This window comes from Bacillus sp. RC51 (assembly GCF_044908115.1).
GTDB classification, from domain to species: Bacteria; Bacillota; Bacilli; order Bacillales; family Bacillaceae_G; genus Bacillus_A; species Bacillus_A mycoides.
The window spans coordinates 1-57,671 of sequence record NZ_JBIYCW010000019.1 but is presented as its reverse complement, the minus strand read 5'-3'; the positions used below and the strand labels follow the sequence as shown (position 1 = coordinate 57,671).

General features: G+C 35.6%; 56 protein-coding genes, 9 tRNA genes, 1 rRNA gene, 2 pseudogenes and 3 riboswitches (1 of these 71 running past the window's edge). Of the genes and pseudogenes, 22 read left to right on the top strand and 46 right to left on the bottom strand.

All coding sequences use genetic code 11. The features are described 5' to 3' along the window. Together abc-f and ABH959_RS26345 are read right to left on the bottom strand one after the other, a co-directional pair. Positions 1–611: the 5' end (the start) of a ribosomal protection-like ABC-F family protein gene (gene abc-f / locus ABH959_RS26350; protein ID WP_113938338.1), read on the bottom strand. Its footprint begins 1,276 nt before the window's first position; only the first 611 of its 1,887 coding nucleotides appear in the window; its start codon is at positions 609–611; its stop codon lies beyond the left edge, outside the window. 124 nt (positions 612–735) lie between these two features. Beyond that, on the bottom strand, positions 736–870 hold the full coding sequence (locus tag ABH959_RS26345; protein WP_002139888.1) for an RAxF-45 family protein: 135 nt from the start codon (positions 868–870) through the stop codon (positions 736–738). Between the two features lie 420 nt (positions 871–1,290). Here ABH959_RS26345 and ABH959_RS26340 point away from each other — a divergent pair, with 420 nt between their 5' ends. Both ABH959_RS26340 and ABH959_RS26335 read left to right on the top strand, forming a co-directional pair. Further along, positions 1,291–1,419 carry a hypothetical protein gene (locus tag ABH959_RS26340; RefSeq protein ID WP_002029408.1) on the top strand — a complete coding sequence of 43 codons (129 nt, stop codon included), beginning with the start codon at positions 1,291–1,293 and terminating at the stop codon, positions 1,417–1,419. Between the two features lie 135 nt (positions 1,420–1,554). Further along, positions 1,555–2,349 (top strand): DUF4931 domain-containing protein, encoded by a 795-nt coding sequence (locus ABH959_RS26335; protein ID WP_474372792.1) that lies wholly within the window; start codon positions 1,555–1,557, stop codon positions 2,347–2,349. A gap of 11 nt (positions 2,350–2,360) precedes the next feature. Here the strand turns inward: ABH959_RS26335 and ABH959_RS26330 are convergent, their stop codons facing one another. Then, complete coding sequence (locus tag ABH959_RS26330; protein ID WP_000713256.1) at positions 2,361–2,894, bottom strand: transglycosylase SLT domain-containing protein; 534 nt, start codon at positions 2,892–2,894, stop codon at positions 2,361–2,363. A gap of 248 nt (positions 2,895–3,142) precedes the next feature. Between ABH959_RS26330 and ABH959_RS26325 the strand changes: the two genes are divergently transcribed. After that, positions 3,143–4,792 (top strand): DUF2334 domain-containing protein, encoded by a 1,650-nt coding sequence (locus tag ABH959_RS26325; RefSeq protein ID WP_404493376.1) that lies wholly within the window; start codon positions 3,143–3,145, stop codon positions 4,790–4,792. A 32-nt stretch (positions 4,793–4,824) separates the two neighbouring features. Here the strand turns inward: ABH959_RS26325 and ABH959_RS26320 are convergent, their stop codons facing one another. From ABH959_RS26320 to ABH959_RS26300, 5 genes are all read right to left on the bottom strand, one after another. Continuing rightward, the gene (locus ABH959_RS26320; RefSeq protein WP_061689750.1) at positions 4,825–5,595 is read right to left on the bottom strand and encodes a TatD family hydrolase; all 771 of its coding nucleotides are present in this window, start codon (positions 5,593–5,595) and stop codon (positions 4,825–4,827) included. Between the two features lie 745 nt (positions 5,596–6,340). Beyond that, positions 6,341–6,697, bottom strand: a complete 357-nt coding sequence (locus ABH959_RS26315) for a YxeA family protein (RefSeq protein WP_002029403.1) — start codon at positions 6,695–6,697, stop codon at positions 6,341–6,343. A gap of 186 nt (positions 6,698–6,883) precedes the next feature. Then, positions 6,884–7,720 (bottom strand): YitT family protein, encoded by an 837-nt coding sequence (locus ABH959_RS26310; protein WP_002009911.1) that lies wholly within the window; start codon positions 7,718–7,720, stop codon positions 6,884–6,886. 117 nt (positions 7,721–7,837) lie between these two features. Continuing rightward, on the bottom strand, positions 7,838–8,167 hold the full coding sequence (locus ABH959_RS26305; protein WP_002139893.1) for a PH domain-containing protein: 330 nt from the start codon (positions 8,165–8,167) through the stop codon (positions 7,838–7,840). A gap of 160 nt (positions 8,168–8,327) precedes the next feature. After that, positions 8,328–9,305 (bottom strand): LacI family DNA-binding transcriptional regulator, encoded by a 978-nt coding sequence (locus tag ABH959_RS26300; RefSeq protein WP_113938335.1) that lies wholly within the window; start codon positions 9,303–9,305, stop codon positions 8,328–8,330. Between the two features lie 305 nt (positions 9,306–9,610). Between ABH959_RS26300 and ABH959_RS26295 the strand changes: the two genes are divergently transcribed. Next, positions 9,611–9,706 (top strand): DUF3948 family protein, encoded by a 96-nt coding sequence (locus tag ABH959_RS26295; protein ID WP_002124767.1) that lies wholly within the window; start codon positions 9,611–9,613, stop codon positions 9,704–9,706. Positions 9,707–9,776: 70 nt separating this feature from the next. Here ABH959_RS26295 and ABH959_RS26290 read toward each other — a convergent pair whose 3' ends face one another. Then, complete coding sequence (locus tag ABH959_RS26290; protein ID WP_002063482.1) at positions 9,777–10,382, bottom strand: lysophospholipid acyltransferase family protein; 606 nt, start codon at positions 10,380–10,382, stop codon at positions 9,777–9,779. Between the two features lie 336 nt (positions 10,383–10,718). Between ABH959_RS26290 and ABH959_RS26285 the strand changes: the two genes are divergently transcribed. After that, positions 10,719–10,814, top strand: a complete 96-nt coding sequence (locus tag ABH959_RS26285) for a DUF3948 family protein (protein ID WP_002124767.1) — start codon at positions 10,719–10,721, stop codon at positions 10,812–10,814. 69 nt (positions 10,815–10,883) lie between these two features. On the opposite strand, the gene ABH959_RS26280 is transcribed toward ABH959_RS26285, so the two are convergent. Next, a complete protein-coding gene (locus tag ABH959_RS26280) occupies positions 10,884–11,024 on the bottom strand; it encodes a YrzO family protein (protein ID WP_002063481.1) in 141 nt (46 codons plus the stop codon). Between the two features lie 21 nt (positions 11,025–11,045). Then, positions 11,046–12,014, bottom strand: a complete 969-nt coding sequence (locus tag ABH959_RS26275) for a DMT family transporter (RefSeq protein WP_113938334.1) — start codon at positions 12,012–12,014, stop codon at positions 11,046–11,048. A 127-nt stretch (positions 12,015–12,141) separates the two neighbouring features. Here ABH959_RS26275 and ABH959_RS26270 point away from each other — a divergent pair, with 127 nt between their 5' ends. Both ABH959_RS26270 and ABH959_RS26265 read left to right on the top strand, forming a co-directional pair. Further along, positions 12,142–13,008: a LysR family transcriptional regulator gene (locus tag ABH959_RS26270; protein WP_113938333.1), complete on the top strand. Its 867-nt coding sequence runs from the start codon at positions 12,142–12,144 to the stop codon at positions 13,006–13,008. Positions 13,009–13,434: 426 nt separating this feature from the next. Continuing rightward, positions 13,435–13,515, top strand: a pseudogene (locus tag ABH959_RS26265) (DUF3948 family protein); the annotation flags it as partial. A gap of 65 nt (positions 13,516–13,580) precedes the next feature. Here the strand turns inward: ABH959_RS26265 and ABH959_RS26260 are convergent. Beyond that, on the bottom strand, positions 13,581–14,528 hold the full coding sequence (locus ABH959_RS26260) for a helix-turn-helix transcriptional regulator (RefSeq protein WP_113938332.1): 948 nt from the start codon (positions 14,526–14,528) through the stop codon (positions 13,581–13,583). A gap of 134 nt (positions 14,529–14,662) precedes the next feature. Here ABH959_RS26260 and modA point away from each other — a divergent pair, with 134 nt between their 5' ends. The 3 genes from modA (at position 14,663) to ABH959_RS26245 (ending at position 17,298) form a co-directional block, all read left to right on the top strand. Beyond that, positions 14,663–15,469, top strand: a complete 807-nt coding sequence (gene modA / locus ABH959_RS26255; protein WP_113938331.1) for a molybdate ABC transporter substrate-binding protein — start codon at positions 14,663–14,665, stop codon at positions 15,467–15,469. A 5-nt stretch (positions 15,470–15,474) separates the two neighbouring features. After that, complete coding sequence (gene modB / locus ABH959_RS26250; protein WP_002029397.1) at positions 15,475–16,149, top strand: molybdate ABC transporter permease subunit; 675 nt, start codon at positions 15,475–15,477, stop codon at positions 16,147–16,149. A gap of 297 nt (positions 16,150–16,446) precedes the next feature. Then, on the top strand, positions 16,447–17,298 hold the full coding sequence (locus ABH959_RS26245) for a GRP family sugar transporter (RefSeq protein WP_002009926.1): 852 nt from the start codon (positions 16,447–16,449) through the stop codon (positions 17,296–17,298). Between the two features lie 67 nt (positions 17,299–17,365). Here the strand turns inward: ABH959_RS26245 and pnuC are convergent, their stop codons facing one another. Next, positions 17,366–18,016, bottom strand: a complete 651-nt coding sequence (gene pnuC, locus ABH959_RS26240; RefSeq protein WP_002091429.1) for a nicotinamide riboside transporter PnuC — start codon at positions 18,014–18,016, stop codon at positions 17,366–17,368. Between the two features lie 196 nt (positions 18,017–18,212). On the opposite strand from pnuC, the gene proC reads away from it, so the two are divergent. The 4 genes from proC (at position 18,213) to ABH959_RS26220 (ending at position 24,027) form a co-directional block, all read left to right on the top strand. Further along, positions 18,213–19,016, top strand: a complete 804-nt coding sequence (gene proC / locus ABH959_RS26235; RefSeq protein WP_113938330.1) for a pyrroline-5-carboxylate reductase — start codon at positions 18,213–18,215, stop codon at positions 19,014–19,016. A 1-nt stretch (position 19,017) separates the two neighbouring features. Further along, a complete protein-coding gene (locus ABH959_RS26230) occupies positions 19,018–19,851 on the top strand; it encodes an aldo/keto reductase (RefSeq protein ID WP_002063472.1) in 834 nt (277 codons plus the stop codon). A gap of 154 nt (positions 19,852–20,005) precedes the next feature. Beyond that, a riboswitch (SAM riboswitch) is annotated at positions 20,006–20,110 on the top strand. A 135-nt stretch (positions 20,111–20,245) separates the two neighbouring features. After that, positions 20,246–21,886, top strand: a complete 1,641-nt coding sequence (locus ABH959_RS26225) for a peptide ABC transporter substrate-binding protein (protein WP_113938329.1) — start codon at positions 20,246–20,248, stop codon at positions 21,884–21,886. Between the two features lie 500 nt (positions 21,887–22,386). Further along, positions 22,387–24,027, top strand: a complete 1,641-nt coding sequence (locus ABH959_RS26220) for a peptide ABC transporter substrate-binding protein (RefSeq protein ID WP_113938328.1) — start codon at positions 22,387–22,389, stop codon at positions 24,025–24,027. A gap of 46 nt (positions 24,028–24,073) precedes the next feature. On the opposite strand, the gene ABH959_RS26215 is transcribed toward ABH959_RS26220, so the two are convergent. The 3 genes from ABH959_RS26215 to ABH959_RS26205 are packed head-to-tail and all read right to left on the bottom strand — an operon-like array spanning position 24,074 to position 26,103. Beyond that, on the bottom strand, positions 24,074–25,213 hold the full coding sequence (locus ABH959_RS26215) for a YhgE/Pip domain-containing protein (RefSeq protein ID WP_113938327.1): 1,140 nt from the start codon (positions 25,211–25,213) through the stop codon (positions 24,074–24,076). A gap of 58 nt (positions 25,214–25,271) precedes the next feature. After that, the gene (locus ABH959_RS26210) at positions 25,272–25,853 is read right to left on the bottom strand and encodes a TetR/AcrR family transcriptional regulator (RefSeq protein ID WP_113938326.1); all 582 of its coding nucleotides are present in this window, start codon (positions 25,851–25,853) and stop codon (positions 25,272–25,274) included. A 55-nt stretch (positions 25,854–25,908) separates the two neighbouring features. After that, on the bottom strand, positions 25,909–26,103 hold the full coding sequence (locus ABH959_RS26205) for a hypothetical protein (protein WP_113938325.1): 195 nt from the start codon (positions 26,101–26,103) through the stop codon (positions 25,909–25,911). A gap of 153 nt (positions 26,104–26,256) precedes the next feature. Here ABH959_RS26205 and ABH959_RS26200 point away from each other — a divergent pair, with 153 nt between their 5' ends. After that, entirely contained in the window at positions 26,257–26,724 is a 468-nt protein-coding gene (locus ABH959_RS26200; protein WP_113938324.1) for a YusW family protein, read from the top strand. Between the two features lie 29 nt (positions 26,725–26,753). On the opposite strand, the gene ABH959_RS26195 is transcribed toward ABH959_RS26200, so the two are convergent. The 5 genes from ABH959_RS26195 to ABH959_RS26175 are packed head-to-tail and all read right to left on the bottom strand — an operon-like array spanning position 26,754 to position 32,033. Then, complete coding sequence (locus ABH959_RS26195; protein ID WP_219300639.1) at positions 26,754–28,343, bottom strand: peptide ABC transporter substrate-binding protein; 1,590 nt, start codon at positions 28,341–28,343, stop codon at positions 26,754–26,756. 13 nt (positions 28,344–28,356) lie between these two features. Beyond that, the gene (locus ABH959_RS26190) at positions 28,357–29,130 is read right to left on the bottom strand and encodes an ABC transporter ATP-binding protein (protein WP_002091442.1); all 774 of its coding nucleotides are present in this window, start codon (positions 29,128–29,130) and stop codon (positions 28,357–28,359) included. Continuing rightward, the gene (locus ABH959_RS26185; protein ID WP_113938321.1) at positions 29,127–30,137 is read right to left on the bottom strand and encodes an ABC transporter ATP-binding protein; all 1,011 of its coding nucleotides are present in this window, start codon (positions 30,135–30,137) and stop codon (positions 29,127–29,129) included. Before ABH959_RS26185 ends, ABH959_RS26190 begins: the two co-directional genes overlap by 4 nt. Next, positions 30,094–31,098, bottom strand: a complete 1,005-nt coding sequence (locus tag ABH959_RS26180) for an ABC transporter permease (RefSeq protein WP_060749769.1) — start codon at positions 31,096–31,098, stop codon at positions 30,094–30,096. The genes ABH959_RS26185 and ABH959_RS26180 overlap by 44 nt, the downstream gene beginning before the upstream one ends. Before the next feature lie 17 nt (positions 31,099–31,115). Beyond that, on the bottom strand, positions 31,116–32,033 hold the full coding sequence (locus tag ABH959_RS26175) for an ABC transporter permease (RefSeq protein WP_113938320.1): 918 nt from the start codon (positions 32,031–32,033) through the stop codon (positions 31,116–31,118). A gap of 137 nt (positions 32,034–32,170) precedes the next feature. Next, positions 32,171–32,276: riboswitch (SAM riboswitch) on the bottom strand. Between the two features lie 394 nt (positions 32,277–32,670). Between ABH959_RS26175 and ABH959_RS26170 the strand changes: the two genes are divergently transcribed. After that, a complete protein-coding gene (locus ABH959_RS26170) occupies positions 32,671–32,823 on the top strand; it encodes a DUF3951 domain-containing protein (protein WP_404493375.1) in 153 nt (50 codons plus the stop codon). A 16-nt stretch (positions 32,824–32,839) separates the two neighbouring features. On the opposite strand, the gene ABH959_RS26165 is transcribed toward ABH959_RS26170, so the two are convergent. Then, on the bottom strand, positions 32,840–33,343 hold the full coding sequence (locus tag ABH959_RS26165; RefSeq protein WP_113938319.1) for a hypothetical protein: 504 nt from the start codon (positions 33,341–33,343) through the stop codon (positions 32,840–32,842). A 274-nt stretch (positions 33,344–33,617) separates the two neighbouring features. Here ABH959_RS26165 and ABH959_RS26160 point away from each other — a divergent pair, with 274 nt between their 5' ends. Further along, complete coding sequence (locus tag ABH959_RS26160) at positions 33,618–34,064, top strand: hypothetical protein (protein WP_002167144.1); 447 nt, start codon at positions 33,618–33,620, stop codon at positions 34,062–34,064. Positions 34,065–34,096: 32 nt separating this feature from the next. Here the strand turns inward: ABH959_RS26160 and ABH959_RS26155 are convergent, their stop codons facing one another. The 5 genes from ABH959_RS26155 to ABH959_RS26135 all read right to left on the bottom strand — a co-directional run bounded on the left by ABH959_RS26155 (position 34,097) and on the right by ABH959_RS26135 (position 40,121). Continuing rightward, a complete protein-coding gene (locus tag ABH959_RS26155; RefSeq protein ID WP_113938318.1) occupies positions 34,097–35,356 on the bottom strand; it encodes a multidrug effflux MFS transporter in 1,260 nt (419 codons plus the stop codon). Between the two features lie 118 nt (positions 35,357–35,474). Then, a complete protein-coding gene (locus tag ABH959_RS26150; protein ID WP_113938317.1) occupies positions 35,475–37,193 on the bottom strand; it encodes a DUF3981 domain-containing protein in 1,719 nt (572 codons plus the stop codon). 78 nt (positions 37,194–37,271) lie between these two features. Then, complete coding sequence (locus ABH959_RS26145; protein ID WP_113938316.1) at positions 37,272–37,805, bottom strand: MFS transporter; 534 nt, start codon at positions 37,803–37,805, stop codon at positions 37,272–37,274. Further along, the gene (locus ABH959_RS26140) at positions 37,802–39,238 is read right to left on the bottom strand and encodes an FAD-binding oxidoreductase (RefSeq protein WP_113938315.1); all 1,437 of its coding nucleotides are present in this window, start codon (positions 39,236–39,238) and stop codon (positions 37,802–37,804) included. The genes ABH959_RS26145 and ABH959_RS26140 overlap by 4 nt, the downstream gene beginning before the upstream one ends. Before the next feature lie 118 nt (positions 39,239–39,356). Next, entirely contained in the window at positions 39,357–40,121 is a 765-nt protein-coding gene (locus tag ABH959_RS26135) for a hypothetical protein (protein ID WP_113938314.1), read from the bottom strand. Positions 40,122–40,277: 156 nt separating this feature from the next. Between ABH959_RS26135 and ABH959_RS26130 the strand changes: the two genes are divergently transcribed. From ABH959_RS26130 to ABH959_RS26115, 4 genes are all read left to right on the top strand, one after another. Continuing rightward, the gene (locus ABH959_RS26130; RefSeq protein WP_404493374.1) at positions 40,278–41,186 is read left to right on the top strand and encodes an NAD(P)-dependent alcohol dehydrogenase; all 909 of its coding nucleotides are present in this window, start codon (positions 40,278–40,280) and stop codon (positions 41,184–41,186) included. A gap of 80 nt (positions 41,187–41,266) precedes the next feature. Further along, positions 41,267–41,380: riboswitch (SAM riboswitch) on the top strand. A gap of 85 nt (positions 41,381–41,465) precedes the next feature. Next, positions 41,466–42,278 (top strand): MetQ/NlpA family ABC transporter substrate-binding protein, encoded by an 813-nt coding sequence (locus tag ABH959_RS26125; RefSeq protein WP_113938312.1) that lies wholly within the window; start codon positions 41,466–41,468, stop codon positions 42,276–42,278. Between the two features lie 12 nt (positions 42,279–42,290). After that, positions 42,291–43,331, top strand: a complete 1,041-nt coding sequence (locus ABH959_RS26120) for a methionine ABC transporter ATP-binding protein (RefSeq protein ID WP_113938311.1) — start codon at positions 42,291–42,293, stop codon at positions 43,329–43,331. Next, a complete protein-coding gene (locus ABH959_RS26115) occupies positions 43,306–43,974 on the top strand; it encodes a methionine ABC transporter permease (protein ID WP_404493373.1) in 669 nt (222 codons plus the stop codon). The genes ABH959_RS26120 and ABH959_RS26115 overlap by 26 nt, the downstream gene beginning before the upstream one ends. Positions 43,975–44,022: 48 nt before the next feature. Here ABH959_RS26115 and ABH959_RS26110 read toward each other — a convergent pair whose 3' ends face one another. Beyond that, complete coding sequence (locus ABH959_RS26110) at positions 44,023–44,799, bottom strand: SDR family oxidoreductase (RefSeq protein ID WP_113938309.1); 777 nt, start codon at positions 44,797–44,799, stop codon at positions 44,023–44,025. A gap of 374 nt (positions 44,800–45,173) precedes the next feature. On the opposite strand from ABH959_RS26110, the gene ABH959_RS26105 reads away from it, so the two are divergent. Then, positions 45,174–45,680 carry a DoxX family membrane protein gene (locus tag ABH959_RS26105; RefSeq protein ID WP_002029373.1) on the top strand — a complete coding sequence of 169 codons (507 nt, stop codon included), beginning with the start codon at positions 45,174–45,176 and terminating at the stop codon, positions 45,678–45,680. A 181-nt stretch (positions 45,681–45,861) separates the two neighbouring features. Here ABH959_RS26105 and ABH959_RS26100 read toward each other — a convergent pair whose 3' ends face one another. The 18 genes and pseudogenes from ABH959_RS26100 to rrf all read right to left on the bottom strand — a co-directional run. After that, positions 45,862–47,829 carry a S9 family peptidase gene (locus ABH959_RS26100; RefSeq protein WP_113938352.1) on the bottom strand — a complete coding sequence of 656 codons (1,968 nt, stop codon included), beginning with the start codon at positions 47,827–47,829 and terminating at the stop codon, positions 45,862–45,864. Positions 47,830–48,142: 313 nt separating this feature from the next. Next, a complete protein-coding gene (gene glmS / locus ABH959_RS26095; RefSeq protein WP_113938308.1) occupies positions 48,143–49,945 on the bottom strand; it encodes a glutamine--fructose-6-phosphate transaminase (isomerizing) in 1,803 nt (600 codons plus the stop codon). A 12-nt stretch (positions 49,946–49,957) separates the two neighbouring features. After that, positions 49,958–50,143: pseudogene (locus ABH959_RS26090) on the bottom strand (hypothetical protein). A 285-nt stretch (positions 50,144–50,428) separates the two neighbouring features. Further along, a complete protein-coding gene (gene glmM / locus ABH959_RS26085; protein WP_002139928.1) occupies positions 50,429–51,775 on the bottom strand; it encodes a phosphoglucosamine mutase in 1,347 nt (448 codons plus the stop codon). Continuing rightward, on the bottom strand, positions 51,768–53,255 hold the full coding sequence (locus ABH959_RS26080; protein WP_113938307.1) for a CdaR family protein: 1,488 nt from the start codon (positions 53,253–53,255) through the stop codon (positions 51,768–51,770). Before ABH959_RS26080 ends, glmM begins: the two co-directional genes overlap by 8 nt. Further along, on the bottom strand, positions 53,248–54,069 hold the full coding sequence (gene cdaA / locus ABH959_RS26075; protein ID WP_002091475.1) for a diadenylate cyclase CdaA: 822 nt from the start codon (positions 54,067–54,069) through the stop codon (positions 53,248–53,250). The genes ABH959_RS26080 and cdaA overlap by 8 nt, the downstream gene beginning before the upstream one ends. A gap of 248 nt (positions 54,070–54,317) precedes the next feature. After that, complete coding sequence (gene rocF / locus ABH959_RS26070) at positions 54,318–55,211, bottom strand: arginase (RefSeq protein WP_113938306.1); 894 nt, start codon at positions 55,209–55,211, stop codon at positions 54,318–54,320. 270 nt (positions 55,212–55,481) lie between these two features. Further along, on the bottom strand, positions 55,482–56,627 hold the full coding sequence (locus ABH959_RS26065; protein WP_113938305.1) for a glycerate kinase: 1,146 nt from the start codon (positions 56,625–56,627) through the stop codon (positions 55,482–55,484). Positions 56,628–56,753: 126 nt separating this feature from the next. Further along, positions 56,754–56,826 (bottom strand) — tRNA-Ala (locus tag ABH959_RS26060). A gap of 10 nt (positions 56,827–56,836) precedes the next feature. Further along, positions 56,837–56,908, bottom strand: a tRNA-Gly gene (locus ABH959_RS26055). A gap of 5 nt (positions 56,909–56,913) precedes the next feature. Next, positions 56,914–56,989, bottom strand: a tRNA-Lys gene (locus ABH959_RS26050). 5 nt (positions 56,990–56,994) lie between these two features. After that, positions 56,995–57,069, bottom strand: a tRNA-Gln gene (locus ABH959_RS26045). Positions 57,070–57,134: 65 nt separating this feature from the next. Then, a tRNA-Tyr gene (locus ABH959_RS26040) sits at positions 57,135–57,218 on the bottom strand. 16 nt (positions 57,219–57,234) lie between these two features. Further along, positions 57,235–57,310: transfer RNA gene (locus tag ABH959_RS26035), tRNA-Val, on the bottom strand. Between the two features lie 5 nt (positions 57,311–57,315). Then, positions 57,316–57,390, bottom strand: a tRNA-Glu gene (locus tag ABH959_RS26030). 25 nt (positions 57,391–57,415) lie between these two features. Beyond that, positions 57,416–57,488: transfer RNA gene (locus tag ABH959_RS26025), tRNA-Thr, on the bottom strand. 4 nt (positions 57,489–57,492) lie between these two features. Next, positions 57,493–57,567: transfer RNA gene (locus tag ABH959_RS26020), tRNA-Asn, on the bottom strand. A 9-nt stretch (positions 57,568–57,576) separates the two neighbouring features. Beyond that, a 5S ribosomal RNA gene (gene rrf, locus ABH959_RS26015) occupies positions 57,577–57,671 on the bottom strand; the annotation flags it as partial.

Sequence of the window (57,671 nt, the reverse complement as noted above, 5' to 3'; positions counted from 1 at the left end):
AATTGCTCTAACCACTCGACTGCAAATAAGTCCAAATGATTTGTTGGTTCATCTAACAAAAGTAGATCTGGTTTCTGCAATAGCATATACGCAAGGCTTACTTTTGTTTGTTCTCCACCACTTATCTCCATAAATGACCTTCGAAATAGTTCCGTCACCTGTAGACCATTTGCTACCTTCATAATATTCGCTTCTATTTCATAACCACCGAGAAACGCGTACCTTTCTTGAATTACTCCGTATCTCTCCATCAATTTTTGTAAAGCAGATGATTCCTGTTCTTCTGCCATATTTTTTTCTAAAGCATGCATTTCTATCTCCAACTCTTTTTCCTTTTTAAAAGCGGAGCTTAATACATCATATACATTCATTTCATTATTGAATTTTGGAATTTGTGCTACATGACCGATGCATGTACCTTTCTTCATATGAATGGCTCCTGCATCCAAACTCTCCATTCCTGTTAGAAGCTGAAAGATAGTTGTCTTCCCACTACCGTTACGACCAACTAATCCAATACGTTCTCCATTCTTTATTTCAAGCGATATATTTTCAAATATGATGTTTCCACCAAAAGATTTCTTTACATTATTTACACTACAAATTGTCATTTTCCGTACTCCTTTCAATATAAAAAACCATGGGAAAGAAACATTCCCCATGGTTTTTGTCATAGAAAAAGGAAGCCAAATAGCTCCCTTTTCACACGTTTATCAAAAATGGGTGAAGAGACTTCTATCGTTCAATAGCTACTATGCAATTGTTAAAAAAGGGCATACGTATCCCGTTAACAACTACATCATGAAAAATCGCACGACAAATATAGATATAATCTAAAAATTTTGCGCGCGTAGCTAAAGAACATTTCATCTCATTCACTCCTTTCGTACGGAATTTAATACTTACTTCTTTATTATACTTCCCCGATTTATGTTTGAATAGTCATTTTTCTGAAAATAATGAAGATAGACTAAACATTTCAATAAGTGACATCAAATCTTACAAAACTGTTATGTTCACGTAATGGAAAGCGATAGTACGAAAAGATGCCTCCCTATACAATAAAGATATAAACAAGAGAGACAAAAACAAGGAGGAAACAATCATGATGAAAGAACTCGTAAAAGCAATCTTTGAGGTATTAGTGAACGGACAAGCAGTTGTAAAAGAACTAAACGAACTATAAAAGGGAGGAAAGAACTATGATGAACATGGTAAAAATGATCTTACATGCTTTAGTTGATGCGAAAGCAGTTAGCCAAGAATTAAACCAACAATAAAAAGGGGTATATGAATATGAAGAAAGCCATTATTGTAATCGCAAGTACAGCAATTGCCTTATACACAATAAAAAATAGAAAAAAGAAACAAAATGAAAATGCTCTATATTATCCATACACATTATTAAAGAAAAAATAAAAGACAAGGTACCCTATTGCAATGAGGATATCTTGTCTTTTATTTTTCCCTATTCCCTTTAAAGGATTTCCTTCTCCTTTTCCCGAATGTATTAAGCGGGATTTTTACATATATTTTAAAGGGGCATATATACAAATGGATACACAACAACTATATTTTTTAAACGATATCGGTAAACAAAAACCAGAAAGCATTCGGAACAGACGTGCTGCATGTCCTTTTTGTGACAGAAAAAATTTAACGGATATTTTAGCAACTGAGGGCTCTATTATTTGGTTAAAAAATAAATTCCCTACATTAAAGGATACCTTTCAAACCGTGCTAATCGAAACAGATAATTGCGAAGACCATATCGCAACATATACAGAAGAACATATGAGAAAACTAATTCGCTTCTCTATTCTCCATTGGTTAAACTTACAGGAAAATGAAGAATTCACTTCTGTGATTTTATACAAAAATCATGGTCCATTTTCAGGCGGAAGTTTGCATCATGCACATATGCAAATTATCGGAATGAAACATGTAGACTATCTTGAAAATATTGAAGAAGCAAATTTTCAAGGGGTAATTGTTCAAAAAAATGAACGCATTGAACTCAACATTTCAGTGCGTCCTATTATCGGCTTTACTGAATTTAATATCATCATTGAAGATATTGCATTTATAGATGAAATGGCCAATTATATTCAGCAAACTGTACGTTACATACTGACAGATTTCCATAAAGGATGTAGTAGTTATAACTTATTCTTCTATCATCTAAATGGAAAAATCATTTGTAAAGTTGTTCCTAGGTTTGTCGTTTCACCGTTGTATGTAGGATATAAAATACCGCAAGTTTCTACAAAACTAGAAGAGGTGAAAATACAACTAGCGCAGTATTTCACGAAAGAAAAGGATGAAATTATTCATAAAAAAACAGAGTAGGTATAAAAAACCTACTCTTTGATTACACCTTTATTTCGATAGTATACATCCTCTAATCCGATGTTATACTTCATATTGTTATCCGTCCACTCTGGTCCTAAATTCCCTGGCCATCCAGATGTATTCGCTATATATTTCAGTAATGCAAAATCAGTCAAACCTTTTTGCACCCCGCGCTTATAACCTTTCATTAAATGCGGCATTGCAATTTGCGCATTTGTACGTGGATCTTTCAGCTCTTCATCAGTTAAATGATCTGGCGCAAGCCCACCACCGCGGTGTAATTGAAACAATCCGAATGAAGTTCCGTTATCTCCAACACTTCTTGGATTTAACCTACTTTCGTGTTCGGCAATTGTAAGAGGTATCCATTCCGGAAGGTTTACTTTCTTTGCTTCCTCTATAATGATTTGTTTCATCTGTTTTGCTTCTTCTGAATCAACATAGCTTGTCTCATTCATTAGCTTACCCATTCCTTCAGACTTTCCTTGGAAATATAAATACACTCCAAGAACAACTAAAAATCCTACAAAGAATTTCTTCACTACCTCTACCTCTTTCTCCGCTGAAATTTGTCCCCTTTCAGCCTTTCTTTTACAATTACCAACACTCTATCATTCTCTTACCTTTCAATCATAGCAAATTACTATACATATTATCATCATGCTTTAGACCGATTTTTCGAAAAAACATATGGTAAATACGTGCAAAAATGTAACTTACATGGACTATAACTTATTTCTTGTATATAATTGTAAATTGAATTCCATATATAGAATAGGAGCATAAATAAATGAAAAGAACTCTACTAATCTTTTTCAGCATTTTACTACTCATTCCTATACATACCTCTGCACAAACATCATCAAAATCAAAAGTACTCGTTTTGTATAGTACAGAAGACAACAAAATTACAAACAATGTACAAATCCTTAATACTCAGTTAGGGCACTTTACAAAAGATATAACAGTAAAAAGCTTAAAGGAAGTAAAGGAAATTACTGAATCATCTTCTTATACACATATTGTTTATATCGGAGAGAAAAAAGAAGATTTTTCTATTGCAGCAAAACAATTTCTAGAAAACTTCTCAGGTCCCATATTAGTTTTAGGACAAAATGTTGAACAATTATCTAATCGTTTTTCTTTCATTACCTCGAAAGAAACCGATATACGAATTCACACTATAGAATATCCGACTAACCAGTTAAAAAATGAATTACATGAAGAACGCTTAATGAAGAAAATTGAAACAAAAGGAACAACTCTTGCTTACGCCTTGAGTGCTGATGGAACTCATCCGTTAATCATTCAGCAAGGAACATCCTATTATGTTGCAACTCCAAACCTTTTCGATTGGATGTCTCATTACGTCGGTGAAATGTTATTTTCTTATTTCGGACAAAAACCTGAAACAAATAAAACTTCAGCTTATTTACGTCTTGAAGACGTTCATCCAGCTGTAGATGTAAAGCAATTAAAAGAAATCGCTGAATTACTAAAAGAGAAAAAGCTCCCTTATATGATTACCGTTATCCCTGTTTACAAAGATCCAGACACAGGAAAAACAGTACATTTAAAGGATAACTCTGAATTAATCGATGTTTTACACTTTATGCAAGATAATGGTGGCTCTATCGTTATGCATGGTTACACACATCAGTTTTATGATAGTGAAACTGGCGAAGGTTTTGAATTTTGGGATGTAAAAACAGATCAACCAATTCGCCAACCGAACCATGAAAAATCAAAGACAAAAGAAGATTTTCAGTCTACAGAAGACTATAATAAATACGTAAAAAACGGAAAATCCTTCGAAGAAAAATATACGAAAGATCATATTGAAAAAGGGATTACAGAGCTTGTAGAAGCGAAATTATATCCAGTTGCATTTGAAGCTCCGCACTATACAATGTCTCAAAAAGGATATGAAATACTATCACAATATTTCTCAACTTATGTAGGACAACTACAACTAAACGATACAACTTGGAAATCAATGCACTCACCGGCTTATATAAGTACACCGTCATTTTTACATGGGATGAAATTAATTCCTGAAACTGTTGGCTTTATTGAAGAAGGGAAGCCACAAGCTATAGCAAAAATGAAAGAACGTGCTTTATCTATCACTAAACTATCTGATGGAATTATCGGTGCATTTTATCATCCTTACTTGGGCGTTGAACCATTAAAAGAAGTATTAAAAGAACTAGAAAGTATTCCAAACATAGAGTGGATTGATTTACAAAAAGACATGAATGAAGTAAAAATGAAAGATATTCATATTACTACTAATAAAGAAGGCATTCACGTTGAAAAACCAACAAGTGCGAATGACATAATTGATTATATAAAACAATATGGGTTCTTCCTTATAATTGGGTTCATTATAATTGTCTTTCTTTTATTATTAAGACGTGCGAAAAAATTAGAGTCATAAAAAAAACACCAAGCGAGATGCTTGGTGTTTTTTTATGACTCACTAACTTTATAAAATCGCACCGTATTCGCATATATTTGCTCAGTAACTTTCTCTACTGATATTTTTTTTATTATACTAATTTCTTGTAATACATCTTTTATCATATAAGGATGTGTCATCGTATCCTTCTGAAATTCCCACGGCCCATCTGTTTCTACCATCATATATTCAAGCGGATAATACGAAACTATTTTTCTAATTTTCTCCTTATGTAAAACATCCGGTGTGATAGAAATATAATAACCGTTCCTCATCATCCGTTTCATTGTCTCTTCACTTCCTTTAAACCAATGAAAGTGTGCACGCGAAACTTTATATTCTTCAAGTAAACCACATACAGTGTCAGTATCTTCATAAACCGCATGCAATATAATTGGTAAATCGTATTTACTAGCTAGTTCCACAAACTTTTTTAACACCGCTATGTATGGATCAATAGCAATATTTTCATCTTCTTTCCTTAAATAATATGGCAAGCCCACTTCACCAATCGCAACGATTTCCTCTACATGATCTTCAATTAATTTATAAATTTGCTCACATTCCTCTTTATGAATCGGCTGCTCCGGATGAAAACCTATTGCTGGATGTACAAAAGGATATCGCTTTGCTAAAGATAAAGTTTCTAGACATGATTGATAATTCATAGATACTGCAATAAGCCCTTGTATCTCTTTACTGTTTTCCACATCTATAAATAATCTACTTTTCTCTTCATTCTCATATTGATCAACATGTATATGGCTATCAATCAATTTCATCTTTATGCCCCCATAAAAAAAACAAGAAAGGGTCTTCCTTCTTGTTTTATCATCTATATTAGTTAACAATTAAATTTGTTATTATATCAAATAATCCAATACATACTACGGCAACAGTAAAGTAGCTACAGAAATCTTTAATTGGAAACTTCACTACTTCTTCTTTACGCATCCCAGTTTTCTCCCTTCTTAATATATCCCTAATTATTTTTTATCTATTTGTATCTATTATGCAAAAAATATGACAAATTTACTATCGAATTAACTTACGTAAACCTTACAATGTTGTAAGGTTTGAAAAAGAGCCTCATCTAAATAGAGATGAGGGCTATTAAAAATTAGTTGGTTTTTCATTCTTCATTAACATTACAAACAGAAAGTGATACAGTGAGACTTTCTAGTTACACTATATGAAATTTACTATATTTTAACCATCGAATTACATTACAGAAGGCTTACATGTTTGTAAGCTATGTGTAATGTAATTCGATAGTTTCCCTTACCTATATTTCGTACAATAAAGTTAGAAAGTAAGCCAAATAAGAAGAATACTCACATAACCAAATTACATTGCTAGTAGCCGACTCTTCTTATACCTTTCACTCATGCTACTACAATGTACCCCCTTCCCCTTTATATAATAAGAAAAACCTTAGTCCATATGGACTAAGGTTTTTTCACGAACCTAAAATACCCCTACCTAGTATTTTTATTTTCGACAAAAAATAGGCGGGGGTATAATTCGCTATCTCATCGTTAAAAGTTTACTCTTCGCATTAATAGGAATATTTACAGCTTCAATTTCTTCAATTGCCTCGCCGTAGCGTCCTTTTGCGTACACCTTTAATGCTTCATCTCTCTTTAACATATGCTTAACAGTCTTCTTTATTTTTTGTTCTCTTCCACGTTCATCAAATGCAATAAATTCATATTCATACCATTCATCACCGACATGCTGACCAATCGCATCCACAATTGTATAGTATTCTTTCGTCGTATAAAGCGGATTATATTTATCAATAACTGGTCCAAGTTTCGTAGGTAGTAATACTACTACTATCACTACCATAGCTATTACAGTAGTAATTATTTTTTTCTTCATAATACTGATTTTCCTCCTCTGCAGGATACTTATACATCCATTCTAAAGAGCAGGAATTTAATCTACCATTCAATCCCATTACATTACCCTTACATTTTTGTAAGAATAAAGTGAAACTTTAATCGGCCCTCACCAATCGGGCGTTTACGGGATAAAAAAAGATGAACGAATTTTCTCGTTCACCTTTTAGCTTGCTTTAAAGCCACCGCCAAGTACATCACGCACATCGTGAATGACAACGAAGGCATCTTCATCAACTCTACTAATAACTTGCTTTAACTTAACAAGCTCTTGTTTATTAATAACGATATATAAAACTTCTTTATTTTTACCAGTATATCCGCCGCGTCCTTCTAATACAGTGACACCGCGCGTCATATTTTTCGTAATAGTCTCTCGAATTAAGTCTGGTTGATTCGAAATAATCGTAACAGCTGTTTTTGTATCCATACCTTCCACGATGAAATCAATTACTTTCGCTCCGACAAATACAGCTACAAGTGTGTACATTGCCTTTTCTTGTCCTATTATAAATACAGAGCCAGCAATTACAACGATATCAATAATAAGTACGCCTTTACCAACGCTCCAACCTAAATATTGATTTGCTAGTCGAGCTAAAATTGCCGATCCTCCTGATGTACCTCCAGCTTTGAACATACAGCCTAATCCGATACCTACAAATACACCAGCAAATAAAGCTGCTAGTAACGTATCACTATTTACTTGATATTCGATATGTTCTGTAACATATAAAAACAAAGATGTTTCCACAATACCTATAATTGTGTAAACCATCGTTTTCTTATCAAAAAATTTATAACCTACAGCTAATAAAATTGCATTCAAACCAAAATTCACAATTCCCGGTGACCAATCAAATAAATAGTACGTAACAACTGTTAAACCAATAATTCCACCCTCTGATAAACGGTTTGGAATTGCAAAGTAATTAATACCAATTGCGAATAATAATGAACCAATTGTAATTAGTGTTATTTCCTTTATACGTTGATTAACCATAGTTCATACCTCCCCCCATTTGACATTGTATCACTATCTCCTAGAGGTTTAGAAGTTGTTTTTATTCCGCATTTCCCCTCACAAAGACCAAGATATTATGTTTAAACAAAGGGGTGATTAATTATTCATATTCGCTCTAACTGTACGGACAAAGCGCTCCACATTCCCACTCTGAATATACTTAGCTCTAATGGTTTCACGATTACAAGTACATTCGAAATATGGACGGAAATCTATGTCATCTATATGCAAATACGAATACTCTTCAAATATCGCAGGATAGCACGGAAATTTCCCGTAAAATAGAAGACGTCTAGTAGTGGCAACAAAAATCCCATGTTGATAACATAAAGTAAAGTCATCCTTTTCAAATATCCCTACGACAAACGCTAAAATCTTTTCGTCATCCTCTACATATTTTTTCATACTTAATAAAAGCTCATTCATGCATATCCCTCCAAATTCTATTCATTGTTTTAACACTTGAAAAGAATCCATGGATTATTACAGACCGGTGTAACTCTTTTATAAAGTATGAAACGCGTTTCCTGTCAAAGACATTTCAAAAAATAATCCGTTATGTGATTATACACATAACGGATTATGACTAAACTGTAGAACGTTCCACAAGTTTATATGGAATTTCCATCTTTTCTTGTTTAGAACTCTCATCACTTACTTGCCTGTAAAACATTTCAAAAGCCGTCTTACCTATTCCCTTTAAATTTTGGTCAATGGTTGTCAGTTGTAAAACTTGAGAAATCGGTTGGTTATCAAAACCAATAATCGCTAAATCCTCTGGAACTTTAATACCTAATTTTTCAACTTCTGTCATGATCCCAATAGCGACCTCATCTCCTGCCACTATTAATGCTTCAGGAGGATTCTCCATCTCCTTGAATTGATGTGCAACTCTTACACCATCTTCTAACGTAAAGCATTCTGTGAAAATCCAATCTTCCATCACTTCTTCATCTATTAATTGTAGCTGTTGTTTATAAGCATCAAAACGTTTCTTACTACTTGGCCCTAACTTTCTTCCCGTACAATATCCAATCTTCTTATAACCTTTTTCAATAAGGTAACTCATCCCTAATTGAAAGGCATTAAAATGATCTGTATATACACTCGATATGCTTTCAATATCATTATCCTCACAAGCAATAACCGCCCCATACGCTGCATAAGGCTCTATAGTTTCCCACTCATTAGCACGAGAACAAATGATAAGACCGTCTAGTTGCTTTGTTTTCAACATATGTAAACTTTTCATTTCTTCTTTTTTATTGTAGTTCGTTTGACAAAGAAGCACTCGATAGTTGTGAGCTAACGCAACTTCCATCATTCCACCCACCATCGCATCAAAAGACGGATGATTAATATAAGGTAAAATCACGCCAACAATATTCGTCTTCCCTTTTGATAAATGAACAGCATTTGCATTTTGCGAGTAATTCAATTTCTCAACTATTTCTAAAACAACTTTCCTTTTTTCTTCACTTACATATGGATGATCATTTAATACCCTCGAAACAGTCGTAACTGAAACCCCAGCCATCTTTGCAATATCTTTAATATTAGCCATACACTCACCTCTACTTTTAACTTAATGAATCACATGAACATATGTCAAATCTTCTCATCATGACACTTTCATTCGTTTTTCTTACAAAAGTGTAATTTCCCTGTAAGCTAATTCGATAGTGACTCTCCGCAACATTTCATATAATTAAGTCAGAAACAGGGCAACAACCATTTGAAAAGGAGCGGATCTATATGATGAACAAAATGAAAATGAACAATTTCTTAAATACAATGAGCTTAGTATTTTCCGCTCTTATCGATGCAAAAGCTGTTGCTTCTACATTAAACAAGTAAGGAGAATTTATAATGAATAACATGACTTTTAACAAATTAGATTTTTTAGGACTGGCTAGCGGCTCGATTCTTCTTACTGCTTTCATTTACGCTGCTACGCTTATATAACTTTGTGTCCCCTTTCCCCTTTATATAAATAATAATAGAAAAGACGACCGTCTATACCCGGTCGTCTTTTTTAGCTTTGATTCGGCTGCAAAACTTCCTTTAGTTCTTCAAACTTTGCATTTAATTCATCTGTCATCATCTTCATAGCCGTTTTTCGATCTATTTGTTCTTCAGCATCAATTTGAATTGGGTCTCCAAAAACTAATCGCGCTTTTTTTCCTTTTATCAATTCTTTTATACTTGATGGACCAACATAAGCTGCCGGTATTAACGGAACGTTAGAACGCATTGCAATCGTAACAGCCCCAGCTTTTAGTGAAACGTCTTCTGATGACCTCGTCCCACTCGGGAAAATCCCTACTACTTTTCCTTCTTTTAATAAACGTGATGGAATTTTTAATGTGCTTGGCCCTGGATTCGCACGGTCTACAGGGAATGCATTTACATTTTTAAAAAACCAATTTTTAAATTTCCCTTCAAACAATTCTTTTTTTGCCATGTAATGAATTTGGGTTGGGTACATTCCTGCCGCTAACATTAAAACATCCATAAAACTTGTATGTGTACATGCAACAACGTAAGGGCCATCTTCCGGTAATTTCTCTCTCCCTTGTACTTCTACCTTCCCAGCCATTTTAAATATATATTTCAACGAAAATGTAATTGGTTTATACATTTGTTTCGTTCCTTTCTGAATATCCGAAGTATAATCATTTTCTTACAACGATTATAACACTAAGTTTTAGGAGTTGGTAATAAAAATAAGTATTTATTGTTAAATTTCAATTCTTACAAAAGTGTAATTTTCTTGTAAGCTAATTCGATAGTGACTCCCTCCACTATCTTATACAATTAAGTTAGAAAGTAACAACAACCATTTGAAAAGGAGCGGATCTATATGATGAACAAAATGAAAACGAACAATTTCTTAAATACAATGGGCATGGTATTTTCCGCTCTTATCGATGCAAAAGCTGTTGCTTCTACATTAAACAAGTAAGGAGAATTTATAATGAATAACATGACTTTTAACAAATTAGATTTTTTAGGACTGGCTAGCGGCTCGATTCTTCTTACTGCTTTCATTTACGCTGCTACGCTTATATAACTTTGTGTCCCCTTTCCCCTTTATATAAATAATAATAGAAAAGACGACCGTCTATGCCCGGTCGTCTTTTTAATTTTTTCTTTCCTTCAAGTCTTTTAAAAGCTGTATCAGTTCAGCTTGTTGTTTTATATTTTTACGACCGTTTCGATTAATTGCTGCAAGCTCGCAGGCAACTCCAGCAGCAAAGAAAAACAATAAACTTTCTAACATATAAAATCCTCCAGTTGCCTATTAAACAGCTTGACGCAATTGCTTTTCTTGCAAAATTTGTTTATTTATATTTTCTTCTTTTCTCTGACAAACATTATTACGAATAAGCGCTGCAATAACAAATAATGTTCCTAATACATCAAATGTCGTTATTTTATATCCTTGTATCATCATAATAACTAAAGTAGTAATTGGCACAAAGTTAATAAATAAAATACCATTAATTGATGATAAGATTTTCACACCGTAGTTCCAAGCAAGTAGCGCTACAATACCTGGTAATGTCATCATAAATAATAAATCATATTTCACAATAGAAATCGTTTCCATACTTGGGACTGAAACGTATCCAAGCGCCGTAATGATTACCGTTATAATTCCTGTGACAGCCGTACCAAATACACAGGTCAACGTAGAATAACGTAACGTAGACCAATCACTACACGTTTGACCACCCATCGTATAAATAACCCATCCTACAACACCAACAAATATAAATGCTAGTGAAAACATGTTATCTTTCAATGTTAAAAAGAAACTCATATCACCTTTCGTAATAACAAATACAGCTCCTACAAATGCGATAATCATGCTCGTTATCATATACTTCTTCGGCTTTATATTTTTATATCCCCATAAAATACAAATTGAAATCATCGGCATAAGCGCCTCCATAATAGAAGCTACCATCACACCTGATTTTCCCATTAACATTTGTCCTAGAAAAATTAATACATTATATACGGTAAACGCCATTGTTCCAAAAAAGACGAGTAACTTTCCTCTTCCTTCTAAGCGAAATGCTTTCTTTCCTTCTTTCATTAGCAATAATACAATCAGTACAATTGCTACCGCCCCATAACGAATAAACGAAAAATAAAATGGATCTATGTATTCTAGAGCATGATCAGCAACCGGAAACATCGCTCCCCATGACATACTTGCAATTAAACATGCCAAAGCACCTATTATCATTTGACCTTTTCTCACCACAATCCCCCGCTTCTTTCTATTTGCACAAAGAGAATTGTAAAAGAAAAAATATATCACGTAAAATGATTCAAAATGATGTTAACTATCATTTATAATGATAGTTAACATCAAGGAGGAGCATAGAATGGAATTACGAGACTTACAAATCTTCCAGAGCGTTGCCGACCGCGGTAGTGTAAGCGGCGCAGCAAAGGAATTAAATTATGTACAATCAAATGTAACCGCACGTATTAAACAATTAGAAAACGAGCTGAAAACACCTCTCTTTTACCGTCATAAGCGAGGCATGACTTTAACAGCTGAAGGAAGAAAGATGCTCGTTTACGTTCATAAAATTTTGCAAGATGTTGAAGAGCTAAAACAGGTGTTTTTAGATAGTGAAACACCATCTGGCATATTAAAAATTGGTACAGTCGAAACAGTCAGTACATTACCTACCATCTTGTCTTCTTACTATAAAAGCTATCCAAATGTCGATTTATCATTACAAGCCGGTCTAACGGAAGAACTTATTAGAGAAGTACTTGATCATCAATTAGATGGCGCCTTTATATCAGGTCCTATTAAACATCCACTAATTGAACAATACGATGTTAGTACTGAGAAATTAATGCTTGTTACACAAAATAAAGCTTTTCATATAGAAGAATTTACTACGACGCCCCTACTCGTTTTTAATCAAGGATGTGGATACCGTTCAAAATTAGAGCGATGGCTTAAAGATGAAGGTTTACTGCCAAAAAGAATTATGGAATTTAATATATTAGAAACAATACTAAACAGTGTTGCACTTGGCCTTGGTATTACACTCGTACCGCAGTCTGCTGTCCACCATCTTTCTAAAGCTGGTAAGGTACATTGTCATGCAATCCCTGAAAAATACGGTAGTATTTCAACGGTTTTCATACGCCGCAAAGATAGCTACATGACCAATTCAATGCGTAGCTTTTTAAAAACAATTGAAGAGCATCATCATATCAATATGCTGTGAAGGACATTCTTACACGAATGTCTTTTTTCTTACAAAAGTGTAAGTCTCCCGTAAGCTAATTCGATAGTTGTAACTGATCATATTTCCTATAATTAAGACATAAAGCAGGGCAACAACAATTCGAAAAGGAGCGGATACGCATGATGAACAAAATGAAATCAAACAAATTTTTAAATACAATGGGCATGGTGCTATCCGCACTTGTCGATGCAAAAGCAGTTGCAACTACATTAAACAAATAAGGAGAGATTATTATGAACATCATTACATTTAACAAATCAGACTTTATCCCGCATTAACGGGCAGTAAGACTCCCACTTCAAAATTCAGCGAAATCAAAGAAGTTAGGTTTGGGATCAACTGCCCGTAAAAGCCCGATTGGTGAGGGCTAATAATCAGCGAGGGATACCCCGCCCTCACTGATTAAAGTTTCACTTTATCGAACTTGCAAGTGGAGCAGCTCTTCTTACAGCTTTCATTTACACACTTGCTCAAAGTCTTATTTAACACTTTGTTTCCCCCAACCCCTTTATATATAGAAAAGGCTGCTCGTCTTATAGACAAGCAGCTTTTTAGTTTGTTTCATATATAATTTGGCCTGTTTTGCTTATATCATATCCACCAATTGCTTTTAATTCATTGTGAAACTCTTCAGATTGCAAAACCTCTTTTATAACCTCAATAAGTTCCTCATTTTCTCTATTCTTCAGAAGTACTAAATCATACTGTTCTTTCATTATTGGAATAAAGTCTACATTTACAATTTGCGAAAACTTTTCTGACCCTACTCCAACATCAGCTTTTCCATTCGCAACTTGCGAAGCAACACCAAGGTGATTCGATTCTTCCCATTCATAACCGCTAATATCTTCTTTATTTATTTTTTGAATTCGCAATTGCTCATCCACTAATACCCTAATACCGGAACCCTTTTCTCGATTTACAAATCGTATAGATGACTGAGATAAATCAGCCCATGTTTTTATATTTTTGGGATTCCCTTTTTGCACATAAAACCCTACATTCCTTGATAATAAATTAATCATAATACATGGTTGTCCAACTAAAATACGTTTTACGTAAGGAACATTATATGTACCCGTTTCACCATCAAATAAGTGTAAACTAACGACGCTTCCTTCTCCTTGGTACATCTTCACTAAACTCGTTAAACTACCTTGATACGCTCTCAATATATTAGAATTTGGCAATCGATTTTCTATATGCTTTGCCAACATATCTAACGTTAGTTCTTGACCACTAATGATGCGTGTATTCGAACTACTAATTTCGTCCTTCTTTACAGGAGTAAATTGTACCTTCCCTGTTTTCATTTGCTTTATATATTGTTCTAAATCAGCTGCATCAATGCGCATTTGTCTACCAACCCTATAAGAAGGAAGTTCTCCTTTTTTAATTAGATCGTATACAGTTAATTTTGATACTTTTAATCGCTTTGCTACTTCTTCCGTTGTGTAGGAATGATGATCCATAGACGATTCCTCACTTTCTTCCTTCATTGTAACAAAGAAAAGAATATTTCTCCTAGTTTTAAAAAACAACTATACCGTTCAAATTATATTCAATTATAACTAGTTATAATTAGTTATAATTAGTTATAATTGAATATATCAAAACAAAAGGGGATTTTTTTATGAATAAGTTTACATTACGATCCATTGGGGCACTTATACTTTCTTTCCTTCTTATATTTAGTGCTGCTTGTACAAGCGGGGAAAAGAAAGAAAAGTCAGCTGCTAAAGAGGGACAAACAGTCGAACTGACTATCTCAGCTGCTGCTAGCTTACAAGATGCATTAAAAGAAATTGAAAAACAATATAAAGAGAAAGAGCCTAATATTAAACTTTCCTTTAATTTCGGTGCTTCTGGTGCACTTCAACAACAAATTGAACAAGGTGCGCCTGCTGATTTATTCTTCTCTGCAGCAGAAGATAAATTCCAAACTCTTGTTAAAAAAGGATTCATTAATGAAAAAGAAGGAAAAAATCTTCTTGGAAATGAACTAGTTCTAGTCGTTCCAAAAGATAGTGCTCTTACAAAATTTCAAGATTTAAAGGATGAGAAAATCAAGAAAATCGCACTTGGTACACCCGAATCTGTACCTGCAGGAAAATATGCAAAAGCTTCTCTCACATATGAAAATCTTTGGAATGACGTTCAAAATAAAATCGTATTTACAAAAGATGTTCGCCAAGTGTTAACATATGTAGAAACAGGTAATGTTGATGCTGGTATTGTATATAAAACAGACGCTCTCGTTTCAGACAAGGTAAAAATTGTAGAAGCGGTAGCAGCTAATTCTCATGAGCCAATCCACTATCCTTTAGGTGTTATAAAGGAATCTAAGCATAAGAAAGAGGCGACTTCATTCTATGAGTATTTACAATCAAAAGATGCACAATCTATCTTTAAGAAATATGGATTTACAATCCTGCCATAATCGCTATGAGCTTTGATGCAATTTTGTCACCTGTCTTTCTATCCTTGCGAGTAGCTGCGTGCGCCACAATAATCGTTACGATCTTAGGAACGATTATTGGACGAGCATTAGCGCGCTCCTCGTGGCGATATAAAGTACTACTAGAAACTATTTTCTTATTACCAATGGTGCTTCCACCAACTGTTATCGGCTTTTTTCTAATTATCATTTTTGGAAATAACAGTCCCATTGGAAAGTGGATTGAATCATTATTTCAGCAGTCCATTATGTTTACATCTACTGCTGCTATCATTGCTTCTACAGTCGTTGCATTTCCGCTCATGTACCAATCAGCAAAAACAGGATTTTCTATCGCAAATGTACAAATTGAAGATGGCGCGCGCGATCTTGGTGCAAGTGAATATCAAGTTTTTCTACATGTTACACTCCCGCTTGCATTCCCCGCACTACTTAGCGGTATGATTTTAAGCTTTGTTCGCGCACTCGGTGAATTTGGTGCAACTTTAATGTTTGCAGGAAATATACCTGGCAAAACTCAGACGATTCCAACGGCGATTTATATGGCTATTGATGCGAGTAATATGCAACTAGCTTGGACACTTGTAATCATAACGATTAGTATGTCCCTTCTATTCTTACTATGCATTCAACTCATTAATAGAAGAATTACTACTTCTTAAAGCAACTTTCGACAAAAGTTGCTTTTTATTTCCCGAAAAATAAAATGATTTGATTAATAACTGAATTTTTCCCCTTATTTAAATATACATTTTATTTGAATTCACTTTCTAAAATAGGTAATTTCCTGTTATTATATGAAAGTGTTTCAAAAAATGAAGAAATGAAAACGCATTTATATCGTAAATTCTTCATCCTGTTTTAGCGATCGGTAATCTTCTACTCTATTAGTGGGGCATTACCGATCGTTAGAACGATATGTAATTATATTGGTATAGAAAACCGAAGGGAGTCTTGTAATGGACATTTTATTAGCGCTTCTTCCTGCAATCGCATGGGGAAACATCTTATTAGTAAGCGTAAAAATGGGCGGTGGTGCATATAGCCAAACGGTAGGTATGACAATCGGTGCTCTATTCTTCGCAACAACTATGTATGTATTTACTCAACCAACTTTAACAATGACAGTCTTGATTGTTGGCTTTATTTCAGGTTTATTCTGGGCTTTAGGACAAGTAAACCAATTAAAAACAGTTGAAAAACTAGGTGTTTCAACTACTGTAACTATTTCTACTGGTATGCAACTTGTTGCAACTTCGATCTTTGGAGTTATCGCTTTTCGTGAGTGGACTACTACTACAACGATTGTTCTGGGAACGATTGCAATCCTATTAATCGTAGTTGGTGTAGTATTCACATCACTAGATGATAAAGAAAATGCACAGCCACCAGGACAATTGAAAAAGGGACTTCTTACTTTAATTGTTTCTACTTTCGGTTATCTTGTATATGTAATTATTATTCGTTGGTATAACATTGATGGTTGGTCTGCTATTTTACCACAGGCAGTTGGTATGTTCGTTGGTGCGGTTGTACTGACGTCTAAACATAAACCATTTAACAAATATGCAATTCGTAATGCTGTATCTGGTTTACTTTGGGGAACAGGAAACTTATTCTTACTTCTTTCATTACCACGTGTCGGAGTAGCGACAAGCTTCCCATTATCTCAAACTGGAATCGTTATCTCAACATTCGGTGCGATTGTCTTCTTAGGTGAAAAGAAAACAAAACGTCAATTGATCTTTATTGCTCTAGGTAGTGTTTTAATTATCGGCGGCGCTGTATTGCTTGGTATGACAAAAGCATAAATTTATACTATATTTAAACCCCCTGAAACGTATATGCTTCAGGGGGTTTTTTGATTACAATTATTTTCTAAATATAATTATTTACACGTTCTCGCTCTTTATGGTTTTTCTTCCATTCTAGCAAGCCATCGATACATAAAAATAGATTAATAATAGCTAATACTAACATGACGTATAAGCCCGTTGAAATATAAATCACAATGCTAACTATGTTATACAAAATCCATAAATGCCAATTTTCTAAGATTTTTCGACTCAGCATAAATTGAGCTACTAATCCTAATACAGCGTTTAAAGCATCTAAATATGGACTTGTCGATTCTAAATAACGGACTTGATAATATCCCCAACCAATCCAAGCAACTAAAATAAAAAGTATATAAATAATCCATCCTTTCAAATCTAAGCGAACTGTCGGTTTTACCTTCTCCTCCCCACTACGCGCAATCCAGTAATACCAACCGTACACATTAAATATAAATTGGAAGGCTGCTAATACTGCCATTGCGTATAAGCCTTGTGTAGTGAAAATATACAGAAATACCGCAACTGTAATCATCCCAAATAAAAAGTTTGATACCTTTTCCCTTGCAAGTAACCAAACATTAATAATCCCCATAACCGATGCGAAAATTTCAATATAACTTGATCGGATATAGAATCCAACTAATATGCAAATAATACTAGAAATGAGTAAAAAAAGTGGACTTCTAACCATATTTATCTCTCCCCAGATATGTAATAAACTCCCTATCAACAGTATAAGAAATAACTCTTATACTTACTATAAATTTTCTCCTGTAAAACTCCCCACTCATCTATTCCACTTACGATAAGCCGTTTCTTTTTACAAAATTCTCTTGAAAATGGTATCGTTTTTTATAACATATTCTCATCAGAAAGGAATAAAGGATATGCCTAATAAACATCGAATTTTATTTATTGGTGCCGGTCGTATGGCAGAAGCTATATTTGCTGGACTACTTACAACAAGTAAAGAATACATCGAAGAAATTATTGTTTCCAACCGAAGTAACATAGAAAAACTAACGCAATTACAAACTCAATATGATCTATCGATTACAACAGATTGGAAACAGCATATTAAATCTGTAGATACAATCGTTTTAGCAATGCCGCCTGTCGCACATGAACAGCTATTAGCGGATCTATCCCCTCTTCTAACTAATCAATTTGTCGTGACAGTTGCTGCCGGAATCGGACCATCTTATCTAGAAGAAAGACTTCCCCAAGGGACACCTGTTGCTTGGATTATGCCAAATACAGCTGCTGGAATTGGAAAGTCTATCTCCTTATATACGACGGGACATTCTGTAGCTGAAACACATCAAGAAACGTTACAACTTCTTTTAAAAGGTATCGGTACCTCACAGTTTTGTACCGAAGAGGAAGTTCACCAACTTACCGCAGTTACTGGTAGTGCACCCGCTTTTCTCTATCACTTTGCTGAAGGGTTAATTGAAGCAACGAAAAGCTATGGTATTGATGAGGAAACAGCAAAACACCTTGTCATTCAAATGATTGCTGGCTCTGCCGCTATGCTCCAGCAAAATCAGGATCCAGCTATGCTCCGCGAACAAGTAACAACACCAGGAGGTTCAACGGCTGAAGGCTTAAAAGTTCTATATGAAAATAATTTTTCAGAAGTCATTCAACAAGCAGTTGAAGCGACCAATAAAAAAGCTAGGGGGAATTAATATGACTTTAACAAGTTTAAACGACTATACAACATTACATAACGGCGTGAAAATGCCTTGGTTCGGCTTGGGTGTTTTTAAAGTTGAAGATGGTACAGAAGTAATTGATTCTGTAAAAGCAGCTATAAAAAATGGATATCGTAGTATCGATACTGCTGCGATATATAAAAACGAAGAAGGCGTTGGACAGGCAATTCAAGAATCTGGTATTCCTCGTGAAGAGTTATTCATCACTTCAAAAGTGTGGAATAGTGATCAAGGTTACGAGTCAACACTACAAGCATTTGAAACTACATTAGAAAAATTAGGTCTAGAATATTTAGATCTATATTTAGTACATTGGCCTGTAAAAGGAAAATACACTGAATCATGGAAAGCTTTAGAGCAGCTTTATAAAGATGGTCGTGTTCGTGCTATCGGTGTGAGTAATTTCCATATTCACCATTTGCAAGACGTATTTGAAATTGCAGAAATTAAACCAATGGTTAACCAAGTGGAATACCACCCACGTTTAGCACAAGAAGAATTACATGCCTTCTGTAAAGAACATAACATCCAGCTTGAAGCTTGGTCACCATTAATGCAGGGGCAGCTACTTAATCACCCAACATTACAAGAAATCGCTACGAAATATAATAAATCGACTGCACAAGTTATTTTACGTTGGGATCTACAAAATGAAGTTGTAACAATCCCTAAGTCTATTAAAGAACACCGCATTATTGAAAATGCAAACATCTTTGACTTTGAATTAAGCTCGGATGATATGAAAGCAATTCAAGCTTTAAATGAAAATCATCGCGTTGGTCCAGATCCTGATAACTTTAACTTCTAGTAGGGAAACCACTGCCATATGCAGTGGTTTTTTTATTTTTAATAAAACTGAAAATTTAAACTATATTCCATTTGATTGACACTTCATTATCTAAGGTGTAAGATTTTGAATTATCAAAGAAACACAAAAATTAATAAAATTTATTTGTTTACTCATTGTATCAAGAGAGGTGGAGGGACTGGCCCTTTGAAACCTCGGCAGCAGGTTCATTTTGAATACTGTGCCACTTCCTGCAAGCTTTGTGCTTGAAAGATAGAATGAGGGACTTCGTTTATATACGGGTGCATAACTTGTACGTAAAAATCCCTCTTTCTCAATATGAAAAGAGGGATTTTTTATTTTTCATTTCCCTCATCATCATCATCCAAACTTAATTATTTAGGAGGAAAATCAAATGAAAAAGAAGTTTGTACCCGGTATTGCATCAGTTGTAGGAGTAAGTATTTTATTAACTGGTTGCGGTAGTTATAAAAACGAAGCGAGCGGAGCAAATGCAAAAGACGAGGCACCTAGCAAACAGGTTTTAAACTTATCTTCACCTACCGAAATACGAACAATGGATACGGCTCGTGCTACAGATACTGATTCTGGTCAAGTAATGAGAAACGTATTTGAAGGTTTGTATAATCTTGGCGAAGGTAACAAGCCTGTCCCTGGCGTTGCAAAATCTCATGAAATAAATGGCGATAAAACGAAATACACATTCCATTTACGAGATTCAAAATGGTCAAACGGCACTCCTGTTACAGCGAAAGATTTTGTCTTCGCTTGGCAAAGAGCTGTCGATCCAGCAACAGCCTCTGAATATGCATTTCTATTCTTTGATATTAAAAATGCAACAAAAATTAACAACAAAGAACTTCCTGCCGATCAACTTGGTATAAAAGCAGTTGATGACCATACGTTTGAAGTAGAATTAGAGCGCCCTGTTCCGTATTTTATTAGCTTAACGGCGTTCCCAACATTTCTACCAATCAACGAGGAATTCTTTAAAGCACAAGGTGATAAGTACGCTTTAGAAGATAACAAAATCTTATACAACGGAGCTTTTACACTAAGCGATTGGAAGCATGAACAAAGCTTTAAATTTAAGAAAAACCCTACCTATTGGGATAAAGATAATGTCAAACTCGAAGAAATCAATTTCAACGTTGTGAAAGAAAAATCAACAGAAGTAAATTTATTCGAATCTAAACAATTAGACCGTATAAAACTAACATCTGACTTCGTTGATAAATATAAAAAGGATGCTAACTTTAAAGAACGCCCGAACGTAGGCGTACAGTTTTTACGTATGAATCAACAAAACAAAGTACTTCAAAACGTTTCTGCACGCCAAGCAATCGATCAAACAATTGATCGAAAATCCTTTGTAAATACGTTATTAAATGATGGCTCTACACCAACCTTTAGTCTCGTGCCGAAAAACTTTGCAAAAGGGCCTGATGGAAAAGACTTCCGTACTGCAAACGGCGATTTAACAAAAGTTGATACAACATCTGCACAAGAATTATGGAAGAAAGCAAAAAAAGAACTTGGTTCTGAAAAGATAACATTAGAATTATTAACAAGTGATGGTGACCTTGAGAAGAAAACTGGTGAATTCCTAAAAGGGCAACTAGAAAAGAATTTAGATGGCTTAACAGTAAATATAAAACCGCAACCACGTAAACAACAAGTTTCACTCTTATTAAAAGGTGACTACGAGATTGGAATTGACGGTTGGAGCCCTGACTTTGCTGATCCAATTACATTCCTTGAACTATTTACGACGAATAACCCTTACAATTTAGATCATTACTCTAATAAAGAGTTTGATGACACAATTGAAAAAGTTAAAACTACTTTGGCTGGTGATGAAAAAGCTCGCTGGGAAGCGTTACTAGCATCAGAAAAAATCTTATTTAAGGACTCTGTTATCGCTCCTCTTTACCAAAAAGGAGAATCTTATCTAGAGCGTTCTTATGTAAAAGGAATTGTACAAGTAGACTTTGCAGGCCAGTTAAACTTCAAGTGGGCAAAAATTGAAAAATAGAGTGAAATTTTAATCAGCCCTCACCAATCGGGCTTTTACGGACAGTTGCCCCCCTTACTTCTTTGCTTTCACTGAATTTTGAGGTGAGGATCTTACTGCCCGTTAATGCGGGATAAAATGCAACTTAGATCATTGTGTTCCCACCCACACCCATTGTTTTTTTAGCAAAATATATTAAAAGCGGATTCCCTAATATGAGGAAATCTGCTTTTTCAATATATTATTCCAAGAAATTAACACTCCACTTTTTATTATTGACATATAGTTCTTTCCAGTGTTAATATTCTAAATAATCAAAGAGACGAAATATTTAACCATCAAAATGTAATGTCTACAAAGTTGAAACATATAACGTCAGATTATAGTTCAACATGTATATACATATAGAACACCTGATTACCTATATACACATATTTATAATAGGTTTTCTCTTCTGTAGCTACACTTCAAGACATGGACATTATGGCGTTACGAACAACACATTTAGGGAGGAAAGAACAATGAAGAAAAAAGTTGTACCTGTTGTTGCATCTGTTTTAGGGGCAAGTCTACTACTAACTGCTTGCGGGGGAAATAAAGATAATGCAGGCGGAGCAAAAGCGAACGATAAAGCAAATGATAAACAAGCGATTAACTTATCATTTGCTTCAGAAATTCCAACAATGGATGTTGCAAAAGCAACGGATGGGGAATCCATGAACGTAATGCGAAATGTTTTTGAAGGTTTATATGCAATGGGAGAAGATAATAAACCGATTCCTGGTGTTGCTGAGTCGGTTGACGTAAGTCCCGATAAAACAAAATATACATTCCACCTGCGTGATTCAAAATGGTCAAACGGTACTCCTGTAACAGCAAAAGACTTTGTATTCGCTTGGCAACGTGCCGTAAACCCTGAAACAGCAGCTGAATATGCATTCTTATTCTTTGATATAAAAAATGCGAAACAAATAAATCAAAAAGAAGCAGCGATCGATCAATTAGGCGTTAAAGCTCTTGACGATAAAACTTTAGAAGTACAACTGGACCGCCCTGTTCCCTACTTCTTAAGCTTAACGACATTCTCAACATTCTTACCAATTAATGAAGACTATTTAAAATCTCAAGGCGATAAATACGGTTTAGAAACAAATCATTTAATTTACAATGGTGCTTTCACATTAGATAACTGGAAACATGAACAAAGCTTCCAATTGAAGAAGAACCCTAACTATTGGGATGCTAAAACTGTAAAACTAGAAGAAATCAACTTCAATGTCGTTAAAGATAAATCTACAGAAGTTAACTTATATGATTCAGGACAAATTGATCGCGTTGCTTTAACTGCGGAGTTTGTTGATAAGTATAAGAACGACTCCAACTTCAAGGAACGCGCTGAAGTCGGTATCCAATTCTTACGACTAAATCAGAAAAATGCAGTATTAAAAAATCAACATGCACGCCTCGCTATTAACGAAGCAATGAATAAAAAAGCGTACGTAGAAACAATTTTAAATAACGGTGCAATCCCAGCAGAAGGAATGGTTCCTGCGAAATTCGCAAAAAGTCCAGACGGTAATGACTTCCGTAAAGAGAATGGAAATCTAGTCAAAGATGATGTGAAATCTGCAAAAGAAAACTGGAAAAAAGCGAAACAAGAACTTGGTACTGACAAAGTAACAATTGAACTATTAACAAGTGATAATGCTTTAGCTAAGAAAACTGGCGAATATTTAAAAGGTGAACTAGAAAAGAATCTAGATGGATTAACAGTGACTTTAAAACCTCAACCACGTAAACAACAGTTAAAACTACTATTAAGTGGTGATTACGAAATCGGAATCGATGGCTGGGGTCCTGACTTCGCGGATCCTATTACATTCTTAGATCTATTCACAACAGATAGTGCTTATAACTTCGATAAATACTCTAACAAAGAGTACGACGAGCTAATTCATAAAGTGAAAACAGATTTAGCTGGCGATGAAAAAGCACGCTGGGAAGCAATGAAGCAAGCTGAAAAAATCTTATTACAAGATGGTGCTGTTGCTCCTTTATACCAACAAGGTCGTTCTTACCTACAACGCGGATTTATTAAAGGACTTGTAACAACTGACTTCGGCGGTGAATTTAACTACAAGTGGACAGAAGTTGCAAAATAATAAACGCTAGTAAAAAAGGTATCCCACGAAGGATACCTTTTTTACTTTATGCTTCTTTAACTACAGAACTTCTCCTCTTTACTATCCCTTTTATACCTATAGTGATTCCCGCTACCAATTGTGTAACTAGTATAATAAGTAATAATGAAATAATATTTTCCGCTAAATTAACTCCACCAAATATTATTGTGTAATAACCATTCGCTGCATATGTTGCGGGAAATAATTCACCGATCGTTTGATATGTTTTAGAAAGCATTGCATGTGGTACGATTACACCTGAACTTACAAGTTGTAACGATAGCGAGATAATATTAAAAATCATACCTGCATTTCCGAAAACAGTTATGAACATTTGTGTTAATGAAAGAAATGCGAAGAAGACTATTGCTTGAAACATCAATATACTCCATACTGTTTCATGCACTTCAATTTGAAATCCTTCCATCAAGCCAATTGTAATACATGCAAGTAAAATTGATACTGTACCGTTAATGATTTGTCTTGATACGAAATTACTCCAACCGTTCTTTACTTCCTTTGCAACTTTTGAAAGTTCCATACTCATGATCATTGCTCCTACAAATGAAGCTAATACCATCATTAGTGGTACCATATTAGCCGAAAATCCTTTTGCATCATTTACTTTGTGAACTGTAAAGCCAATTGAATCTTCGGTTAAACCTTTTATCATTCCTAAATTCTCAGGTCCTACAGCTTGTAATTTTCCAACAATCGCTTGTTTCTTATAACCTGCTATCTCTTTATTTACGTTGTCTCGAATTTGTTTTGCAGCCCCTTCCATCATTTGCTTTGCCATCATGGCATTCGCTTGATTAATGTGGAAGTTTAAATTTGCTTTTCCTGTTTCATTTATATCTTTTGAAAAAGAAGTAGGAATTTCAATAATCATATCGTACAAATGGTCATTCATTTCTTTATTTGCTTTTTCCACAGACTGTTCCGCTTTCACCTTAAATGGTAAATTTCTCTGCAAGCCTTCTGCTATTTTATTGCCTATATTTCCATCCTCATTCACAATAGCGATACGCATTTGATCTGCTCTTTCATTCACTCCATCATACGCCGTTAACCAAACACAAAAGAAAATCAGTTGGAACGATAGCGCTACTACCATCCCTACATACGTACCTGGTCGTTTTAAAAACTGTTTTAATGTATCCATATTCCCGCTCTCCTATATAGCAAGCAAGTACTTACTTGCATTTTATTTTAAATAAATACTAGGGTCTTAAAGCCCTAGCATATAAAACTATATTATTCTCAATAAATTTCTCATCATCAATTTCCATAATTCGGTTTTCAAAGCGCAATTTAGATAGAAAGTAACCAAAATTAATCCATATAAAATTCATTACTTGCGCTTCAATATTTGTATGAATAATCTTGCCCTGTTCCTGCATCTTGGCAAAATAAATTATTAATTCCTCTTTTAATCCTTTTGGAATTTTAGAGATTTCCTCATCTAATTCCGGAAATTCTCTCGCCTCACGTATACCAATAGAAATAATATCTTTTATGCTATTTAAAAATTTATGATAATGCCTTGCTAAGTTCTTTAAATCAGTTTCTAATTCCCACACAATTTCTGTTTGCAAAAATTGTTTTAAATGCGGTATATATGAAAATTCAGCAACCGCCGCTTCAATAACACCCTTCTTACTTTTAAAATTGCGGAATATCGTTACCTCATTAACACCTGCACGCATTGCAATTTCTTTCGTTGTCGCTGCGGTATACCCTTTTTCTTTCACTAATTCAATTGCCGCTTGAATGATTTTTTCTGCAGTCTTTGAGCGCGCCATAAAACCCTCTCTCTCCAATGCAAGTGATCACTTACATTTAGATTATATAACTTTTTTAATAATTGTCAATAATCTTCTTGTACTTCTTTTGCATTGAAGTAAAGCTCATAATAAATATAAACATTAGATATGTTTTCCATTTCAAAGAAAGTATATGCCCTGACCAAAGGTAACTAATTAAATAGTTGATTCCCCTAATACATGAAGATACTACTAGACTTATACTCATTAGTTTTACATATTTGAGCATACTTTTCCTCCTTACTTTTTTATTTTTCTACTTCTTCAAATTGCGGATTAACCCTTGAAACTATAAGTAAATAATTTATTTTCAACACATACATAATTACATGATTTTGGGAAAAACTTGTATAGAACAAATTTACATAAGGAGGAATTTATAATGAGAATTTTACTATCAATTTTATTAGCTCTTATGCTAGTACCTGCATTAACAGGATGTAAAGCTCCTGCAAAAGAAGATACAACCTCTAATAAAAAGACTACAGAAGAGGCAAAAAAAGAAGCTCCTGCTGATTTAAAGCTAAACTTCAATGAATTCGATTTAAAAGCGGACTATCAGGATACAAAGAAAGACTACGAAGCTGATTATAAAAATGTAGCAGCCGATAAAAAAATGGAAGCAAAAGTTGAAGACCATAAAGCAGATGTAAAATTAACAGGCGACGAGGCTATTACAAAATTAAGCCCACTTCTACAAGAATTAAAATTTGATAAAGATACTCCTGACCAAGAAGTAATTGATCAAGTAGTAAACGTGTTCAAACTTGATAAAGACTACCAAAAATTCGCTTTAGAAGTTGTATTCTCTGATGGAACGAAAAAAGAATATAAAAGAGAAATAAAATAAAGAAGTAGGCGATTGCCTACTTCTTTATTTTATTTTTTAGCATATCGTAAGCTCGGTTGAGATCCTACGTAGTATTCTAATCCAGATACAGATGATTTTTGTAAATAAGAATCTGTTGGGAATACAAGTGGGATTAAAGGGTATTCTGTAAACATAATATCTTCTGCTTGATGTAATAAGTCAAAGCGTTTATTTTCGTCTTGTTCTAATTTTGCTTGATTAATTAAATTATCGAAGTCTTTATTAAACCATTTTGCATAGTTATTTGGTCCATCCCCTGCATAAATTTCTAATTGAGCAGCTGGATCTAATGTAGATCCTCCCCAGCCCATATATGCGATTTGGAAGTCACTTTGTTTATACATATCAATATAACTTTTCCACTCTTTACCTTCTATTTTTACATCTACACCAAGATTTTTCTTAAACATTTCTTGAAGTGTTTCAGCTATTTTCTTCTTATCTGAATATTTCACTGTCACTTCTGGAAGAGTAGTCCATCCTTCTTCTTTCATTCCTTCTTCTAATAACGTCTTAGCCACCGCAGGATCATATTTAAAATAGTCACCTTTCTCTTTACGGAAGTCACGACCACTTTCTGTTTTTGCTCCTTCTGGTACAAATCCATATGCTTCTTTTGCATTATTCTTTAATACTTTCTCTACGATAAACTTACGATCTACAGCCAATGCAAAAGCTTTACGAATTTTCGCATTTGTAAATGGTGGCTTTTCTGAATTAAATGAGTAAATATGAGTTGAGTAGTCTTGCATTTTTTTAAACTCTTTATTGTTTTGTTCCTTTTCAATTAAATCTGTTGGTATGTGAGATAGTAAATCTAGTTCTCCAGATTTGTATAATTGATACGCTGTTTTACCTTCAGGAATAATACGGAATTCAATTTCTTTTGATGCTACTTTTTTATCATGAAACTCTTTATTTTTTTCTAGAATAATCGCTTGATTATGCTTCCATTCTTTCAATGTGAAAGGACCATTTGTAATTAATTCTTTTGGATCTACTTTTAGTTTACCTTTTTCATCAATAGATTTTTTATTAAGTGGAATATATAACGACTGAGATAATGTTCGTTTAATAGATGTTACTGGATGTTCAAATTGTAGCTTTAGAGTTACATCATCTACCGCTTGAATTCCTACTGCATCTTCTGCACCTTTCCCTGTATTAAATGCTTCTCCACCTTTAATGAAATATAGTTCTGTTGCATTCATAGAACCCGTTTTAGGATTTAATATTCTCTTCCAAGCGAATTCAAAATCTTTTGCTGTTAACGGGGAACCATCAGACCATTTCAATCCTTTTTTCAAATAGAATGTGTACTCTTTTCCATCTGCCCCAGCTTCCTCTTTCTCTACTAAATCCTTTTCAAATTTCCCATCAGTTGTCTGTCTATACAAAGTTGCAAATAAGTGCTCAATTACATAATTAGAGTTATTATCCGTTGAAATTGCTGAATCTAGCGTATAAGGATCACTACCAAGATTCGTCACAAAACGGTCTCCTTTACTAGCACTTGCTTTTGAAGTATCTTTCTTGCCACAAGCAACAGAAGTGATCGCTAAAACAGTCATAATGACAAACAGTAAAAACTTCTTCATCCTACATTCTCCTTTAACCTGAAATTTTTGGTGTTGATGCTAATAATGTTTTTGTATAAGAATGTTGTGGATTACGGAATACTTCGTCCGTATATCCAAATTCAACAAGTTCTCCTTTGTATAAGACAGCCACTTTTTCACATAAATAGTGAACCATCGGTAAATCATGTGCGATAAATAAATATGTATAGCCTTGTTCCTTTTGAATCTTTTGCAGTAGATGTACAATTTGGATTTGCAGTGAAACATCTAATGCTGAAATTGGTTCATCAAGGATTAAAACTTCTGGCTCACATAATAACGCTCTTGCAATAGCAATACGTTGACGTTGTCCTCCGCTAAATTCGTGTGGATAGCGATCAATATATCGTCTATCTAATCCAACACGCTCTAGTGCATCACCTGCAACTTTATCTTTCAATCCTTTATCGCCTAAACCGAATGAAATATAGCCTTCTGTTACAATATCGCGTACTTTCCAGCGCGGATTTAATGCAGCTGTCGAATCTTGAAAAATGAACTGTACTTTCTGCAAGAAATCCCGCTTATGAGCTGACTTCAGCTTGTGAACAACTTGACCGTTATAATCAATTTCACCAGACGTTGGACGCTCGATCCCAGCTATGAGCTTACCAAGTGTTGTCTTTCCAGAACCACTTTCTCCAATAATGCCAAGCGTTGTTCCTTTTGGTATAGAAAGTGATATACCTTTTAACGCTGCGATTTCTTTATTTTTACTTCCATACGTTTTCGTTACTTGCTTTACAGTAATTAAATCTGTCGTCATGAGGCATTCACCCTCTCTTTTGATTTCGCTTTATTATGCTCCAGAATATGCTGCCAGCAATGTGAACTATGCTCCTCAGAATATGTTGTTCTCTCTGGGAAGCGATGAATACATTCTTTTATCGCTACAGGACAACGATTCACAAACGGGCATCCAAAACTATTTAACGTTTCAATTGAAGGTGTTGTTCCCTCAATTGCTCTAAGTACCTTTTCTGAATCATCCATATTCGGAATTGCTTGCAATAAACTTTTGGTGTAAGGGTGCTTAGGTGAGCCAATTACTTCTTGAATCGTTCCTTTTTCAACAACACGTCCCCCGTACATAACTACTACTCGGTCAGCTACTTCACGTACAAGTGCCAAATCATGTGTAATTAATAAAATACTCGTATTTTGTTTTTCCTTTCTTTCTTTTAACAACTCCATAATTTGCTTTTGAATCGTTACATCTAATGCTGTTGTAGGTTCATCTGCAATAACGAGCTTCGGGTGACAAGCAAATGCAATTGCTAAACAAATACGCTGCCTCATACCTCCGCTTAACTGATACGGGTATTGTTCAAAGCGTTTCTCTGCTTCATGTATCCCTAAATCATTTAGTAAGTTAATTGCAATTTCTTTTGCTTCTCTTTTCGACTTTTTCTCATGTTGCAAAATCACCTCTGTAATTTGCCTTCCTACTTTCATCGTCGGATTTAAAGCGGACAGAGGATCTTGAAAGATAAACGAAATGTCTTTCCCTCGAATTTGATTCCATTCTGATTCTTGTAAATTCGTTAATCCTTGAGATTGGAAAGAAATACTTCCATCATCGATGTGAATAGATTCTTGATTTAGTCCGACAATCGATTGTGCTGTAACACTTTTCCCTGAACCACTTTCTCCGACAAGTGCAACGATTTCACCTTCGTTAATAGAAAAGGAAACATGCTTCACAATTGCTTGCTTACTATTCTCTTTTTCAACGGCCAATGTTACGTTTTCTAAAGATAAGAGCTGTCCCATGTTTTTTCTCCTTTCGATTCCGTTTTACGATTTTTGGATCAATTGCATCTTGCAAACCGTCACCAATTGCATTAAATGCGAACATGATGAGCGCAATCATCAGCGATGGGAAGAAAAGTTGCCACCATTCCCCGCTTAATAATGTCCCGAGCGCATCATTTGTCATCGTCCCCCAGCTCGCTGCTGGTGATTGTACCCCTAGTCCGATAAAGCTTAAAAATGATTCTGAGAAAATAGCTGCTGGAATTGTAAATGATAAATTTACGATAATAATACCTGTTAAATTCGGAATGATATGTCCGTATATAATCTTCATATGCGATGTACCTAATCGTTCTGCCGCAATAACAAATTCTCTTTGCTTTAAAGATAAGACTTGCGCCCTAACGAGACGTGCCATACCAATCCACCCTGTTAATGCAAGAGCAATAATGATTGTAAAAAGCCCTGGTTTCATAATGATTAGTAGTAAAATAACAATTAATAAATATGGAATACCGTATAGTACTTCAATCCCTCGTACAATCCACTCATCAATTAACGTTCCAAGGCGATTACGCCCTCTCACATATCCACTAAAGCCCCCAATTAGTACACCAAGTCCTATATCAAGAACGGCCGCTACTAATCCAACTACTAATGAAATTTTCCCTCCAGCCCAAGTACGTGCCCAAATATCCCGACCTAAATCATCTGTTCCAAACCAATGCTCACTACTAGGAGGTAAATTTGTCGCCTCTTTTACTTGTTCACTCGCAGTAAAAGGAGTTAAACTTTCACCGATAAGAGAGAAAATAATAATGAGTAATAATGTCACCGTTCCTAGAACTGCGATTGGATTTGATACAAACTTACGAAACACTTCTTTTTTTCGGCTAATCGTTTGCTGCTCTTTATTTATTGTTAATTCTTTTTTCTCTTCATTCGTTAATAGCTGTTTATTAATTTCATAAGCTCCCATTTAAATATCCTCCCTCCTTATGTAATAGAACGAATACGCGGATCAACAATACGGTGAATAATATCTGTAATAAAAATACAAGAAATTAATAATGAACTATAGAAGATTGTTGTTCCCATAATGACTGGATAATCCCGGTTAAAAATACTATCTACAAAATATTTTCCGAGACCAGGAATTGCAAAAATCTTTTCAATAATGAACGTCCCTGTTAAAAGCCCAGCCATTAACGGCCCAACAAACGTTAGTACTGGAACAATCGCATTTCGAAGGGCATGCCTTATAATAATCTTCTTAATTGGTATACCTTTCGCTCTTGCTAATTTAATATAATCACTCTGCAAAACTTCAATCATATTAGAGCGAACAAATCTTGTAATAACCGCGATTGGCCCTAATGCTAATGCAAAGGATGGCAATACCGTATGTTCGAATGTGCCCCAAGATGCAACCGGTAAGAGTTCAAATTGAATAGCAAATACTTGTATAAACAATGGTGCTAAAATAAAACTTGGAATAGAAATACCGAGAATCGCAAGTAAGCTCACACTATAATCAATTACTTTCCCATGATATAGAGCTGCAAATGTACCTGCTGCAATTCCGACTAATAATGAAATAACAAGTGCTTGTAAACCAATAATCGCTGATGGACCAAATCCTGTCGTTATAATTTCTGATACGCCTTGCCCCGTCGATTGAACGGATTCACCAAAATCAAAATGAACTACACCGTCTAAATAAGCAACATATTGATTCCATAATGGTTCATCAAGGTGATACTTCGCTCTCATATTTTGCACAACTTCCGCCGGAAAGATCTTTGCATCCGATGAAAATGGGTCCCCCGGAATAATGTGCATAATCAAAAATGTTACTGTTGTAATAATCCATAGTGTAAACACCATAACTGATAGTTTTTTAATAACATACACTTCAATAACCACCTAAACAAATGAATTTACTTTGTTTTATTGACATATTTGTTGCCATTACTCCTTCTCTACTTCTTAAAACACAAAAAGCCTTGATCTTAAAAAATAAGATCAAGGCTTAATAAACGAAGGCCCATCACTTATCTTTCAAGACTTGCTTGCTGGAATTAGCACGGTGTTCCTGTTACAGAACCCGCTGCTGAGGTGTCATAGGGCCAGTCCCTCTACCTCTCTGGATAAGTAAATTGCTATATTATTATTTGGTTCAAATTGTATATTTTGAATTATAATTCTGAAAAAATGAAAAGTCAATCAAATTGGATATATTTAGAAAAATCAGTTTTCTATTATATCAGTTATTGAAATTACAATCTTTCGCTTATAATAAAAAGAAATTGTATTAAAGGCGTTATAAGATGGATCCCTTACTTCTTGCTACTATAGGATTACCATTAACAATCGTAATACTTGTACTTGTCATCATCGGCTTCTATAAAGTGAAACTTTAATCAGTGGGGGTTTTGTTCATCCCCCACTGATTATTAGTTGAACCAATCGGGCTTTTACGGGCAGTTGATCCCCTACCTAACTTCTTTGCTTTCACTGAACTTTGAGGTGGGGGTCTTACTGCCCGTTAATGCGGGATAAACTCTTCATTAAAAAGAAAAGCATCCCTTCTTTTTACACTCCATTCGATAATATTACTGGACAAACAATTTCAGAATTTCACGAAGAACAGAAGATATTAGTATCCGAGGATGAAGACGGAGATGGTAAAAAGAAAAAATAACCTTGCACACGCAAGGTTATTTTTTCGCTTCTGTTTGAAAACGTTTATAGTATGTCGATGCTGTTGCAAAATTAACTTCTATATCACGAATTAATGATGAATCTTCTTCTTTAGCTAACTTCTGTAATTTTTTCATCGCTTGTTCCGATTCATTCAAGAAACCAACATATACCTCATGTTCTTGCTCTTTCGACTTTGGAACACGAATTTCTTTACGTATATTATCAATATCTTCTAACATGCTCGTTGTTACCTTTTGCACATCTTCTTTATATGTAGCATTCGTTATTTCCTTACCGCCCTTTTCTTTTGCCACTTCAAATAGCTGTAACGCCTTATTAATTTCTTTATTTATTTTCGCATCATATTTTTCATGTACTGCGCTGTATTCTTTCATTTCTTCTGTTTGCTCAGTCGATTGCTCTACCTTTTCTTTCGGTTCTTTCGTATCTTTATTTCCATTACATCCTGCTAGAAGGATCATACTTCCCATTACAGCAATACCCAAAACCTTCTTCATCTCGAATTCTCCTTTTATCTACAGCTACTACTAATTATAGTTTCTTTTATCTCCACTTGTTATTATACCGAGAACGCCCCACTTTTTACACTTAAGACGATATCTTAATATACATACCAACATTTTTGTCACAGTATCGTCACTTTATGCAAATAACTTTTGCATCACTTTACTACATCACCTTACAAAACTGTAAGCACACATAGAGAACAAACCATGCTAGACTTACATATGCATAAAGTAAGCGTAGTTCAGTTTGTAAGGAGAATCATCAATGTACAATACAATACCCTTTATGGGCGAAGATATTCGCGTCCTTATTCGCGAAAAGTCACTTCATATTGAAAATACAGAGAGCCTTCGCCGCGTATTAAAGAAGAAGCATGCTCCATTTAAGCTGGCCCAATATTTAAAGAAACAACATATAAATCAATTTCATACTGTGCTAAATATATCCGATAAATCTTTAACAATCGAGATTATCGGTCATGTCTACATTGGAAATTTTGCAGATGTCTTAAAAGAAATTCCACGCATACCGAAGATTGCTCCTATTATCGTTGAGAGGGCATATAGAATTACAGATCATACTGATATTATTGATTGCGGGGAGAAAGAGGTCGACAGTAACCGCTGGGTATGGGATAAACTTGCTTTCTTATATGATGCGATCATGAATAATATGTATGAGTTATTTCAAAGAAATGAAAAAAAGAGCTGATTCAAAGAAATGTTTGAATCAGCTCTTTTGTATTAAGCTTCTAACTTTTTATTTTGTTGCAGTTCAAACTGCTTCTCACTTCTTCTAGCCATAAATAGATAACATAATACAGCACCAATTTCACAAAGAGCTATAACAACCCCCATCGGTAATGCTGTATTACTTCCACCAATACCTACTAGCGGTGCAACAAGTGCTCCTGAAATGAACTGTAATAAACCTAGTAAAGCTGATGCTGTTCCTGCTGCTTGTTTTTGATTTCTCATCGCTAACGAGAAGCCGGTTGTTGATACAACCCCAACACTTGATACAACAAGAAATAGCGAGCATAAAACACCGATTAGCCCTATTCCAAGTGCGATTGTAAGTAGTAATGATAGACCGCCAACAGCCGCAATAATAATACCAGCAACAAATAAAGTTTTCTCATTAACTTTCCCCGCTAAGCGGCCAGTAACTTGGCTAGCAATAATAATACCAATACCGTTAATTGCAAAGAACAAACTAAACTGTTGTGGTGATGCCCCGTATATATTTTGCAACACGAACGGTGAACCAGAAATATAAGCAAACATTGCAGCTGTTACTAACCCTTGCGACAATGCATATCCCATAAATAAACGATCTTTCAAAAGCTTTCCGTATGTTGCCAGCGTTCCTGATAATCCACCTGTCTCTCTTTCTTCAGGAGGTAATGTTTCACGTAATACGAAAGTAGCTGATATTAGCATGAATACACTAATTGCTCCAAGCACGATAAAGACGCCGCGCCATGATGTGAACTGTAATAATTGTCCTCCAATAATCGGTGCCAAAATAGGTGCTGCCCCGTTTACTAACATAAGTAATGAGAAAAACTTCGTCATTTCAGAACCTGAATACATATCGCGTACCATTGCACGTGATATAACAATACCAGCAGATCCTGAAGCACCTTGTAAGAAACGTAAAAGCACTAAACTCCAAATAGATGGTGCAACAGCACAAAGTAAAGAAGAAGCAACATAAATAATAAGAGCGATAATAAGAGGTTTGCGCCTTCCGTAAATGTCACTGATTGAACCAATAAATAACTGCCCTACTGAAAGCCCAAGCAGACAAGCAGTTAATGTAAGCTGTGCGAGGGATGCACCCGTTTGTAAATCATCCGTTAACTTTGGTAAAGAAGGCAAATACATATCAATAGATAATGGCCCAATTGCCGTAAGTGTCCCTAATACAAGAATCATCCATAACCTGTTTGTCTTTACAGGTTTATATACTTCGTGATTAACTCCATTCACTTTTTCCATTCACCCTTTCATATAAATACTCAATCGTAACAATTATAGTTACAACATAAATATACGTCAAGTATACCGTATTTTCCTGTTTAATAATGTAAAAAAAAGCGATAGAATCTCTATCGCTTTACTTTTTCAAATTACTATTTGTAAATTTAGATACAGATGCCATCATTTCCCCTGTGTCTAAATATGTGATTTGAATTGGATCTCCTACTTCTGTAAACATTGCATATGGGAATTTCTTCGCCGGTACCATGAATACTTTTTGCTCGTTTTCTAATAGTACGTACACAATCGTATTTTCACCTGATTTTTCTTTATACACACGTTGTACAGTACCTTCTTTTTGCGCTTCTTTCCCATTTGAAGTCGGTCTAAATGAATCACCACTTCCGCTCAGCGCATTTTTATAATTCTCAAGTGCTTCTTTTTGCGTTGAACCTGTTGCAAACACTTTTGCATTAGAAGCATATATGACAGTATGAGCACGTACTAATCCGCCGTCATCAATAACCGGTACAATCCAAGAAGGTTTACCATATACGTTATAAATAACCGGCATTGTTCCATGCCATTTCTCTCTCTTAAAGGAATTATCCACTACTTCTGTAGCAGCCGAACCGTCCATAATTCCCTTCACTTCTTTTCCGTTATAGTAATACAACTTTCCTGTACGTGCATCAACTAATGAGTAACCGAGAGCAGAATCTACTCCTTCTTTCGGAGAGGTAAAGTCTGTAAAGTAATACAATTTACCATCCTTCCCGAAGATTGGCGTAACGCCCTCCTTCGTCCCCCACTCAGTCGGCATCTTCATGTCAGTTTGTGAGAATTTCGTATTCCAAAATCCGTGAATATATTTTCCGAAGTACGTATTTAACGTAGATGCTGTTTCATGATTTAATACACCATCAATGAATTTAGGTGCATTCCCTTTATCATATCGTTTCACATCACCTGTTTGTGCATCAACAACGACAACGCCTTCTACTTCAAACCCTGATCTTCCTGAAATAAACTCACCGTATGTCATTGTATAATACGGTTTTCCTTTATCATCAACTTCAAATTTGGGTTTCCCTTTAAAAACTAAATCTGGCTCTGCTTTTCGAACGACACGTTCTAATTTATTACCGAAAAACATGCTTGGTACATACTTCATTTTATATCCAAGATGTAATTTCGCTTCCGCATCAGGATTTGTACCTGACATTGTTACGTAACCTGGAATTGTTTCCGCTTTACGTGCTTTAAAAAATCCCGAAACTTCTATCGGTGCTACATACAAGGCTTCACCATTTACCATTTGTGGCGTTAATTCCCCTAGTTCAAAATAAGCTACTTTCGGAATATCACCAAATACCTTTTTCATTTTATTTTCCGCTGTTTTAGGCGGAACTGTAAACGGTTGGTCATTTTCAGTAAATGGCTCTGAAATATCTTTCTCTACCTTCACGACCGAATCATATTTCTTTTGCGAGATTACTATATCGTGCAAATAACCAAAATAGCCGTAACTTGCGAGTAAAACAAACATTAGAAGTCCTTTTAACGTACCTTCTAATTTCCCTACCTGCTCTTGTGAGAATAAAACAAGACCAATTAAAATCGCTACTGCAACAGAATAATGAGTAAGAATAGAATCTGCTCGATCATCAATTAGCCAGAAATATTCATAGATTGCAATACCTATCCAAAATAAAACAGGAATAACTAAAATAGATGTTTTCTTACCCTTTACAACTTTCTCATTTCCTCCTTTATCCACCGCGCGAATTTTATTACCGCTTCTAGTCCATGGAATCAAAAACAAAGTGAGAATAGCTAAAACTATAAATTTCATCAAAGGCAATGTCCCCTTTTCTTTTGTCTTCTCCATAAGTATAACAAATAAAGGGTAATCAGGTAAAAATGGGTATGATTATATTTTTTTGCTACTTAATACAATTCCACTCACTACATATAAAACTGAAGCAATGTAAAAAATAGTCCCTATCGTAAAGAAATCCACTAGGTAACCAGTTACAATTATAGCTACTCCGCCCCCAATTGATGTCCATACATGGTATTTTCCAATTTCGTAACCAGCTTCCTTATGCGCTACCTTTCGTGCTAACGACGTCTTCTCCGTATTGCGCTGCACAGCACCTAAAATACCCATTAAAATTTGGAGAATGTATACATGCCAAACTTCTGTTGCAATAGGGAAAAAAAGCATTAATATAGCCATGGACCATGCGTATATAATTAATAACTTTCTATCACCTACCCTATCAGAGATTCTTCCAACTAACGGATATACTAGAGCTGAAGTTAAGGCAAATAAGCCGTACGCCCAGCCAAATTGCGAGAAACTATTTCCTACATTTCGAAGCAATAGTATATAAAAAGGAAATACCATACTACCCGCCATCATAATAATGCTTTGTGAGGCTACAAATCTTCTATATGTCATTTGCTATACTCCTTATAAAATAAATTCACAAACCTTTCCTCTGGGTCTACTTCCTTCTTCTTCTGAAGGAATTCTTCTATACGAGGATACGCTTTCTTTAGTTGCTCCTTTTCCGGATAAGAATAATACGGTAAATAATAACTTCCATTATGCTTTAACGTAACATCAATCATCTTTTGAATGACCACTTTTGTTTTCTTTATTTCATCTTCAGAACGCCCTTGATTAATTAGAAGCACAAGCGCAAACATATCATCTTTCGCATAAGATAGCACCGCATTCTCATTCTTTTCTACATAGCGGATTGTAATGTTAAGAAGGTTTAATTCCTCTTCATTTAAATCGCTTCGCAAATCATCTATATACTCCGCAAAACCATCTATCGGTACAAAGTACTCTTGTAAAACTTCGGTCAAGTTTGGATTATCGTATTCCATAAAAGCACTATCAGATCTCATTACGTTATTTCGAGTTTCGTACTTACCATCTGTACGTTCAAAATAACTTCTTTGTATATCCCAAAACGCACCCTTTCCCCAGTCACTATAACGTGATAACCCAAGTAAGAATTTCGGCGCAGCTATAATATTTTCTTCTTTTAATTTGCTGTACTCTTTCAGCTTCTGCTGATCTTCTGCTAGTACATAATCTGTCACATACATTTCTTTTAAAAATGAATTTGGAGCAACAGAAATACGTGCTAAATGCATACGTATATTCTCGTCCCTTCGCACTTTATTCTTAAAGTATGAAGAGTATTCTTTATAATCTAGTACCTTCGTGTGCGTTTCATACAATTCATCGTTTGTTAACTGTAGCGTCACATCTAAAATCACACCAAACAATCCATATCCCCCAATTACATACGGAAACAAGTCAGCATTTTCTTCTCTACTTACATCACGTACTGTACCATCTGCCATTAACAATCTGAACGACTCTACTGTATCAATCAATGCTTCATGACGAATATCACGCCCATGTACATTTACACTTAATGAACCACCAACAGTAAAAATATTTTGAGATTGCATCACTTGAACTGCAAGACCATATGGATTGATTTTCTTTTGAATGTCATTCCATGTGACACCACTTTGCACCCTAATCCTCTTCTTCTCCGGATCGAATTCTAATATTTCATTATATCCTTTCATATCAAGCATCGTACCGTTAGGATAATATGTCTGCCCGCCTTGGCTATGTTGCATACCTGCAATAGAAATCTTCTCTCCAGATACTTTTGCATCTTGCACTAACTTTTTTAATGAACTTTCATCCTCAGCATTTTCAACACGTTTAATTTTCGTTGGAAGCAACTTTCCTACATCACTCATAATAGGATGATCCAGTTGCTCTTTGTATGTATATATAGATGTCGCGAGCAACACTGTATACGCTACAATAACAACTGCTATCTTTCTTTTTTTCAAATGGCACTCTCCCCTTCTAACGTTCTTCCTCTTCATATTGTACCTACTTTCCTACGAAGAAGGTATTAACAAAAAAGAGAAAGACCCTTTATTTTAGGTCCCTCCCTCATCAAAACTGTTACTTTGCTGCTGGCAGCTGTATTGGCTCAAACTTTTCGTACGATGTATATTTTGCATTCGTAATAATGTGTGCCTTATCCTTACCATTACTACTCATAATCATATCTATCTTCGCTGATTCATATTTAAAATCTTTTGTAATGATATATTCTGCATCCACTTCTTCTATCTTTGCGTTTTGTGCTTGTAGCATTTTCTTCTGCGTTTCATCCATGCTAGCTAACATACTCTCTGTTTCTTGCCCTTTTAATATGAACTTCAGTTTATACTTGTCTCCGCTTTTCTCCATCTTCATTTTATCTAAAACTACTGCTGGCACTTCTAAATTATCTACAATATCTTGAGTTGCTTTCATTCCGCTAGCATTTAATTGCTCCTCCGGTACAGATATAACTTCTCCGGTATTAGGATTTTTCACCTGACCAGCGACTTTACCATCCACCGCATACACTACAACATCTGTACCAGAAACATTCATTTCAGAACGAGAATTCTTTTTCTTTGGCTCTAATTGCATTTTAGCCTTTAGTATATTCATCTCTGTTCCTTCAGCTTTTATCTCTACATCATATGTCATCGTTACATTTTCTTCATTTTTAAAAGCATCATTCGTTTTCTTGAAAACATCCTTCGCTGCTAATTCTTTTTCTTTTTGCACCGATTCTTTTTTCGGTTCATCAGTTTTTGTTGTTTTCTCATTACTACACCCTGCAACTAAAATAACTGCAAGGATCAAACTAGAAGTTAAAATATGTTTTTTCATAATTTCTCCTCCTTTTCAAAAGGATATCATCTATTTTCCTTTTAAATCTATATAAATTTCAATATTTCTATTTCACTTTATTTCTCGAATAACAACATGTTTAAAGAAATACTTAAATATGATGTAAATAAAAACAACTAAATTCAGGAGGTCATTATGAAAGCAATCATTTGCACAAAGTATGGGCCGCCTAATGTTCTCAAACTTCAAGATGTAGAGAAACCTACTCCTAAAAAGAATGAAGTATTAGTTAAGATTCACGCAACAAGTGTAACTACTGGAGATTGTAGAATGCGAAGCTTCACTAGTCCTCTTTTATTTTGGATTCCTATGCGAATTGTATTAGGTTTTAGAAAACCAAGAAAGCCTATACTCGGTGTAGAGTTATCTGGTGAAATTGAGGAAGTAGGAACGGATGTAACTCAATTCAAAAAAGGAGATTACATCTTTGCATTAACAGGACTTAACGTTGGTGGTTATGCTGAATACACATGCGTATATGAAAGTGGATTGATAGCATTAAAACCTACCAATGTGACGTATGAAGAAGCGGCAGTTATTCCTTTCGGCGGAACTTCAGCATTACATTTTCTGAGAAAAGGGCACATAAAAAAGGGAGAACAAGTACTTATATATGGCGCTTCCGGATCAGTAGGTACCGCTGCTGTGCAACTTGCTAAATATTTCGGTGCGACTGTTACAGCTGTTTGTAGCAATTCAAATTTTGAACTAGTGAAATCTTTAGGTGCAGATAACGTAATTGATTATACGAAAGAAGATTTTACAAAGCGCGATGAACGCTACGATATTATATTCGATGCAGTTGGAAAAATTAAAAAACCCCATTACAAGAGCGCATTAACAGCTAACGGTAAATACGTGTCAGTCAACGGAACGATGGCAAAAGTAAGCAAAGAAGATATGCTTCTACTAAAAATGCTAACGGAAGAAGAAAAATTCAAACCAGTTATTGATAAAACTTACCCGCTAGAAGAAATTTCAGAGGCTCATACGTACGTAGAGACCGGACATAAAAAAGGGAATGTTTCTATTACCTTAAAATAAAATATATTCAGAAAATAACATTGACAATTCTTTTTGTAAGATTTACTATTAGTACCATATTTAAAAACTACATACACATACTCTTATCAAGAGTGGCGGAGGGACTGGCCCGATGATGCCCGGCAACCGAGCTTAGAACATATAAGCTAAGGTGCTAATTCCTGCAGAACGATTTTCGTTTTGGAAGATAAGAGAGGAACCTATTTCGTCTATTCGGCACCTCTCTTATTTTTGAGAGGTGCTTTTTATTTTGGAACGTATATTAAGGGGGAATTATATATGAAAAAGGTATTATTAAGTATTGTAAGCGGAGCTGTATTATTGTTAGGTGCATGTGGTGCTAATTCTGATAAAGAGGGAAAAGCATTAGATGAGAAAAAGATTACTGTCGGTGTAACAGGCGGACCGCATGAACAAATTTTTGAAAAGGTGAAAGAAGTTGCAGCAAAAGATGGCCTCCAAATTGATGTAAAGGTATTTAATGATTATGTAGCGCCAAACGTATCTTTAGATGAAAAAAGTCTCGATGTAAACAGCTATCAAACTAAATCTTATTTAGACGTATTTAAAGCTGAACGTAATATGCAATTAACTGAAGTATTTTCCACAGTAACATTCCCTATGGGCATATACTCTAAAAACTTAAAAGATGTAAAAGAATTAAAAGAGGGCGACGCAATTGCTGTCCCAAACGATCCAACAAATGAGCTTCGTGCTTTAAAGCTATTTGAAAAAGCAGGGGTTTTAAAAGTGGATCCAAAAGCTACAGAAAAAGCGACTGCAAAAGATGTAATTGAAAATCCGAAAAATTTAAAGATTGTTGAATTAGAGGCATCTCAATTACCAACGCAGCTAGGTGAAGTGAAGGCAGCTGCAATTAATACAAACTTTGCATTAGGTGCAAAATTAAGTCCAGCAAAAGATTCTATTTTCCGCGAGGGAAAAGATTCACCATATGTGAACTGGGTCGTTGTTCGTACTGAAAATAAAGATGATGCTGTTGTAAATAAATTAAAGAAAGCTTATCAATCTAAAGAAGTAAAAGATTTCATTGAGAAAAAATTCGATGGTTCTGTTTTACCGTCTTGGTAGGAGCTGACTATAATGATTGAATTAAAAAACATCTCCAAAGTATTTTCCACAAAAAAAGGGAATGTTGAGGCCCTTAAACCAACTTCCCTTAAAGTAAAAAAGGGTGAAGTATTTGGAATCATCGGATATAGCGGCGCTGGTAAAAGTACATTAATTCGTTGTGTAAATTTATTAGAAAAACCAACGACAGGAAATATCATTATAAACGAACAAGATTTAACAACCTTATCGACGAAAGAACTCGCAAAAGCGAGACAAAAAATCGGCATGATTTTTCAAGGATTCAATTTACTTAAAACCGTTACCGTTTATGAAAACATCGCACTACCCTTACGCCTATCTGGTCTTCCCAAAAATGAAATTGCAAAAAGGGTAGAAAAGTATTTACGCATTGTTGATCTCTTTAATAAAAAAGATGCCTATCCAAGTGAATTATCTGGTGGTCAAAAACAACGTGTAGCAATCGCTCGCGCACTATCTCATGAGCCAGAAGTTTTATTAAGTGATGAAGCAACGAGCGCATTAGATCCGGAAACGACCGATTCTATTCTTGATTTATTATTAAAGATCAACGAAGAAATCGGAATTACGATTTTGCTAATTACACACGAAATGAATGTCATCCAGCGTATTTGTGACCAAGTTGCTGTAATGGAACATGGATCTGTCGTTGAAAGTGGAACAGTGAAGGACATTTTTACAGATCCACAACATGTAACAACGAAGAAATTTGTAAATAGCGCGTTTGCAGCTAAAATTCCAGAAGAGGTACAGAAAGAACTACAAAGCACCGGGGAAATCGTAACACTTTCATTTATAGGAACCGCTTCAGGAGAACCAGCGTTAGCTGTCGCTACAAAACGTTTCCACGTATATCCTAATATTTTATCAGGCAATATTACGCAGTTAAAACATGAGGCATATGGGAAACTGGTCGTTCATATGCAAGGTGAAAAAAGTGAAGTACACCGTGCCTTATCATTTTTACAAGAACAAGGAATTATCGTAGAAGGAGGTAGAACGGATTATGGGAAACAAGTCCTTTTTGGATGAGTGGGGTAACGTAATATGGGAAGCAACAATCCAAACCTTTCAAATGACATCTATTTCACTACTTATCTCTATTCTTATTGCATTACCACTCGGCGTCACACTTGTTTTAACGAGACCTGGTGGACAGCGAGAAAATAAAATTATCTATCCTATTCTTAATACAGTTATTAATATCATTCGTTCTCTTCCATTTATCATTCTATTATTCTTCATTTTACCTTTTACAAAGTTTCTAATGGGAACGTCCATTGGCGTACAAGGTGTTATCGTACCACTTGTTGTCTTCACAGCCCCTTACATTGCCCGTTTAATGGAAACTGCTTTATTAGAAGTGGACCGTGGTGTCATTGAAGCATATCAAGCAATGGGAGTCTCTACTTTAAAAATCATTTGGCACGTTATGATTAAAGAAGCTCGCCCGTCTCTCGTACTTGGATTAACAATCGCAACGATCGGCTTAATCGGTGCAACAGCAATGGCTGGACTTGTAGGTGCTGGCGGCCTTGGTGATTTAGCATATCGATTCGGGCATTTACGCTACGAACCTGAAGTAATGTATGCAACAGTCTTTATTTTGATTATCCTCGTTCAAGGATTACAGTCATTAGGGAATGGTATAGCACGAAGATTGAAGAAAGATTAAAAAGAAGGTATCTCACTGAAATGAGATACCTTCTTTTTAATTATAAAATTATCTCTTAAATCCACCTTCTGAATGAATAACTTGCCCTGTAATCCATTCGGCTTCTTCGCTCACTAAAAACTTAATAAGCCTTGCTGCATCCTTTGGCTCACCAATTCTGCCGAAAGGAAACATCGGTCTTAATCCTTGCTTTATCTCCTCAGTCATCCATCCTGTACTAGTTGGACCTGGATTAATTGCATTCACTGTTATCCCTAAATGGGCCACTTCCGCTGACAACGTACTAGTGAGAGCATCAATAGCTCCCTTCGTTGTTGCGTAGGCTAACTCTCCAGCCATAGGCCCTTTAAACTGGCCCGAGGTCATATTAACGATTCTACCACCAGATTTCTTCTTAAATCCACGTGCAAACTTACTACTTAACAGTGTAGTTGCACGAATATTTACCATATAGTGCTTATCTAACTCTTCTGCAGTCAAATTAGAAAAATCATTATTTGTAGAGTACGCTGCGTTATTAATTAATATATCAGGGTACCCTAATTGTTCAGTAACTTTATTTATAAGCTGATCTGATGCATCATTCTGAGTTAGATCTAACTCCATGCTCGATACTTTGACACCGTTTTGTATCAACTTTTCTTTTAATTGTATTTGTTCATTTTTATCAACGCCCCAAGGCATCTCTTTATCGTATTCTGTCCAATACGTAAAAAATATATCGTATCCAGCCTCTGCTAACTCTGTGCAAATAGCTGCTCCTATACCGTCTAGACGACTTACACCTGTAACAACAGCTACTTTATTTTTTAATTGATTCATCATATACTCCTCCAAAGTTAAAGGGCGCATATTTTATATAAGAGATATAAATTTCCCCACATAGGCATCTATCCTTACAAAAGGGATGTACAAGCTAAATATGCAGTCCTTGAATGATTTACAGATAGCTAAATAAACCCTCACTTACGAGAGAAAAATTCATCTATCTAATTTCTAATCATTACAAGTGCATCCACATATCTACTCTTTGCCTCCTTTTGATATATCTCCATTATTAGTCTACCAAAATAGATGAAATGTTACAAAAAATAAAACAATTACTCCTAACCTATTTTTGTTCACATTTCCTCCATTGTGAATTTATTCACAATGGATATATAATAAACATGTAAATACAATACATTGGAGGGATTTCAATGGTTATCAATTTTTTAAGAACTGATAAACGCGCTACTTTCATATTATTATTTTTACGACTTTACATAGGATATGCATGGCTCGCTGCTGGAATAGGAAAAGTTTTTGGACAGTCTTTTGATGCAAGTGGTTTTCTAAAAGGAGCTATCGCTCAAGCATCAGGTGACCACCCTGCAGTACAAGGTTGGTGGGCAGATTTTCTTCAACATTTTGTTCTTCCAAACGCAGACCTATTTAGCTTTTTAGTTCAATGGGGAGAAATTTTAGTAGGGCTAGGTTTGATTTTAGGTGGATTAACAAAAACAGCTGCATTTTTCGGCATCATAATGAACCTTTCATTTTTATTAAGCGGAACTGTTAGTGTAAACCCAAACCTGCTTATTTTAACTATGTTCATTTTAGTTGCAGGACATAATGCTGGACGTATTGGATTAGATGGTTATGTTTTCCCAAAACTTTTCAAAAAAAATAACCGTGAAGCATATAAATTAAGTAAAACTGCATAAGAATAGTTCATCTTTTAAATATAAATAAGGAAAGAGCCTACATTCAGGCTCTTTTCTCATTTACACCAAAACATTTCACAGTTTGCCTTATCCGAAATGTGAAACTCAATCATATATAACCGAATAAATGTGTACGACTTTATTTCAAGCACCTAAAAAGCTTAAAGACTAAAACAAGCCATTATAAAACCCTAAATTCTTTCATACTTTCTCCAAGAATATAGTGTGAAAACCACATCAAATTCTGCTTCATAATAGCCACATTAATTCCTGGCTGGTCAGAACTATATGCCATTCCTTTAAAAATAATTAATTCTGTATCAACTTCCATATCCCTTAACCCTTGATATAGCTCATATGCATTGGAAGTTGGAATCCTTGCATCCTTTTCGCCATGTTGGATTAAGGTAGGCGTACAGGCTGATTTAATATATGTCATTGGCGATGTTTTTGTATATATATCTGGATCATTCCATGGAGTATTTCCTAAATGCATTCTAATAAAGTAAGGGATATCTGTATTTACATAATGGGTACTCCAGTTAGTAATTCCGCCCCCAACTGAAATAGCTTTAAATCTATTACTAAACGTAGAACAGAAGGCCGATATATATCCTCCGTTACTCCATCCCATAACTCCTACTCTATCTTTATCTACAATCCCTTGCTCAACTAGTTCATCCACTCCAGATATAACATCCTCATAGTCAGCAATTCCCTGTTTTCTATAGTTGGCTTTTAAGAACTCATTACCATAGCCAGAACTTCCTCTATAGTTTGGCTCTAAAACTATAAAGCCTTTTTCGATAAACTGCTCAATCGGATATTTCTCATTAAAACAGTCTGAGAATATCGGAAAAGATGCCCAAGCTGGTCCACCATGGATTACTACTAATAAAGGATATTTTTTGTTGGCATCAAAATCTACTGGGGTTGATAAAACACCCTCTATTTCAAGACCATCACTACTTTGCCATGAGATTATTTCCCTGTTACTTTTCAGCTTCCCTTTAAAAAAGCTATTTTCATCCGTTATTTTTTTATCGTCTAAATAGATTTCAAAGGTTTCATTTGTTATAGCCTTACTATAGGATATATGATGTCCATCCCTTGTTATAGAAGCATCCATTATAAAGCCATCTACTTTGTCACTTAACATTTCCACAGTGCCATCTTCACATAGCAACCCAATGAGATAATTAGTTTTATCCTGCCATCTAATTAAAATCCCCTTATCTGTCCACTGTAATGGCATAACCGTACTATCAAAGTTTGTTAGAGGCTGAATTACCTCTCCAGTATTCATATCATATATCTCTAATATACTTTCTTGTATATGGTTTCTATAGTACTCCTTCTCCCTTATGCTTGCTGAGTAACATATTTTGCTGCCCTCAGGAGAAAAGCAAACGCTCCCGCCCAACAACTTATCTACATTCATCTTTTGTAGTTCCTCAGCTTCAACATCTAATATGTATAGATCACCATTCATATGATCGTTTAGGCTTGGTGTAGCCATAAATACAACCTTTTTCCCATCATTTGAAATATCAAAGTTATGTATATAAAAATCCTTACCCTCCGTTAATTGATAAAGACCGCTAATCTCACGTTCCTCTTTATCATTTTGTATCCCTTTTTCTATTTCAATGTAATATAAACAATTATTCTGATGTTCCTTACCTACATGGTGGAAGTCCCCATATAACTCTTTACGTTTCTTTATTTCCTCACATTCTTTTGACTGTGCAACATAATAAAAACCTTTACCAGTAGGCTCCCATTTGAATGTACTGACCCCTTCTTTCTCATCAGTAATTTGTAACTCACTATAACCATCTATTGACTTAACAAAGATTTGATTTTTCTTATTATCCCTCTCACCAACTGGGCTAAGGTATGCGATATCCCTAGAATCTGGGGACCATAATGGGTGTATACTGTCTATATCCCCAGTTGTTAATGGGTAACTCTGCTCCTTATCTTTTTCATATATCCATATATGATTCCTATATGTATTGTCTTTCCAGTTAGCTGTCTTCTTAACAAATGCTACATTTTTGCCATCGTCACTTATGTTTGTACTTGATAAGGTTGGTAATGAAATAATCTCTTCTATACTTAAATATGTTTTTTCTTTCACTTTCATCAATATACCCCCTTGTAATGTCCATAAATCTCTCGTCTCTTTTTGTCGCAATAAAGGAAATTGTTCACGGATACTTAAAATAATAACGGAAAATTCAGATAAACAAAAGTGGTTCCGTTCCAAATCCGATAAAGTGAAACTTTAATCAGTGGGGATTCTGTCCATCCCCATCCCCACAGCTAGTTCCTCGCCCCTCTTTAATCCATTTATCGATTTTAGATGTTTTTTTTCTTTTGGACACAAAAACACCCCTTTAGATAAAAATATCCAAAGGGGTGAAGCTTCACAAATTTATTTCAAATCTACCAATCTCCTACTCAACTGTAACAGACTTAGCTAAGTTACGTGGCTTATCAACGTCACACTCGCGGTGAAGTGCTGCGTAGTATGAGATAAGTTGGAATGGAATAACTGCTACTAGCGGTGCTAGTGCTTCGTGTACAGCTGGTAATACGAAGCTGTCTCCTTCCATTTCTAAGCCTTTCATTGAAATGATACATGGGTTAGCTCCGCGTGCTACTACTTCTTTCACGTTACCACGAATTCCAAGGTTTACGTGCTCTTGTGTAGCAAGGGCGATAACTGGTGTACCGTTTTCGATTAAGGCGATTGTACCGTGTTTTAATTCTCCTCCAGCAAATCCTTCTGCTTGGATGTAAGAGATTTCTTTTAGTTTTAACGCACCTTCTAAACCTACGAAGAAGTCTACGCTACGTCCGATGAAGAAGCAGTTACGCGTTGTTGCTAAAAATTGTTTTGCTAATGCGTCCATCTCTTCTTTTTGATCACAAAGTACTACCATTGCATTTGCTACAAGTCCTAATTCATGTGTTAAATCGAAATCAAGAACTTCACCTTTTGCTTTTGCAATGTCAGCCGCTAAGATTGAAAGTACTGCAAGCTGTGCTGTGTATGCTTTCGTCGATGCAACTGCGATTTCTGGTCCTGCATATAAAGGAAGTGTATAATCAGCTTCACGAGAAAGCGTAGAACCAGGTACGTTTGTAATTGTTAATGCTTTATGACCCATTTCATTTGTTTGCACAAGTACTGCACGGCTATCAGCTGTTTCACCACTTTGTGAAATGTAAATGAAGAATGGTCTTTCTGTTAATAATGGCATGTTGTAAGAGAATTCACTTGCTACATGTACTTCAACTGGTACTTTCGCAAATTTCTCAATGAATTGCTTTCCAACAAGACCTGCATGATAACTTGTTCCACATGCAATGATGTAAATGCGATCGCTATCTAAAATTGCATTACGGATATCTTGATCTAATTCAATTCCGCCATTTTCATCTTGGTACTTTTGAATAATATTACGGATTACAAGTGGTTGCTCGTCGATTTCTTTTAGCATGAAATGAGGATACGTTCCTTTTTCAATATCACTTGCGTCTAATTCCGCTGTAAACGGTGCACGTTCAATCGTTTCACCTTGTAAGTTTTTAATTGTAATGCTTTCTTTTGTTACGATTACCATTTCTTTATCCATTAACTCGATAAATTGATCTGTAACTTGTAACATCGCCATAGCGTCGCTTGCAATAACATTAAAGTTATCACCAGCACCTACTAATAGCGGGCTTTTGTTTTTAGCAACATAAATCATGTTTGGATTTTCAGCATCAAGTAGTCCGATTGCGTAAGAACCATGTAAAAGAGATAACGTTTTTCGGAACGCATCTTCTACACTTAGTCCTGTACTTACTTGTTGTTCCATAAGCTGCACGATAATTTCTGTATCTGTTTCACTTACGAACGTTACATCTTGTAAATATTCTTTTTTCACTAATTCATAGTTTTCAATTACACCGTTATGAACTAGTGTAAAACGTTTTGATGTACTTTGATGCGGATGCGCGTTTAATTTGCTTGGAACACCGTGTGTAGCCCAGCGTGTGTGACCGATTCCCACGCTTGCTGCTACATTCTCTTCTACGACTTCGCGAAGTTTTGCAATACGGCCTTTTTCTTTGTATACAATAACACCGTTCTCTGCTTGTACTGCAATACCTGCTGAATCATATCCGCGATATTCTAGCTTTTCTAAACCTTTTAATAAAATTTCCTTTGCATCTTGCTCTCCAATAAATCCTACGATTCCACACATGTTTAGTCGCCGTTACAAATGCTTACACTGCTCTGCGAACATGTAACGACATAGTCCGATACCATTTTTATTTATACTAAAAAACGGATTACATATTGCTAGCCCTGTAAGCTTGTAACGGCTTTCACCTTCCTCTCGATTGGGTTAAAGTCCGTATATACTTATACAGCTAGTATTCATCCGTTCCTCTTCTCTCATCACACTTTCACCTTTGTCCACTAAGTCACCTTAATGTTTTAAGTAAAAGATTGCGGTTGTGATGAACAACCGGGAGTCATCCGCCGAAATCTCGATAAACTCCACCTCGTCAACTACACTACTTGTAGTTCTGGCGCTTTTATAATTTACAATATTTCCTTTGAGAAAAAGAACAAGACCATCGTATAACAAACAATATAAATCGTCAATGAAATTTTTTTCATTGTCTATAAAAAATATGAAAAAGGAGCACTTTTTGTGCTCCTTTTAAATAAAATAGGCTAATTATTCAACGCCAACTTCAGCTTTCACAACTTCTACAATACGATGTACATACCCATCACAAATTTCTTGTGTCGGTGCTTCTGCCATTACACGAATAAGTGGTTCTGTTCCAGATGGACGAACAAGAATACGACCGTCTCCGTTCATTTCTTCCTCTACAACACGAATAATTTCTTTAATTTTCTCATTTTCTAGTGCTAGTTTCTTATCTGTTACACGAACATTTACTAGTAATTGTGGGAATTTTGTCATCTCGCCTGCAAGCTCAGATAATGGTTTTTTCGTCATTTTCATGATATTTACAAGTTGAAGTGCACTTAACATTCCATCACCAGTTGTAATGTAATCAAGTAAGATAATATGACCTGATTGTTCTCCGCCCAGATTATATCCACCACGTTTCATCTCTTCCATTACGTAGCGATCACCAACTGCTGTTTTATCACTTGTAATATTGTTTGCTTCAAGCGCTTTGTAGAAACCTAAGTTACTCATAACTGTTGAAACAACTGTATTATGTTTCAATTGACCAGTTTCTTTCATATACTTCGCGCAAATAAACATAATTTGATCGCCATCAACGATGTTTCCTTTTTCGTCTACTGCGATTAAACGGTCTCCGTCACCATCAAAAGCAAGACCAATGTCAGCACCTTTTTCTTTTACTAATTCAGCTAATACTTCTGGATGCGTAGAACCTACTCCGGCGTTAATATTCATACCGTTCGGTGAAGTTCCCATTGTTGAAATATCAGCTTCTAAATCTGCAAATAAATATGGAGCTAAAGAAGATGTAGCACCATGTGCACAATCTAAAGCAATATGTAAACCAGAGAAATCTTCCTCTACAGTTTGTTTAATGTATTGTAAATATTTTTGTCCACCTTCAAAGTAATCACTCACTTGTCCAAGGTTAGTACCTGTTGGACGTGGTAGCTCATCAACTTCTTTGTCTAATAACGCTTCAATTTCTGCTTCTTGCTCATCTGTTAATTTAAATCCATCTGAACCGAAGAACTTAATTCCATTATCTTGTACTGGGTTATGAGATGCAGAGATCATAACACCTGCTTGCGCCCCTAAAGCTTTTGTTAAATAAGCCACACCTGGTGTAGAAATAACACCAAGGCGCATTACTTCCGCTCCAGTTGATAATAGGCCTGCTACTAAAGCTCCTTCTAGCATATGTCCAGATACACGTGTATCACGGCCAATAATTACTTTTGGACGATCTGTATCTTTTGTTAATACATAGCCGCCAAAACGTCCTATTTTAAAAGCTAATTCAGGTGTTAATTCCTTATTTGCAACCCCACGTACTCCGTCTGTACCAAAATATTTACCCATTATTATTCGCTCCTTTTTCGTGCTCTTTTTGATTATCTACTGTTGGTTCTTGGCTCGTTTCTTGGCCATTGTCTTTTTCTTTGTCTTTTTCTTTGTCTTTATCTTTTTCCTGATCCTTTTCTGGATTAGGTTCAGGATTTTTTGGTTTTTCAGTTTGATTTTCTTGATTGTTTTTTGAATCTGGTTGTTCAATATTACCCTGTACTTCTTTATCCGGCTTTTCTTTCTTCACAATTGTGACTTTAGCACTTTTTTGTTTTGCTTCTATCGAAATATTACCAGGACCACTCACTTGAATAGAAACATCTTTCGTCCCCGGAGATACATTTTGCAGATTAATCGCCGCTGTTATTTGAGCAGCTGTTATTTTATCTACTATACTTGCTTCTCCTGAAATATCAACGCTTATCTTTCCATCTTGTGGCGAAAGTAGCTGCGCAGTAACATCATTCGGAATTCCACTTTTTTGAATCGGGATACCATCAATAGTTTTACTTTTCGTTTGTTTTACCTTTTGTACCCCTATGGAAACCTTCACTTGATTTGGTTTTGCACTTGTTACACCTTTTGGCAATAAAACAGAGGCATCGAATGTTGTAGAATCCGTCAATTGACTAAGATCTACCTCGACCCCCTCTATAGATTGTATATTATCCAAAATGTCTTTTGGACCTGCTATCGTTACTTCTTTTGGTTCAACACTAATATTTGTAACAGCTAAACCTTCTGGTAGATTCCCTTTTTTCGAATATGTTAAAGGAACTGTTTTTTCGACATTATTTGCTGTAGCTTGTGTCGCTACATTCACCGTTACACTTATTTTAGATGGACTTGTTTTTACATTTAAACGTTTTCCTTCTTTATTGTATAATGTAACGTCTGCTGTTTTTGTAACTGTTTTATTAACACCTTTTAAATCTATATATGCCTTAGCAGATGAAATACTTTCTATTTCTTCTTTTGTTCCAACTACTTCAACAGTGTCAGGCTTAATACTTGATTTCTCAATGGTAGCACCTGCTGGCATCTGGTCTTCATTTGATAATTTTAAATCTACATGAACATACTTTTTCGCTTTTTCATGAAGAGTGACTTTAATTGTTGCTGGCTGAACTGTCCCCTTCACATCATCTGGAAGCCCGTTCGCTTTTAAAGAAACTTCATAAGTTCCTTTTTGACTATCTCGCAAATCAACTGATATATCAAATTGTTTTTTTGCTTTTGCTGTAGCAACTGCTGATTTTGGGCCTTCCAACTTCACCTTGACTCCACCTGCTGGAATACCACTTACAATATATTTCTCTTCATCATACTTAAGGGTAATAGGATAATCAGTTAATGTTTCTTTCGTTTCATTTACGAAAGGTAATATACTCGATGTCGTATTTTTTTCAGTTAAAGTTGCTGACATAAAAAGCATACACGCCAATAGTAATGAGATTCCTTTTAAAAACCAATGATTCTCCATTAACTTATCCATGACGCTTTCTCCTCCAATTCCATAAAGACGAAGAAGTCGTTTTTTCGTTCCCACTAAATTCAGCTAACAACATATCCTTTAGCTGTTCTGTCTTCAAATCACGATGTAACTCACCGTTTTTCGTTAAAGAAATTTGGCCTGTTTCTTCCGACACAACTACTGTAATACTATCGGTGACTTCACTAACTCCCATTGCAGCGCGATGCCTAGTTCCTAACTCCTTAGAAATAAATGGGCTTTCTGATAAAGGAAGGTAACATGCTGCTGCTTTAATTGTACTTCCCTGCATAATTACTGCTCCATCATGAAGAGGGGTATTAGGGATAAAAATATTAATGAGTAATTCCGATGATACATTTGCATTTAGCGGAATACCCGTTTCTACATAATCATCCATCCCAGTCTCTTTTGACAAAGTAATTAGTGCACCAATTCTACGTTTTCCCATATATTCCGTTGCTTTAGCTATCGCTGTTGCAACAATTTCAGGTTCATCTTCCCCCTGATTTCCCACACGCGAAAATAAGCTACCCCGTCCTAGCTGCTCAAGTGCTCTTCTCAATTCTGGCTGGAAGATAATAATAACGGCTAAAAATCCCCACGTTAATACTTGTTCCGTTAGCCAATATAGCGTATGCAATTCAAGTAAAATACTAATCATCCGGACGACAATAATAACTGTAATACCTTTTAAAAGTTGCACAGCCTTCGTGCCCCGAATTATAAGAATTAGCTTATATATAATAAACCATACAACAGCAATATCTAATGCCGTACTAAGATATTTCAAAATGGTCGTATCTTCAAAAGGCATGCTAACCCTTCCTCCTACTTACGAGCAATTCTATCCATATATTGAAATATTATTTTATGCTCTATCTGTATGTATTTCCAACAACTAGTTAATTATACCATACATGAACCAAACGACAATTACAAACGCCCCCCTTTAGCTTAAATTGGTAAGATGTCAAACTTTCTTATCCTACAGTATAATATAAGTCATTATTATACGCCTATTTTCAAATAAAAAAAGCAACTTCTCAGTTGCTTTTCTTACATTTATTTTAGTTTTTCACCGAATAAAGAACCCATTAAAGCAACCGCTGTTGTTGCTGTTCTATTTCTCTCATCTAAAATCGTATTTACTTCAACAAATTCAGCAGATGTAACAATATCAGCTTCTGCTAACATTTCCATCGCTAGGTGGCTTTCACGATACGATAGACCACCAATTACAGGTGTTCCAACTCCTGGTGCGTCATGAGGATCAAGCCCATCTAAATCTAATGATAAATGAACACCGTCAGTATGAGATAAATACGCAATTGTTTCTTCCATAACAGCCGTCATACCCATACGATCAATTTCATGCATTGAGAATACTTTAATGCCTTCTTCACGAATAAAGTCCTTTTCTCCTTCATCTAATGCACGTGCACCGATAATTACAACGTTCTCTTTCTTCACCTTTGGATATGACCCGTATAAGTCTACAAGTGAAGAATGTCCATATCCTAAACTTGCAGCAAGTGACATACCGTGAATATTTCCAGATGGTGAAGTCTCTTCTGTATTTAAATCACCGTGTGCATCATACCAAATAACACCTAAATTTTTATAATGTTTCGCCACACCAGCTAACGTACCGATAGCAATACTATGATCGCCGCCCAATACAAGTGGAAAACGACCTTCTTCTATAATATGATCAACCTTAGTCGCTAGTTCGTTACATACAGTTGCAACTTGAGTAAGGTTTCGTAATTTTGTATTTTCATCTACTTCTTTTTCTCTCTCTATACATATATCTCCCATATCTTTTACGTCATATCCAATTTGTTCAATTCTTTCAACTACCCCTGCATAACGGATCGCGCTTGGTCCCATATCAACCCCACGACGCATCTGTCCTAAATCCATTGGAACTCCAATAACTGAGATTTCTTTTTTCATAGATAGTATCCCCCTTTTATGCCTTCACTAAATATTTTAAATCTTTTATATAGTCTGACTCAACTCGACATTTTTCTGCATAGATATACATTTTATTCACTTATATTTACGTTAGAATCCCAATTTTTAAACCATTCTATGTATAAAGTTAACTTAATGAACCAACTAACTTTTCTATCAGCTAATATTTTTATCAGTGCTTTTCTCCATCACCACCTAGGATTACACAAGATACCCTCAAATAACTGGATAAAAAAAACACTTCTACATTTAGAAGCGTTTTTTTGATGCTAGTTTCCACACTGCTGCAATATTTTTTGCTGTCATTTCGATATTCTCTTCTGCCGCTTTATATGCTTCTTCTAATGTCATTGGGCTAGCCGTAATACTAAACACTGCATCAATTCCCTTTTCGTAAACAGTCGTATAATTCGAGGATACAGATCCACCAATAGCAATTACAGGAATATGACGACATTTCGCCCGCTTCGCGACACCAGCAGGAGCTTTTCCATAAGCTGTTTGTTCATCTATCCTTCCCTCACCAGTTACAATAAGATCGGCACCCTCTATACACTTATCAAAATTTGTATAATCTAATACAATTTCAATCCCTTTTCTTAGCTGCCCCTTTAGTACTGCAACGACAGCCGCTCCCATTCCTCCAGCTGCCCCTGCACCAGGTATTAGGGACACATCAAAAGATACATACTGTTTAAGTATATTAGCATAATGTTTTAAATTCCCGTCTAGCTCTTTCATCATCTCTACATTCGCACCCTTTTGTCTCCCAAATACGAAAGACGCTCCCTTTGGTCCAACTAATGGATTGTCGACATCACATGCTGCTTCTAGCTTTATATCCTTCAAACGTGTATCCATACGAGAAAGGTTAAGAGCAGTAATCAAATGTAATGTTCCTCCAGAGGGCTCAATTATTTCACCTTTCCTATTAATAAACTCTACGCCTAAAGCAGACAACATACCTGCCCCACCATCATTTGTAGCACTTCCTCCAAGCCCTAAAATAATGTGTTTAGCTCCTTGATCTAATGCATGTAATATCAGTTCGCCTGTCCCTTTTGTCGTTGTAATAAGTGGGTTTCTCTTTTCAATTGAAACGTGTTGTAATCCTGATGCTGCCGCCATTTCAATAAATGCTGTCTCCCTATCCTTAGACATACCATAATAGGCTTGCACGCTCTCTCCAAGCGGCCCTGTCACATTAAGTGATATAATTTCCCCCATTGTAGCACCAACAAGAGATTCGACCGTTCCTTCACCTCCATCTCCAATTGGTACTTTAACGTACTCTGCTTTAGGAAAAACTGCTGCAAAGCCCCTTTCAATAGCTTCACATACCTCTATAGCTTTCAGACTTTCTTTATATGAATCCGATGCAATGACAACTTTCATAATTATCCCCCCCTTATTCAATCCCTTTTTTTCATTTTAAACGATATACGGAAAAGTTTCCTTTTTGAGTGAAATTTAAACACAAAAAAAGCTTACATCATTTGATGTAAGCTTTTCCTATTTATATGGAGCCTAGCGGGATCGAACCGCTGACCTCCTGCGTGCAAGGCAGGCGCTCTCCCAGCTGAGCTAAGGCCCCTTAGTAATTAAGCGGAAGACGGGATTCGAACCCGCGACCCCAACCTTGGCAAGGTTGTATTCTACCACTGAACTACTTCCGCGAAAATGGTGAGCCATGAAGGATTCGAACCTTCGACCCTCTGATTAAAAGTCAGATGCTCTACCAACTGAGCTAATGGCTCGTAAATGGCTGGGCTAGCTGGATTCGAACCAGCGCATGACGGAGTCAAAGTCCGTTGCCTTACCGCTTGGCTATAGCCCATTAATATTTACTAGTATGGTTATCTTTTCAAAAAAATAAACCCTCTCAGGTTATTTTAAAGAAAATGGTGGAGGGGGGCAGATTCGAACTGCCGAACCCAAAGGAGCGGATTTACAGTCCGCCGCGTTTAGCCACTTCGCTACCCCTCCGACATTTAAAAATATATGGTGGAGGATGACGGGATCGAACCGCCGACCCCCTGCTTGTAAGGCAGGTGCTCTCCCAGCTGAGCTAATCCTCCAAAAGTGGTGACCCGTACGGGATTCGAACCCGTGTTACCGCCGTGAAAGGGCGGTGTCTTAACCACTTGACCAACGGGCCAAAAAAAAAACAAAAACTTTTCCCAAGCTTCCAACCGGGCTTGAACCGGTGACCTCTTCCTTACCATGGAAGTACTCTACCAGCTGAGCTATGGAAGCATAATGGCTCCGCAGGTAGGAATCGAACCTACGACCGATCGGTTAACAGCCGATAGCTCTACCGCTGAGCTACTGCGGAATAATATAAGCCTGGCAACGTCCTACTCTCACAGGGACAAGGTCCCAACTACCATCGGCGCTAGAGAGCTTAACTTCCGTGTTCGGTATGGGAACGGGTGTGAC

What these genes read in the sequence shown, in the direction of transcription:
- ABH959_RS26345 (WP_002139888.1), bottom strand. Translation starts at nt 870, where the DNA reads ATGAAATGTTCTTTAGCTACGCGCGCAAAATTTTTAGATTATATCTAT.
- ABH959_RS26340 (WP_002029408.1), top strand. Translation starts at nt 1,291, where the DNA reads ATGAATATGAAGAAAGCCATTATTGTAATCGCAAGTACAGCAATTGCC.
- ABH959_RS26335 (WP_474372792.1), top strand. Translation starts at nt 1,555, where the DNA reads ATGGATACACAACAACTATATTTTTTAAACGATATCGGTAAACAAAAA.
- ABH959_RS26325 (WP_404493376.1), top strand. Translation starts at nt 3,143, where the DNA reads ATGAAAAGAACTCTACTAATCTTTTTCAGCATTTTACTACTCATTCCT.
- ABH959_RS26320 (WP_061689750.1), bottom strand. Translation starts at nt 5,595, where the DNA reads ATGAAATTGATTGATAGCCATATACATGTTGATCAATATGAGAATGAA.
- ABH959_RS26315 (WP_002029403.1), bottom strand. Translation starts at nt 6,697, where the DNA reads ATGAAGAAAAAAATAATTACTACTGTAATAGCTATGGTAGTGATAGTA.
- ABH959_RS26310 (WP_002009911.1), bottom strand. Translation starts at nt 7,720, where the DNA reads ATGGTTAATCAACGTATAAAGGAAATAACACTAATTACAATTGGTTCA.
- ABH959_RS26305 (WP_002139893.1), bottom strand. Translation starts at nt 8,167, where the DNA reads ATGAATGAGCTTTTATTAAGTATGAAAAAATATGTAGAGGATGACGAA.
- ABH959_RS26300 (WP_113938335.1), bottom strand. Translation starts at nt 9,305, where the DNA reads ATGGCTAATATTAAAGATATTGCAAAGATGGCTGGGGTTTCAGTTACG.
- ABH959_RS26295 (WP_002124767.1), top strand. Translation starts at nt 9,611, where the DNA reads ATGAATAACATGACTTTTAACAAATTAGATTTTTTAGGACTGGCTAGC.
- ABH959_RS26290 (WP_002063482.1), bottom strand. Translation starts at nt 10,382, where the DNA reads ATGTATAAACCAATTACATTTTCGTTGAAATATATATTTAAAATGGCT.
- ABH959_RS26285 (WP_002124767.1), top strand. Translation starts at nt 10,719, where the DNA reads ATGAATAACATGACTTTTAACAAATTAGATTTTTTAGGACTGGCTAGC.
- ABH959_RS26280 (WP_002063481.1), bottom strand. Translation starts at nt 11,024, where the DNA reads ATGTTAGAAAGTTTATTGTTTTTCTTTGCTGCTGGAGTTGCCTGCGAG.
- ABH959_RS26270 (WP_113938333.1), top strand. Translation starts at nt 12,142, where the DNA reads ATGGAATTACGAGACTTACAAATCTTCCAGAGCGTTGCCGACCGCGGT.
- ABH959_RS26260 (WP_113938332.1), bottom strand. Translation starts at nt 14,528, where the DNA reads ATGAAGGAAGAAAGTGAGGAATCGTCTATGGATCATCATTCCTACACA.
- modA (WP_113938331.1), top strand. Translation starts at nt 14,663, where the DNA reads ATGAATAAGTTTACATTACGATCCATTGGGGCACTTATACTTTCTTTC.
- modB (WP_002029397.1), top strand. Translation starts at nt 15,475, where the DNA reads ATGAGCTTTGATGCAATTTTGTCACCTGTCTTTCTATCCTTGCGAGTA.
- ABH959_RS26245 (WP_002009926.1), top strand. Translation starts at nt 16,447, where the DNA reads ATGGACATTTTATTAGCGCTTCTTCCTGCAATCGCATGGGGAAACATC.
- pnuC (WP_002091429.1), bottom strand. Translation starts at nt 18,016, where the DNA reads ATGGTTAGAAGTCCACTTTTTTTACTCATTTCTAGTATTATTTGCATA.
- proC (WP_113938330.1), top strand. Translation starts at nt 18,213, where the DNA reads ATGCCTAATAAACATCGAATTTTATTTATTGGTGCCGGTCGTATGGCA.
- ABH959_RS26230 (WP_002063472.1), top strand. Translation starts at nt 19,018, where the DNA reads ATGACTTTAACAAGTTTAAACGACTATACAACATTACATAACGGCGTG.
- ABH959_RS26225 (WP_113938329.1), top strand. Translation starts at nt 20,246, where the DNA reads ATGAAAAAGAAGTTTGTACCCGGTATTGCATCAGTTGTAGGAGTAAGT.
- ABH959_RS26220 (WP_113938328.1), top strand. Translation starts at nt 22,387, where the DNA reads ATGAAGAAAAAAGTTGTACCTGTTGTTGCATCTGTTTTAGGGGCAAGT.
- ABH959_RS26215 (WP_113938327.1), bottom strand. Translation starts at nt 25,213, where the DNA reads ATGGATACATTAAAACAGTTTTTAAAACGACCAGGTACGTATGTAGGG.
- ABH959_RS26210 (WP_113938326.1), bottom strand. Translation starts at nt 25,853, where the DNA reads ATGGCGCGCTCAAAGACTGCAGAAAAAATCATTCAAGCGGCAATTGAA.
- ABH959_RS26205 (WP_113938325.1), bottom strand. Translation starts at nt 26,103, where the DNA reads ATGCTCAAATATGTAAAACTAATGAGTATAAGTCTAGTAGTATCTTCA.
- ABH959_RS26200 (WP_113938324.1), top strand. Translation starts at nt 26,257, where the DNA reads ATGAGAATTTTACTATCAATTTTATTAGCTCTTATGCTAGTACCTGCA.
- ABH959_RS26195 (WP_219300639.1), bottom strand. Translation starts at nt 28,343, where the DNA reads ATGAAGAAGTTTTTACTGTTTGTCATTATGACTGTTTTAGCGATCACT.
- ABH959_RS26190 (WP_002091442.1), bottom strand. Translation starts at nt 29,130, where the DNA reads ATGACGACAGATTTAATTACTGTAAAGCAAGTAACGAAAACGTATGGA.
- ABH959_RS26185 (WP_113938321.1), bottom strand. Translation starts at nt 30,137, where the DNA reads ATGGGACAGCTCTTATCTTTAGAAAACGTAACATTGGCCGTTGAAAAA.
- ABH959_RS26180 (WP_060749769.1), bottom strand. Translation starts at nt 31,098, where the DNA reads ATGGGAGCTTATGAAATTAATAAACAGCTATTAACGAATGAAGAGAAA.
- ABH959_RS26170 (WP_404493375.1), top strand. Translation starts at nt 32,671, where the DNA reads ATGCGGGATAAACTCTTCATTAAAAAGAAAAGCATCCCTTCTTTTTAC.
- ABH959_RS26165 (WP_113938319.1), bottom strand. Translation starts at nt 33,343, where the DNA reads ATGAAGAAGGTTTTGGGTATTGCTGTAATGGGAAGTATGATCCTTCTA.
- ABH959_RS26160 (WP_002167144.1), top strand. Translation starts at nt 33,618, where the DNA reads ATGTACAATACAATACCCTTTATGGGCGAAGATATTCGCGTCCTTATT.
- ABH959_RS26155 (WP_113938318.1), bottom strand. Translation starts at nt 35,356, where the DNA reads ATGGAAAAAGTGAATGGAGTTAATCACGAAGTATATAAACCTGTAAAG.
- ABH959_RS26150 (WP_113938317.1), bottom strand. Translation starts at nt 37,193, where the DNA reads ATGAAATTTATAGTTTTAGCTATTCTCACTTTGTTTTTGATTCCATGG.
- ABH959_RS26145 (WP_113938316.1), bottom strand. Translation starts at nt 37,805, where the DNA reads ATGACATATAGAAGATTTGTAGCCTCACAAAGCATTATTATGATGGCG.
- ABH959_RS26135 (WP_113938314.1), bottom strand. Translation starts at nt 40,121, where the DNA reads ATGAAAAAACATATTTTAACTTCTAGTTTGATCCTTGCAGTTATTTTA.
- ABH959_RS26130 (WP_404493374.1), top strand. Translation starts at nt 40,278, where the DNA reads ATGAAAGCAATCATTTGCACAAAGTATGGGCCGCCTAATGTTCTCAAA.
- ABH959_RS26125 (WP_113938312.1), top strand. Translation starts at nt 41,466, where the DNA reads ATGAAAAAGGTATTATTAAGTATTGTAAGCGGAGCTGTATTATTGTTA.
- ABH959_RS26120 (WP_113938311.1), top strand. Translation starts at nt 42,291, where the DNA reads ATGATTGAATTAAAAAACATCTCCAAAGTATTTTCCACAAAAAAAGGG.
- ABH959_RS26115 (WP_404493373.1), top strand. Translation starts at nt 43,306, where the DNA reads ATGGGAAACAAGTCCTTTTTGGATGAGTGGGGTAACGTAATATGGGAA.
- ABH959_RS26110 (WP_113938309.1), bottom strand. Translation starts at nt 44,799, where the DNA reads ATGATGAATCAATTAAAAAATAAAGTAGCTGTTGTTACAGGTGTAAGT.
- ABH959_RS26105 (WP_002029373.1), top strand. Translation starts at nt 45,174, where the DNA reads ATGGTTATCAATTTTTTAAGAACTGATAAACGCGCTACTTTCATATTA.
- ABH959_RS26100 (WP_113938352.1), bottom strand. Translation starts at nt 47,829, where the DNA reads ATGAAAGTGAAAGAAAAAACATATTTAAGTATAGAAGAGATTATTTCA.
- glmS (WP_113938308.1), bottom strand. Translation starts at nt 49,945, where the DNA reads ATGTGTGGAATCGTAGGATTTATTGGAGAGCAAGATGCAAAGGAAATT.
- glmM (WP_002139928.1), bottom strand. Translation starts at nt 51,775, where the DNA reads ATGGGTAAATATTTTGGTACAGACGGAGTACGTGGGGTTGCAAATAAG.
- ABH959_RS26080 (WP_113938307.1), bottom strand. Translation starts at nt 53,255, where the DNA reads ATGGATAAGTTAATGGAGAATCATTGGTTTTTAAAAGGAATCTCATTA.
- cdaA (WP_002091475.1), bottom strand. Translation starts at nt 54,069, where the DNA reads ATGCCTTTTGAAGATACGACCATTTTGAAATATCTTAGTACGGCATTA.
- rocF (WP_113938306.1), bottom strand. Translation starts at nt 55,211, where the DNA reads ATGAAAAAAGAAATCTCAGTTATTGGAGTTCCAATGGATTTAGGACAG.
- ABH959_RS26065 (WP_113938305.1), bottom strand. Translation starts at nt 56,627, where the DNA reads ATGAAAGTTGTCATTGCATCGGATTCATATAAAGAAAGTCTGAAAGCT.